The 57,671-nt window shown below is 70.7% G+C and carries 46 protein-coding genes, 1 tRNA gene and 1 pseudogene (2 of these 48 cut by a window edge); 25 read left to right on the top strand and 23 right to left on the bottom strand.

The features are described from left to right. The 8 genes from OG194_RS27615 to OG194_RS27580 all read right to left on the bottom strand — a co-directional run. Positions 1-1,071 carry the 5' portion of a cytochrome P450 family protein gene (locus tag OG194_RS27615; RefSeq protein WP_327403490.1) on the bottom strand. The gene continues 354 nt to the left of window position 1, outside the view, so only the first 1,071 of its 1,425 coding nucleotides appear in the window; the start codon lies at positions 1,069-1,071; the stop codon falls past the left edge of the window. Beyond that, complete coding sequence (locus tag OG194_RS27610; protein ID WP_327403489.1) at positions 1,068-3,389, bottom strand: tetratricopeptide repeat protein; 2,322 nt, start codon at positions 3,387-3,389, stop codon at positions 1,068-1,070. The genes OG194_RS27615 and OG194_RS27610 overlap by 4 nt, the downstream gene beginning before the upstream one ends. Positions 3,390-3,458: 69 nt before the next feature. Next, on the bottom strand, positions 3,459-4,454 hold the full coding sequence (locus OG194_RS27605) for a nucleoside triphosphate pyrophosphohydrolase (protein ID WP_327403488.1): 996 nt from the start codon (positions 4,452-4,454) through the stop codon (positions 3,459-3,461). 135 nt (positions 4,455-4,589) lie between these two features. After that, the gene (locus OG194_RS27600; RefSeq protein ID WP_327403487.1) at positions 4,590-5,237 is read right to left on the bottom strand and encodes a SurA N-terminal domain-containing protein; all 648 of its coding nucleotides are present in this window, start codon (positions 5,235-5,237) and stop codon (positions 4,590-4,592) included. 177 nt (positions 5,238-5,414) lie between these two features. After that, positions 5,415-6,242 (bottom strand): glycoside hydrolase domain-containing protein, encoded by an 828-nt coding sequence (locus OG194_RS27595; RefSeq protein WP_327403486.1) that lies wholly within the window; start codon positions 6,240-6,242, stop codon positions 5,415-5,417. 83 nt (positions 6,243-6,325) lie between these two features. Further along, entirely contained in the window at positions 6,326-7,813 is a 1,488-nt protein-coding gene (locus OG194_RS27590; protein ID WP_327407225.1) for a serine/threonine-protein kinase, read from the bottom strand. Between the two features lie 38 nt (positions 7,814-7,851). Further along, on the bottom strand, positions 7,852-8,505 hold the full coding sequence (locus tag OG194_RS27585) for a hypothetical protein (protein ID WP_327403485.1): 654 nt from the start codon (positions 8,503-8,505) through the stop codon (positions 7,852-7,854). A 267-nt stretch (positions 8,506-8,772) separates the two neighbouring features. Next, positions 8,773-11,091, bottom strand: coding sequence for an N-6 DNA methylase (locus OG194_RS27580; protein WP_327403484.1), 2,319 nt, complete (start codon positions 11,089-11,091; stop codon positions 8,773-8,775). 260 nt (positions 11,092-11,351) lie between these two features. Between OG194_RS27580 and OG194_RS27575 the strand changes: the two genes are divergently transcribed. Further along, positions 11,352-11,993: a hypothetical protein gene (locus OG194_RS27575; RefSeq protein ID WP_327403483.1), complete on the top strand. Its 642-nt coding sequence runs from the start codon at positions 11,352-11,354 to the stop codon at positions 11,991-11,993. A gap of 198 nt (positions 11,994-12,191) precedes the next feature. Further along, complete coding sequence (locus OG194_RS27570) at positions 12,192-12,941, top strand: hypothetical protein (RefSeq protein WP_327403482.1); 750 nt, start codon at positions 12,192-12,194, stop codon at positions 12,939-12,941. 93 nt (positions 12,942-13,034) lie between these two features. Here the strand turns inward: OG194_RS27570 and OG194_RS27565 are convergent, their stop codons facing one another. After that, positions 13,035-13,772: an HNH endonuclease family protein gene (locus OG194_RS27565; RefSeq protein ID WP_327407224.1), complete on the bottom strand. Its 738-nt coding sequence runs from the start codon at positions 13,770-13,772 to the stop codon at positions 13,035-13,037. A gap of 247 nt (positions 13,773-14,019) precedes the next feature. Continuing rightward, the gene (locus OG194_RS27560; RefSeq protein WP_327403481.1) at positions 14,020-14,928 is read right to left on the bottom strand and encodes an SCO6745 family protein; all 909 of its coding nucleotides are present in this window, start codon (positions 14,926-14,928) and stop codon (positions 14,020-14,022) included. Positions 14,929-15,034: 106 nt separating this feature from the next. On the opposite strand from OG194_RS27560, the gene OG194_RS27555 reads away from it, so the two are divergent. Continuing rightward, positions 15,035-15,664 (top strand): TetR/AcrR family transcriptional regulator, encoded by a 630-nt coding sequence (locus tag OG194_RS27555; RefSeq protein WP_327403480.1) that lies wholly within the window; start codon positions 15,035-15,037, stop codon positions 15,662-15,664. A gap of 142 nt (positions 15,665-15,806) precedes the next feature. On the opposite strand, the gene mfd is transcribed toward OG194_RS27555, so the two are convergent. The 3 genes from mfd to OG194_RS27540 form a co-directional block, all read right to left on the bottom strand. Next, complete coding sequence (gene mfd, locus OG194_RS27550; protein WP_327403479.1) at positions 15,807-19,337, bottom strand: transcription-repair coupling factor; 3,531 nt, start codon at positions 19,335-19,337, stop codon at positions 15,807-15,809. Positions 19,338-19,667: 330 nt separating this feature from the next. Beyond that, on the bottom strand, positions 19,668-22,241 hold the full coding sequence (locus tag OG194_RS27545; protein WP_327403478.1) for an ABC transporter permease: 2,574 nt from the start codon (positions 22,239-22,241) through the stop codon (positions 19,668-19,670). Next, complete coding sequence (locus OG194_RS27540) at positions 22,238-23,026, bottom strand: ABC transporter ATP-binding protein (RefSeq protein WP_327403477.1); 789 nt, start codon at positions 23,024-23,026, stop codon at positions 22,238-22,240. Before OG194_RS27540 ends, OG194_RS27545 begins: the two co-directional genes overlap by 4 nt. Positions 23,027-23,406: 380 nt before the next feature. On the opposite strand from OG194_RS27540, the gene OG194_RS27535 reads away from it, so the two are divergent. The 5 genes from OG194_RS27535 to OG194_RS27515 all read left to right on the top strand — a co-directional run bounded on the left by OG194_RS27535 (position 23,407) and on the right by OG194_RS27515 (position 29,847). Continuing rightward, a complete protein-coding gene (locus OG194_RS27535) occupies positions 23,407-24,963 on the top strand; it encodes an MFS transporter (RefSeq protein ID WP_442811636.1) in 1,557 nt (518 codons plus the stop codon). A gap of 234 nt (positions 24,964-25,197) precedes the next feature. Continuing rightward, complete coding sequence (locus OG194_RS27530; RefSeq protein ID WP_442811805.1) at positions 25,198-25,734, top strand: DUF485 domain-containing protein; 537 nt, start codon at positions 25,198-25,200, stop codon at positions 25,732-25,734. Positions 25,735-25,766: 32 nt separating this feature from the next. Further along, positions 25,767-27,425, top strand: a complete 1,659-nt coding sequence (locus tag OG194_RS27525; protein WP_327407221.1) for a sodium/solute symporter — start codon at positions 25,767-25,769, stop codon at positions 27,423-27,425. 125 nt (positions 27,426-27,550) lie between these two features. Further along, the gene (locus tag OG194_RS27520) at positions 27,551-29,254 is read left to right on the top strand and encodes a PHP domain-containing protein (RefSeq protein ID WP_327403475.1); all 1,704 of its coding nucleotides are present in this window, start codon (positions 27,551-27,553) and stop codon (positions 29,252-29,254) included. Then, positions 29,251-29,847 (top strand): hypothetical protein, encoded by a 597-nt coding sequence (locus OG194_RS27515; protein ID WP_327403473.1) that lies wholly within the window; start codon positions 29,251-29,253, stop codon positions 29,845-29,847. Before OG194_RS27520 ends, OG194_RS27515 begins: the two co-directional genes overlap by 4 nt. A gap of 108 nt (positions 29,848-29,955) precedes the next feature. Here OG194_RS27515 and OG194_RS27510 read toward each other — a convergent pair whose 3' ends face one another. The 3 genes from OG194_RS27510 to OG194_RS27500 form a co-directional block, all read right to left on the bottom strand. Next, the gene (locus OG194_RS27510) at positions 29,956-30,843 is read right to left on the bottom strand and encodes a cellulose-binding protein (RefSeq protein ID WP_327403472.1); all 888 of its coding nucleotides are present in this window, start codon (positions 30,841-30,843) and stop codon (positions 29,956-29,958) included. Positions 30,844-31,051: 208 nt separating this feature from the next. After that, positions 31,052-33,676, bottom strand: a complete 2,625-nt coding sequence (locus OG194_RS27505) for an SUKH-4 family immunity protein (protein ID WP_327403471.1) — start codon at positions 33,674-33,676, stop codon at positions 31,052-31,054. A gap of 8 nt (positions 33,677-33,684) precedes the next feature. Continuing rightward, entirely contained in the window at positions 33,685-34,692 is a 1,008-nt protein-coding gene (locus tag OG194_RS27500) for an SMI1/KNR4 family protein (RefSeq protein ID WP_327403470.1), read from the bottom strand. A gap of 384 nt (positions 34,693-35,076) precedes the next feature. On the opposite strand from OG194_RS27500, the gene OG194_RS27495 reads away from it, so the two are divergent. Next, positions 35,077-35,616, top strand: coding sequence for a YwqJ-related putative deaminase (locus OG194_RS27495; RefSeq protein ID WP_327403469.1), 540 nt, complete (start codon positions 35,077-35,079; stop codon positions 35,614-35,616). A gap of 119 nt (positions 35,617-35,735) precedes the next feature. Continuing rightward, a complete protein-coding gene (locus OG194_RS27490) occupies positions 35,736-36,236 on the top strand; it encodes an SUKH-3 domain-containing protein (protein WP_327403468.1) in 501 nt (166 codons plus the stop codon). Positions 36,237-36,500: 264 nt separating this feature from the next. On the opposite strand, the gene OG194_RS27485 is transcribed toward OG194_RS27490, so the two are convergent. Continuing rightward, positions 36,501-37,823 carry a sensor histidine kinase gene (locus OG194_RS27485; protein ID WP_327403467.1) on the bottom strand — a complete coding sequence of 441 codons (1,323 nt, stop codon included), beginning with the start codon at positions 37,821-37,823 and terminating at the stop codon, positions 36,501-36,503. Between the two features lie 195 nt (positions 37,824-38,018). Here OG194_RS27485 and OG194_RS27480 point away from each other — a divergent pair. The 10 genes from OG194_RS27480 (at position 38,019) to OG194_RS27435 (ending at position 48,385) form a co-directional block, all read left to right on the top strand. Further along, positions 38,019-38,090 (top strand) — tRNA-Gln (locus tag OG194_RS27480). Between the two features lie 132 nt (positions 38,091-38,222). Then, a complete protein-coding gene (gene glmU / locus OG194_RS27475) occupies positions 38,223-39,668 on the top strand; it encodes a bifunctional UDP-N-acetylglucosamine diphosphorylase/glucosamine-1-phosphate N-acetyltransferase GlmU (RefSeq protein ID WP_327403466.1) in 1,446 nt (481 codons plus the stop codon). Positions 39,669-39,745: 77 nt separating this feature from the next. Beyond that, entirely contained in the window at positions 39,746-40,726 is a 981-nt protein-coding gene (locus OG194_RS27470) for a ribose-phosphate diphosphokinase (protein ID WP_327403465.1), read from the top strand. Positions 40,727-40,907: 181 nt separating this feature from the next. Next, positions 40,908-41,486, top strand: coding sequence for a 50S ribosomal protein L25/general stress protein Ctc (locus OG194_RS27465; protein ID WP_327403464.1), 579 nt, complete (start codon positions 40,908-40,910; stop codon positions 41,484-41,486). 100 nt (positions 41,487-41,586) lie between these two features. After that, the gene (gene pth, locus OG194_RS27460) at positions 41,587-42,189 is read left to right on the top strand and encodes an aminoacyl-tRNA hydrolase (protein ID WP_327403463.1); all 603 of its coding nucleotides are present in this window, start codon (positions 41,587-41,589) and stop codon (positions 42,187-42,189) included. Between the two features lie 202 nt (positions 42,190-42,391). Further along, the gene (locus OG194_RS27455; RefSeq protein ID WP_327403462.1) at positions 42,392-43,408 is read left to right on the top strand and encodes a class I SAM-dependent methyltransferase; all 1,017 of its coding nucleotides are present in this window, start codon (positions 42,392-42,394) and stop codon (positions 43,406-43,408) included. 132 nt (positions 43,409-43,540) lie between these two features. After that, complete coding sequence (locus OG194_RS27450) at positions 43,541-45,031, top strand: asparagine synthetase B family protein (protein ID WP_327403461.1); 1,491 nt, start codon at positions 43,541-43,543, stop codon at positions 45,029-45,031. Between the two features lie 5 nt (positions 45,032-45,036). Further along, complete coding sequence (locus tag OG194_RS27445; RefSeq protein WP_327403460.1) at positions 45,037-46,440, top strand: ATP-grasp domain-containing protein; 1,404 nt, start codon at positions 45,037-45,039, stop codon at positions 46,438-46,440. An 82-nt stretch (positions 46,441-46,522) separates the two neighbouring features. After that, positions 46,523-47,761 (top strand): MFS transporter, encoded by a 1,239-nt coding sequence (locus OG194_RS27440; RefSeq protein ID WP_327403459.1) that lies wholly within the window; start codon positions 46,523-46,525, stop codon positions 47,759-47,761. Between the two features lie 123 nt (positions 47,762-47,884). Then, entirely contained in the window at positions 47,885-48,385 is a 501-nt protein-coding gene (locus tag OG194_RS27435) for a hypothetical protein (RefSeq protein ID WP_327403458.1), read from the top strand. Positions 48,386-48,453: 68 nt separating this feature from the next. Here OG194_RS27435 and ppc read toward each other — a convergent pair whose 3' ends face one another. Then, a complete protein-coding gene (gene ppc / locus OG194_RS27430) occupies positions 48,454-51,204 on the bottom strand; it encodes a phosphoenolpyruvate carboxylase (protein WP_327403457.1) in 2,751 nt (916 codons plus the stop codon). Positions 51,205-51,511: 307 nt separating this feature from the next. Between ppc and OG194_RS27425 the strand changes: the two genes are divergently transcribed. Together OG194_RS27425 and OG194_RS27420 are read left to right on the top strand one after the other, a co-directional pair. After that, a complete protein-coding gene (locus OG194_RS27425; RefSeq protein ID WP_327403456.1) occupies positions 51,512-52,528 on the top strand; it encodes an acyl-CoA desaturase in 1,017 nt (338 codons plus the stop codon). After that, entirely contained in the window at positions 52,525-53,202 is a 678-nt protein-coding gene (locus tag OG194_RS27420) for a TetR/AcrR family transcriptional regulator (protein ID WP_019064642.1), read from the top strand. The genes OG194_RS27425 and OG194_RS27420 overlap by 4 nt, the downstream gene beginning before the upstream one ends. A gap of 95 nt (positions 53,203-53,297) precedes the next feature. Here the strand turns inward: OG194_RS27420 and OG194_RS27415 are convergent, their stop codons facing one another. The 3 genes from OG194_RS27415 to OG194_RS27405 form a co-directional block, all read right to left on the bottom strand. Then, a complete protein-coding gene (locus OG194_RS27415) occupies positions 53,298-53,471 on the bottom strand; it encodes a CsbD family protein (RefSeq protein WP_327403455.1) in 174 nt (57 codons plus the stop codon). A 91-nt stretch (positions 53,472-53,562) separates the two neighbouring features. After that, positions 53,563-53,925, bottom strand: a complete 363-nt coding sequence (locus tag OG194_RS27410; RefSeq protein ID WP_327403454.1) for a VOC family protein — start codon at positions 53,923-53,925, stop codon at positions 53,563-53,565. Between the two features lie 3 nt (positions 53,926-53,928). Further along, on the bottom strand, positions 53,929-54,732 hold the full coding sequence (locus OG194_RS27405; protein ID WP_327403453.1) for a trans-aconitate 2-methyltransferase: 804 nt from the start codon (positions 54,730-54,732) through the stop codon (positions 53,929-53,931). An 89-nt stretch (positions 54,733-54,821) separates the two neighbouring features. On the opposite strand from OG194_RS27405, the gene OG194_RS27400 reads away from it, so the two are divergent. Then, entirely contained in the window at positions 54,822-55,319 is a 498-nt protein-coding gene (locus OG194_RS27400; protein WP_327403452.1) for a MarR family winged helix-turn-helix transcriptional regulator, read from the top strand. Here the strand turns inward: OG194_RS27400 and OG194_RS27395 are convergent. Both OG194_RS27395 and OG194_RS27380 read right to left on the bottom strand, forming a co-directional pair. Further along, positions 55,278-55,370 (bottom strand): annotated as a pseudogene (locus tag OG194_RS27395) (DNA-binding response regulator); the annotation flags it as partial. The gene OG194_RS27400 and the pseudogene OG194_RS27395 sit on opposite strands and share 42 nt — an antisense overlap. Positions 55,371-55,757: 387 nt before the next feature. Further along, positions 55,758-56,525 carry a response regulator transcription factor gene (locus OG194_RS27380; RefSeq protein ID WP_327403451.1) on the bottom strand — a complete coding sequence of 256 codons (768 nt, stop codon included), beginning with the start codon at positions 56,523-56,525 and terminating at the stop codon, positions 55,758-55,760. A gap of 260 nt (positions 56,526-56,785) precedes the next feature. On the opposite strand from OG194_RS27380, the gene OG194_RS27375 reads away from it, so the two are divergent. After that, a complete protein-coding gene (locus tag OG194_RS27375; protein ID WP_327403450.1) occupies positions 56,786-57,256 on the top strand; it encodes a GNAT family N-acetyltransferase in 471 nt (156 codons plus the stop codon). Between the two features lie 62 nt (positions 57,257-57,318). Next, positions 57,319-57,671: the beginning of a sulfotransferase family protein gene (locus tag OG194_RS27370; protein WP_327403449.1), read on the top strand. The gene runs 559 nt beyond the window's last position; 353 of the gene's 912 nt are visible here — the first part of the coding sequence; its start codon is at positions 57,319-57,321; its stop codon lies beyond the right edge, outside the window.

The raw sequence follows: 57,671 nt of genomic DNA, 5'->3' as shown, positions 1-57,671 counted from the left end.
GGCGAGCTCCACGGGGCCGTCGTAGCGCAGGAGTTCCTCCACGCCGGTTTCGAGGAGGCCGCTCTCCCCCGCGGCCAGGGACTTCTCCAGGCGGGCGCGCTGCTCGGGGTGGGTGAGGAGGGCGTACATGCCGTTGCCGATGAGGTTGACAGTCGTCTCGAAGCCGGCGAACAGCAGGATGAAGGCCATCGCCGCGGCCTCGTTCTCGGTGAGGTGCTCGCCGTGGTCGGAGGCGCGGATCAGGCCGGAGAGGAGGTCTTCGGTGGGAGTGGGGGTCGGGGTGGGGGTGCCGGTGGGGTTCTCGCCGGGGTACGGGGCGGGGGTGCCGGACAGGTTCACGCCGGGGTGTGGGGCTGGGGCGCCGGACAGGTTCACGCCGGGGTGCGGGGTGGGGGCGTCGGAGAGGGCTTCGCGTTTGCGGTGGATGAGGTCGGCGAGATAGGCGCGCATCTTCTTGACGGACCGGGCGACTCCGCCGCGCGGCCCGCCTCCGTGCCGGATCATCATGCCCGCCCAGTCACGGAAGTCGTCCTGGTCCTCGCGGGGGACGCCGAGGAGGTCGCAGATGGCGTAGATGGGGAGCGGGAAGGCGAAGTCGTGGATGAGGTCGGCGGAGCCGTCGGCTGCGAACCGGTCGATCAGATCGTTCGTCAACTCCTGCACCCGGGGCGCGAATTCGGCCACCCGCCGGGGTGTGAACGCCTTGCTGACCAGTCGTCGGAGGCGGGTGTGGTCCGGGGGGTCGATGTTGAGCAGATGCGTCATCAACTCGGCCTTGCGTTCACCCGGGATACCCGTCTTGCCCTTCGCGTGCGCCGGTTCGTCATGGTGCGCGGGGTTCTTGGAGAGCCGGGGGTCGGCGAGGGCGTGCTTGGCATCGACGTAACGGGTGACCAACCAGGCCTCCACTCCGCTGGGGAGCCGGGTCTTGTGCACGGGGGCGTGCTCGCGGAGCCAGGCGTAGGTGGGGTAGGGGTTGGTGGCGAATTCCCAGGTGAAGAGGTCGGGGGCCTGGTCCGGAGTGGGGGTCGCGGGGTTCGGCGGGGTGGGGTGGCTGGGCTGGTTGGTCACTCGTTGACGGTATCTGGGGTGGGGGTGGTGCCGTCCGGAGGGCGGGGCGGTGCCGGGAGGACTTCGGGGAGGCCGATGGGGTTCGCGGTGCCAGCCCATCGATACGTGTCCGCGACTTCAACCCTCTGATACCAGTCCGCGGCTTCGGCCATCCTGCCCTGCAGGTCCAGCAGCACCCCGATGGCCGTCTCCGCCTCGGAGACGCCCCCTTGGAGGGCTTGGCGATATAACTCCATCGCCTCGTCGAACCGATCCTGCCTGGCCATCCACTGGCCGAGGTTGAATGCCGCGCTCGCATCTCCAGCATGTGCGGCTGACTGGTAGTAGGGGACCAGCTTGACTTCGTCGGCCTCTGGCTCCCACGAGAGATGGACGCCCAGTTCACCTGCGCCGCGCGCATCACCCCGTGCGGCGGCATAACACAACCAGACGTCCGCCTCCGGGGCCCGCCAACTGCTCAGAAGAGCACCGAGACTTACGGCGACCTCGAGGCGGCCGGCGGCCGCAGCCCTGCGGTACCAAAGAAGTGCCTCGTCCTCGCGACCGGTGCCGACCAGCGTGTCGCCGAGTTCATGGGCGGCCACGGGGTCACCGGCTTCGGCGGCTCTGCGCAGCCATGCTTCGGCTTGGTCGCGGAGGAGCTTGCCCAGTGTGGTTGCGGCCCAGGAACCACCGGCCGCAGCCGCCTGCTCCAGATACGGCATGGCCTGCGTGGTGTCGCCGCGTGTCATGAGGAACGCTGCGAGTGCCTCGGCACCCCTCCAGTCGCCCACGTCCGCCGCCCGGCTGAGCAGGGCACAGCGCTCATCGGGTCCGACGCGGCCGGCGAAGGCGATCATCAAGGCCGTGTCCTCCCCGTTTAGCCGGGAGAGGAACGCGGTACGGGCCCCGTCAAGGATGGCATCGCGGTCGACGACAGAGTCTGGCCCGGACTCGTCCAGCAGCGTCCACCACACCTCGTCCGGCACCGGTTCCAGGTTGCCGTCCGCTCTCGTGGCTTCCGCGACGAGAGCCCCGTACACCCGCCAGGTCTGCGCCTCATCCCCCCGTACCAGGAGCCCCGACGCTCCGAACAGGGGTTTCGTCGCCCAGGCGAGAGCGTCCTCGAAGGACTCGCGTTCCTCTGCCCCATAGTGTTCGTGGACCCTTCTCAGCAATTCCACCGGCACCGCTCCCCTGACCCCGCACCGAGCGAGGTCGACCGCAGCACGTACCAGCAACTGCCCGCGCGGGTGACTCACTTGGGTCCCCACGCGCCGCCACTCGTCGAACAGCAGATGCCCGATCGCGAAGTACGAGGCGGCGCCCTCCCGACCGCTCCACATGTACGCCGGGTACGCGCGCGGGTCGTCGAGCCCCGCAAGCCGCTCCAGTTCGGCGTCGCTCCACTCTCGCGCCAGTTCCACCGTGCGGGCCGCGGCGATGACCCGCTCGCCCGGCGCCGTCCCGGAACGGCGCCGGTAGTACTCCTCGGGGTTGATCGTGCCGAGCATGACGGCTCCGAGGGAGGTGAACCGTCCCAGGAGCTTCAGATCGAGACCGCCGCTTCCCAGGTGGTCGGTCAACTCGTCCAGCCAGATGACGTAGTCGCCGGGATTCCCGTCCAACACGCTCAGCACGGCGCGCAGGTCGTCGCCCGGATACGGAGCGTAGAGGATGTGCCTCTTCAACGACTGCACTCCGTGCCACGCCGTGTATGACTTGCCCGCGTACAGCTCGCCGAGGATCAGCACCAGGCCGTTGTGGGCGAGATGAATACGAAGGTCGTCGTCACAGTCCCGCCGCACGTACGGCGGGACGTCAGGCAGACCGAGCACCCGCCGCGTCGGACCCACTCCGAACTCCACGGGCCCGACTTGCCCGACCGGGCGCCAGGCCGCCGGGGAGGGAATGGCGCCGTAGTGGTTGTGCTGGACGGCGGCCACCGTCCCTTTGAAGGTGCTGCCGCGAAAGTCGAGGTGGTCTCGGAACTCGAGTCGTTCCTCGCGCGGGCGGGCCGCGAGGGCCGACGCGAACTCATCGATGAGCGCGGCGAGTTCGGTAGCGGCCGCTGCTGAACTGGACGCCCTCATGAGCACGTCGAGGAGCCTGAAGCGCCATCGTCGCCTCTCCTGGATCGGATTCAGAGAGTTCAGTACCCGGAATCGTCGGCCGAGCCTTTCGAGTCGGCTGAGGTGGAGTTCCGTCTCGGTCAACGCATGGCGCCGGAACCACGCCGCGAAGCTGTCATGGATCGGCTCCCACAAGGCGGTTGAGGCCGCCCCCTCAATGAGCACACGGGCCCCCGCTGTCGCCAACCGCTCCTTTTCCTCTGTCACACCCGCCACCTCCCCCGCGCGATCCTCAGCTCCTCGCCGTCAAAGGTACTGATTCACAGGGCCGTTGACTCAGCCTTCGACGCCTCTGATCGCATCCCGATAAGCCCGCCCCGCCGCCCGCAAGGCAGCCTCCGGATCCACCCCCGCCGCCTCCGCCCGCACAGCCAGCGCCAGCAACTCGTACCCGATACCGGCATCCCCCGTAGGCAACGGCACCTCAAGTCCCGCCGTGCGCACACGCGATGCCAGCTTCGACGCGAGGGCGAGGCCGGGCTGGCCCATGGGGATGCCCTCGGTGATGGAGGTGCGGCGCTTCTCCTCGGCCTTGGTGCGGAGCCAATGGGCCTTCACCTCCTCGGGAGTTGACGCCGTCTCGTCGCCGAAGACATGGGGGTGACGGTGGATCAGCTTGGTGATGATGCCGGCGGCCACGTCGTCGATGGAGAAGGGGGTGTCGGGGTCCTCCTCGGCGATGCGGGCGTGGAAGACGACCTGGAGGAGGACATCGCCGAGTTCCTCGCGGAGTTCGTCGCGGTCGCCCTCCTCGATCGCCTCGACGAGTTCGTACGCCTCCTCGATGCCGTACTTCGCCAGGCCCTTGTGGGTCTGCTGGGAGGACCACGGGCACTCGGCACGGATGCGGTCCATGACCTGGACGAGGTCGAGGAGGCGGGCGCCGGGCAGGTCGTAGGAGGCGGGGAGCAGTTCCAGGTCCGGCATCTGGACGCGGCCCGAGCCTGCCAGGCGGGCCAGGCCGTCGGTCAGGGCCGGTTCGCCCTCACCCGTGGCCACGACCACCACCGTGGAGCCGTCCGCGCAGGCGGCGACCAGTTCCTCGGCGGTCGGGGAGGCCTCGTCCACCTGTATTCCGGCCTCGCGGAGATACGGCAGCTGCGGATGCGCGCCGTCCGCGCACAGCACCCGGTCGGCGTCGCGCAGCGCCTGCCAGGCGGGCCAGGACAGCAGGCCGGGGGCGACGCGGTGGCTGGTGGTGAGCAGGACGATGCGGCCGGGCGTGGGGGCGGGGGCGCCCTCGGGAGCGGGGCCGGGACTGGTTGCGTTCACCCACCGAACGTAACCCACGCCGCCGACAGCCCCGGAGTTATCCACAGGCCGACGGACACCGGGCTCCGCTGCTGTCCACAGGCCGGCCTCCGACCTGCCTGCCCTCGTCTGCCCGCCGACCGAGCCGCCGTACCGTTACGCCGACTGCTGAGTCTGCGACGCGGTGACTTCCCGCACCCACGGCGTCTTCGCGTCCACCCGGCTGCTCTTGGCCACGTCCCACGTGCCGTAGCGCGGGTTGAGGTCGACGTGGAGTTCCTTGGAGGCGGTGGAGAGGGCCTTCCAGAAGGCGGGCTGGGTGGTGTCGGTGCCGAGTTCCGCGGCGAGTTTGCGGCCCTCCACCTGGAGGCGGAGGTTCTCGTCGAGGCGTTGCGGGGGGACGCCGTACTGGGCGAGCCAGGTCGCCTCCAGGGCCTTGGAGCCGCCCGCCTGCTGGGCGAGGCCGGCCCGCATGTCCTGGATGTCCTTGCGGGTGACGGTGATTCCGGCGTCCTGGGCGGCGCGGTGGACGACCTGGTCGAAGACCATGCCGTAGAGCGTCTCGCGGGTGAGGCCACCGGTGGTGGCGATGGCGCGCTCGTACTGTGCCTCGTTCTGTACGGCCGACCGCTGGGCCGTGCGCACCTCGTTCACCCGGCTCTGCAACTGCGCGACGGTGATGCGCTGGCCGCCCACGACGGCCGCGGCGCCCGGATGCGCCTCGTTTCCGCAGGCGGTCAGGGCGGGGGCCGCGGCGGCGATCACGGCGGTGAGGACGAGCGCGGTGCGACGGCGGCGGTGCAAGGGAGCCTCCCGTTGGAGATTGTGCGACGGTGCACAAAGTCTTGCGGTGATCGATGGTAGGCAGTGGGTCGCCTTGGGCCAACCCATTCGACCAACGATTCACCAGGACTTCGGGCACCGGCACGCACGCGTGGGCTCCGCAGGCTCCATCACGCCCGCCCGCCAAGGGCCTCGCGCTCAGCCGGTGATGGCGACCGGCGCGTCCCAGGCGTCGCGGTCCACGGTGATCGTGTAACCGCCGCGGGTCTCCTTGCTGTTGACCATGTACTGGTGGGCGCGGCTGTGGTTGGTGAACTGGGTGGAGCCCCAGGGCCAGTCCGAGGTCGTCGTGTACGTCTTGTCCCACAGCGCGTACCAGAGGTTGCCCGGCAGGTCCGTCTTGTTGGTCGCGGTCGCGATCGCCTTGGCGCTGGAGCTGCTGAAGCCGTAGTAACCGGTGCGGTAGATCTTGGCGTGCAGTTCCTTGTCGAAGGCGCGGACGTACGTCAACACGGCGTTGTTGCAGGCCGTGTTCGTGATGTCGTACGACTCCATGTCCAGGTAGACCGGGCTGCCGGCCTTGAAGCCGAGCGCCTTCGCCTTGGTCACCGCGTCGTCCGCCTCGGACTTGCCGACGGACGCGGCCGTGGAGGCGCTGATCTTCACCGAGCCGCCGGAACCGCAGGACGGCTGCGAGCCTACGTAGAGCGGGATGAACCTCCAGCCGACCGTGCTGAGGGACTTGACCCAGGACGCGGTGAGGTTGGGCTGGCTGCAACCGCGGTTCTTGCCGCCGATGTAGACGGCCGCGGCACCGTAGGCGCCGTCGGTGTGCCAGGCCTTCATCGCGGCGAGGGAGGGGGCTGCGCAGGTGTCGAAGGCGTGGCCGGTGTAGGTCTTCTGGGCGGGCCAGGTGGTGGCGGCCATCGAGGTCTGCGCGGCGATACCGCCTCCCGCGACCACTGCGGCTCCGGCGACGCCCCAGGCTATGTATCTGCGCTTCTTCGACTGCCGGTGCTCGGACATGAAAAGACCCCACCCCTGGTATACGTGTGCTTGATGTCGCGCGCTACGCGCGCGTGCTGGGCAAAATCTAGCCGCCGCTCGCGCTAGCCCCGCACCTGCCCCAGCCATTGCAGCGTCCGCCGGATGTCCGCCGCGAGCGGGTGGCCGGGGCCGTGGCGGCGTTCGACGTCGACCAGGAGGCGGGCGAGGGTCTCGTGGGCCGCGCCCCGGTCGCCGAGGGCGAGCAGCAGGTGGCCCATGCGGCGGCGGACCTCGTGGGCGAGTTCGGGGTCGCCGGCCATGTACTGGTTCTCGTAGTACGGCAGGAGCGCGCGGTACTCCGTGAGGGCCGCCGCCGGGTCGCCGAGCGACTCCAGGCACTGGGCGGCCTCGTAGCGGTAGCGCAGGGACTGCGGGTCGGACGGGCCCGCCTCGGCGGCGCGTTCGTCGGCGAGGCGGCGCAGTTCGGGCAGCGCGCGCCGGTACTGGCCGTCGTCCATGAGCGTGGCCGCGTACTGCTTGCGCAGGGTGCGGACGACCGGGGAGTGCGCGCCGTGCTGCTCGGCGGCGGTGGGCAGGATCGCGCCGAGGATGTCGACGGCCTGCGTGATGCGGCCCTCGCCGAGCAGCCGCTTGACCTCGTCGACGGCGGCGGCGACATCGCGTTTCTCGGCGGCGGGCGGCGCCAGTGGGGCGGGCTGCGACGCGGGCGTGCGGGCGCGGTCCGGCCAGGGGGCGTGCGGGCGCAGGAACGGGCGCGTGGGGTCGAGCGGCGCCCCGGTGGGCATCCCGCGCGCGGGCAGCAGCAGCGCGAGACGTTCGTAGACCTCCTGCGCGGAGCCGGGGCGGTGCTGCGGGTCCTTGGCGAGCAGGTGCAGGACGAGCGCTTCGAGCGACTCGGGGACCTCGGGGCGGATACGGCGGACGGGCACCGGCGGCTCGTACAGGTGCCGGTGGAGTACGCCGAGGGCCGTGGAGCCCGCGAACGGCACGTCGCCGCTGAGGAGTTCATGCAGGACCACGCCGAGCGCGTACAGGTCGGTGTACGGGCCGACCGCGCCGCCCATCGCCTGCTCGGGCGCCATGTAGGCGGGCGATCCGATGGGTGTGCCGGTGTGCGTGAGGCGGGTGGTGTCGGCGTCCATGACGGAGGCGACGCCGAGGTCGAGAACGGTGACCGTGCCGTCCTGCTTCACCATCACGTTGCGCGGCTTCAGGTCGCGGTGGACGATCGGCACGGCGTGCACGGCGCTCAGGACGGCGCACAGTTGGGCCGCGACGGCGACCGCCCACTGCCACGGGTACGGGTCCTGCTCGGCGAGGTGGTCGGAGAGGTCGGCGCCGTCGATGTACTGCATGACGAGGAACAGCTCCTCGCCCTCGCTGCCCGCGTCGTGCACCGTGACCAGGCCGGGGTGGTCGACCTGGGCGGTCACCCGGCACTCGCGCACGAAGCGGCGGCGCAGTTCGTCGGCCTCCTGGCCCGCCACCTTGTCGGGGCGCAGCAGCTTCACCGCCACGCGCCGGTCCAGGCGCCGGTCGTACGCCGTCCAGACCTGGCCCATGCCGCCCTGCCCGATCAGCGTGGACAGTTCATAGCGGTCCGCGACGACCCGTCCTGCCGCCACGGTCACCTTCCGCCCTCGTCGTGCTTGCGCAGATAGTCACTCAACTCGTCCAGCTCGGCCCGCACTTGGTCGATTCGGGCGGGCGCGGGGCGCTGCGGCGGCGGGGTGTTCATCGGCGGCTGCGGCACGGGCGTGTGCGGCACGGGCGGCGGGGTGTGCTGCTGCGGCACGGGCGTGTGGGGCATCGGCGGCGGGGTGTGCTGGGGCGCGGTCGTCGCGGTGTACGGCGACGGGGTCGGCGTCGAGTGCGAGGACTGCGGATAGCCGTACGCCGGGGCCGGGGGCTGCTGTCCGCCGTAGCCGCCGCCGTAGCGGAGCTGCTGGAAGTGGCGTATGTCCGCCGCCAGGTAGTACGCGATCGACGCCACCAGGGTGCCCAGGAGCAGGGTGATGCCCAGATAGCCGCCCGCGGTGTGGACGTCCTCGCCGGGCTCGGAGCCGAGCAGCACGATGCTGAGGATGTCCGCCGCCAGCGCGGCCACGAACAGGCCCCAGTCCAGGGACTTGCGGGTCACGATGGCCAGCCGCAGCAGCATCGTCCAGGCCAGGAACCCGATGCAGAACACCGAGATCCCCACGAACAGCACGCGCACGAGGACCAGCGCCCCGGTGGGCGGCGGTGGCTTCGCCGGCTGCGGGTAGCCGTGGCCTTGCATGGCTGCTCCTGGTGCCTTCGGAGGACGTACGGTGCCGCGACCGCCGTCGGTCCGGCGCGTGTTCGGCGCGCGGACGACAGCGGTCGTGCGATTGTCGCTTCGAGCGTATAGGCCGACACCGACAACCGGTCCCGGGTTGTACCGAACCGTTGTCGTGCTGATCACTTCGTACGACGTCGCAGGTGCGGTCGGGTACGCGCGGAGCGGGGCCTTCCGGGACGAGGCGGGCAACGGGGGCGGATCGAGGGGGCGGCCGGGCGGCTCGCCTCAGTCGGACGTGACCGTGCCGTCCGTCAGGCCGTCGTACATGCCGCGCACGAGCTGGTCGCCGAGCCGGCCCGCCTGCCGCAGCGCGCGCTCGAAGTCCTCCAGGGCGCGGAACCGGGCTCCGTAGCGCCGCTGTTCGTCCAGGGGGAGGCGCGGCAACTGGAGCCTGCGGACGTCGAGTCGGGTCGCCGTGGACGCGTAGCTGCTGGCCTGGCGGTTGTTGGCGGTGCCGCGCAGGAAGCCGGCGAGGAACCACGGGTCCAGGGCGCCGGGATCGGGCCGCAGCAGGACGAGGCTGCGCCCCAGGGCGGCGCCCGCGGTCGTGTCGTCGATCACGCGCGCCATCGAACCGCCCCCCAGCACCGGGACGACGACATCGCCGGGCTCCGTGAGGACAGCGCCCTCGTCACTCTCGGGGAGGATCCCGGAAGGGGCCGTTCCGGCGAGGACGTCGTGGTCGGTGAGAACGGGCACACGCGCGTGGCCGCCGTTTCCGCCGGTCCGCATCACCAGGGCGCCCCCGCGCGCGAGTTCACCGATCGTGGTGAGCGGCCAGCGCGTGGGACGGTCGGGGTCGGTGGAGTGCTCTACGGGTGGCGGGGTGAGGTCGGCGGTCAGCCGGAGCGTCTCGCCGAGCCGTTCGCGGACGGCCGTGAGCTCGTCGGCACCGTCGGCCGCGGTCGCGGGCGGGAGGTGCCGGGCGGGGGCCAGGTCCACATCGTCGTCGAGGAGTTCGATGACCGGCACGGAACGCGCCAGCCCCGGCTCGTCGGCCGGCCGCCCCGCCCGGTCGAACGCCTTCCAGGCGTCGAGCACCGCACCCCGCACGGCCTGCCAGTCCGGCCCGCCGCGCCCCTCGGTGGCGAACCGCCCGGTGTCCACCAGGAGCACCTCCGGCTGCGCGGCCGCCCGCTCCGGCCGCCGCAACACCCACAGGTGCAACGGGATGTTGTACGGCGGCGCCGCCCCGATCGGCAGCGCTACGACCGCCTTCAGCGCCCCGCGCCGCAACAGGTCGGCGCGGATCCGGCGACCGGAACGCCGGGAGGCCGCGGCCGGCGGCATCAGCAGCACGGCCGTACCGCCGTCCTTGAGCCGGGCCAGCGCGTGCTGTACCCAGGCCAGCTCGGACTCGTTGCGCGCCGGGAAGCCGTACTCCCAGCGGGGGTCGTAGGCGAGTTCGTCGTGGCCCCAGTTCCGCTCGTTGAACGGCGGATGGCACAGGACGACGTCGGCCCGCAGCGCCGGGTACGCGTCGGCGCGCAGCGTGTCGCCGGCCGTGCCGCGGACGGTGACCTGCGCGTGCAGGGCGAGCCGGAGCGCGGTGAGCGCGGCGAGATCGGGGGCGTCGTCCTGGGCGTACAGCTCCTGGCCGGGGCGGGGGGTGACGGCACGCAACAGGGCGCCGGTGCCGCAGGCCGGGTCGAGCGCGATACCGGCCGGGCCCGCCACCTCGGCCAACTCGGCCATCAGGCGGGCGAGTTCGGTCGGGGTGAGCGTGTACTGGCGCGGGTTGGCGTCGAGATGCCGCCCGAGCAGGAACTCGAACGCCTGGCGTGCGCCCAGCTCCGCCGCGAGTTCTGCGGTGCCTCGGAGGAGGGGGGCGGAGGGGAGGAGTTGGGGGCCGGTGGGGGTTTGGACTGCGGGGGTGGGGAGTGTGGTGGGGCTCGGGGTGAGGGCGAGGTGTGCGGCGGGCGGCGTGTGAACGGGCGGTGGTGTGTGAACGGCGGGAGCGGTGTTCGCGGCCGGGGCCGTGTTCACAGGATGCGCCGTGTTCACGGCGGCCGGGGGCGCTGCCAGATCGGCCGGGGTGTTCACAGCGTTCTGGGTGTTCGGGGTGTTTCGGGCGGCGTAGATGTTCGGCGTGTTCACAGCCGCCTCGGCGCTCCCCTCCCTCCCCCTGTGAACTCCGCGACCGCGCACCGCACCGAAGCGCGGCACGATCACCTGCTCCAGCGCGCCGGGCAGCATCGCGGCCATCCGCTCGTCCGAACCGGCGCTCACGTCCAGCCAGACGGTGGGGCGTTCATGGATGAGCAGCAGGGCGCAGCCGGCGTACACGAGGGCGGTGACCGGGCCCTCGGGGTGGCCGACGAGTTGCTGCCAGACCCGTTCGCGCAATGGGACTTCGGCGAGTTTCCCCTGCTTGCGCAGCCAGGACTCGATGTCGGCGAGGGCGAAGGCGGGGCTGGTCTCGGTGCCGCCGACCGGTTTGGGGAAGTCCGCGTGACGGCGGCGCCAGTTGCTGACGGCGGCACGGCCGACGCCGGCGAGCCGGGCGATCCCGGCGGCGGTCACCTCTGTCGCGTTGTCCTGCATTCGCCCCACTCCCCTCGTCGCACCGGCCTCGCCGCGTCCGCGCTGCCTCTGCGCTCTGTCCACATCGTGTCCGCGTTGCGCCTGCCGTCCGTCTGTGACGCCGAGCATACCGACGCACGCAAGATCTACCCCTTCACGGCCGTGTACACACAGCATCTCGTGAACCGTGTTGACTCGGTTCACAGCCTCTGCTCTTATTGACCCAGCGAACGAGCGGCCGCCAGAGGGAGGCGGTCGCCGCATCGGGGGAGGGGACAGCCATGGGCATGAAGGGCAGGCTCACGCTCAGCGCCGTCGTGGGGGTCGTCGTCATCGGGGTCGTGTCGGCGAACGCCGGCGCGGAACATAGCGCGACCGGCAAGAAGAACACGGGCACGACCAAGGCCGCCGAGAAGAAGAAGGCCGCGTTCGACGGGAACGGCGACTTCCGGGTCGGCACGGACATCAAGCCCGGTACGTATCGCACCAGCGGCAACACCGACGGCATGTGCTACTGGGAGCGGGCCAAGGACGCCTCGGGCGACACGGACTCGCTGCTGGCCAACGACAAGGTGAGCGGCGCCGGTTACGTCACCGTCAAGGCCACCGACAAGATCTTCAAGTCCAGCGGCTGCAAGGACTGGGAGGCGGCCGTCGACGCGAAGGTACAGGGCTCCCCCGCCACGAAGATGGCCGGCGACGGCGGCATGTTCAAGGTCGGCGTCGACATCGCCCCCGGCACCTACAGGTCCACCGGCAACAAGGACGACCTGTGCTACTGGGAGCGCGCGAAGGACGCCGAGCACGGGCTGGACTCGATCCTCGCGAACGACAACGTGACCGGCACGGCCGTCGTCACGATCAGCGCCAAGGACGCCTACTTCAAGACGACCGACTGCAAGAACTGGACGAAGACGGCCTGACGTTCTGACGGCCTGACGTTCTGACCAGATCAGGTCAGGTCAGGTCAGGTCAGGCCAACGCTCGTCCCTCTGCCGCACGCGTGCCCATCCCGCCGTAGGCCCCTCTCTGCGCATCGGTCTGCCCGGTGCCTCTCCGGACCCCGCTTCGGGGCACCCCCTCATCTCGTCACCGCTCACCTCATCACCCAAGGAACTGCCATGCGTCGTACCGCACTTGCCGCTCTCTGCCTCACCACCGTGGCCGCCGTGGGACTCACCGGGTGTCTGCCCGGTGAGGACAAGGCGGACAGCAAGCCGAAGGGACCGTTCGCCGGGCTGACCGGCGGCGAGATCGCCGACCGGTCCCTGACCGCCACCACCGGCGCCTCGTCGCTACGGCTGAAGGGCGACATACCCGACGACGAGAGCGGCGGCACGATCGTGATCGACATGGCGCTGGACAAGAAGGGCGAGTGCGCCGGCACGTTGAGCTTCGAGGGCAAGGGCAAGGCCGACATGGTCAAGTCCGGCGACACCATCTACATGAAGTACGACGAGGCGTTCCTACGGGCGCAGAGCGACGGCGAGTCCAAGGCGGACACCGATGCGGTCGTGGACATGATGGCCGGGAAGTGGACCAAGATGTCCGCGAAGGGCGCGGACGCCAAGGACATCGCGAGCTTCTGCGACCTGAACTCGATGCTCGGCGACGCCGCCGACGGCAACTCGGACGCGACGCGCGGGAAGACGACCACCCTCGACGGCACCCCGGCGATCGCCCTGCACGAGAAGGACGGCAAGGACAGCTACACGCTGTACGTGGCGACCGAGGGCAAGCCGTATGTGCTGCGCATCGACAGCGTCTCCGCGAAGGACCCGGGGACGCTCACGTTCGGCGAGTACGAGAAGCCGGTACCGGCGAAGAAGCCCACCGGCAAGATCCTGGACCTGGACAAGCTGGGCAGTTGAGCCACTGAGTTACCAAGTCTCCTGTGGCTACGGCACGTTCACGGGGCGTGCCGTAGTCGCAGGTCGGGGTCGTCAAGTCGAGGCCCTGTCGCCTCAGTTCGCGTGGAACCTCGCCGGTGCGTTCGTCGGGTTGCCGCCGGTCGGCAGGGCCTGCTTGGAGCAGGTGGAGAGGACCTTCACCATCGCGGCCTTCTCCGCCGAGGTGACCCACAGCCCGTACTTCTTCTTCACGGCGACCTGCGCGGCGACATACGTGCACCGGTACGCCTTGGGCGGCACCCAGGTCGCCGTGTCGCCGTCGCCCTTGCTGCGGTTGGGGCTGGCGCCGACGGTGAGCAGGTTGAGCGGGTCGTTGGCGAGAGCTATGCGCTTGCTGGCGTCCCAGTACTTGGCGCCCTTCTGCCAGGCGTCGGAGAGGGCGACCAGGTGGTCGATGTCGACGAGGCTGGCGCCGCGCTTGTAGACGACTTCCTTGCCGGAGTACGGATCGGATTCGAGGACGCCGTACGACACCTTGCAGTCGCCGTCGGTGAACTTCACCTGCTTCAGGTCCCGTTTGAGGATGTCGTCCCTGGTGTCGCAGCTGTTGGAGTCCGTGTCGGCCCAGGCGGTGCCGAACCGTTCGCGGGAGTACCCGGTCTTCGGCGCACGCCCCTTCACGGTCAGGGACTCGGCGGCGGTCAGGGCCGCGCCCCCGCCGGAACCCGCGCCGGAGCCACCACCGGCCGTCGCCTCGGGCCCGGAGTCGCCCGTTCCCGTGGTGTCCGTCTTGCATCCGGCGACCGACAACATGACCAGGGCGGCAATTGCCGCCCCACCCCTCAGACGCATCACGTGCGCCCCTCCCCTTGCTCACCCGGCCCCGCCCCTGAGAGGGCGGATATTGCCTGGTCCCACGGTAGCGGCGGACGCGTCACGGGCATACGGGACCTAAGTCCATATGGCACGCAACTCGCCTGTATCGCAGCGGTGGAACAGGACGAAGTACCGGCTTCCCTCACCCCCTCTCCTTACTCCCCTTACCCCGCCCCGGATTTCACGCTCTCTCAGACCAGCAGACCGTCGGACCCGCACCCCCTCAGACCTTGCCGATGCCCAACGTCGACTCCGAGGGCAGCAGCCCGGACCCGAGTACGGCGACCCAGAACTCCCCCAGCAGGTCGGCGAGTCGATCGGTGTCGGTCCGGCCGAGGAACTGCCAGGGTGCGGCGGCCAGTTGGTCGGTGCGGCGCTCGACCTCCTGGCGCAGGTCGCGGCCCGCCCGCGTCGCCGTACCCATGTCGTCTATGACGCCCCGGACGACCAGCCGTTCACGGGCCACCGTCCACTCCTCCCGGCTCCAGCCCCGGCTCTCGAAACGCTGGACGGAGGCGGCGCCGATCGCGGCGAAGGAGACCAGGGACTCGACCGGGTCGAGGTCGGCGACGAGGAGGGCGGCGAGGTGGCCATCACCCCGGTGTTCGCGCAGGATCGTGGCCGCCTGCCACAGCTGGAGGTGGGGTTCCGCGGGCCAGGCCAACTCGGCGTTGGCCGCGGCGAGGGGGCGGCCGGCGGTGTTCGCCGCTTCGGCGGCGCTGCGGGCGAGGGCGGCGGCCTCCACCAGCTCGGGGCTGTCGACACGGTCGCCGAATATCGCGCGGTAGGCCCGGTCCATGCCGCGCAGCCTCGCCTTCAGTACGGCGTCCGGGCTCGCGGTGCTCCACGCCGAGTCCATGTGCTCGGCGACCATGCGGGGGTTGAAGCTGTAGAAGGCGGAGGTCACCCGCTCACTGCCGACCGGGCCCAACGGCGCGGCGCGCAGCGGGAAGTAGCTCGGCCAGCGCTCCTCGGTCCCGTATCCGAGCGCGGCGGCCTCCTCGAAGACCTCCGGCGCGTAATACAGCACCGCGTGCAGGGGTTCGAGCAGATGCCAGAGCTGGCGCACGCGGCTCAGCTCCACGGTGGGGAGGCTTTTCGTGGTCTCCACTCCACGCACGCTTTCCGACATGACGTAACTCCTCGTCGCGTCCCGGTCGTTCCACAACTTGACACTGACAAGATTGCCCCAGCCGCCCGAACTTGTCAATGCCTAGATTCGGCGTACGCTGCTGACCATGAGCACAGCCAAGCCCGCGAAGACGGCCGAGACCGCCGAGAGCGCCAAGACTTCCGAGGGCAGCCGCCGCCCGTACCACCACGGCGATCTGCGCCGCGCCATCCTCACCGCCGCGCTCGACGTCATCGCCGCCGACGGCCCGTCCGCGCTGAGCCTGCGGGACCTCGCCCGTCGTGCCGGTGTCTCGCACGCGGCGCCGGCACATCACTTCAAGGACCGCACGGGGCTGTTGACGGCGATCGCGGCGGAGGGGTTCGGGCTCCTGGCGGGCGCGATCGGGGAAGCGGCGGACCTGAAGGACGCGGGCGTCCGCTACGTGCGCTTCGCGCGCGAGCATGCAGCGCACTTCCAAGTGATGTTCGCGCCCGAGCTGTTGCGCGACGGCGACCTCGAACTGACCACGGCCCGCGCCCTCGCCACCGACGCCCTGCGCCACGCCGTCTCCGGCGTACCCCCCCAGGGCCGTGGCCCCGACGACCGTCTCGCCGGTGTCGCCGCGTGGTCCCTGGCGCACGGCTTCGCCACGTTGCTGCTGGGTCACAACCTGGACGGGGCGGTGGGTGAGCGGGACCCGGAGGAGGTGTTCCGGGTACTGGCGGGCATGCTGTTCCGCCCGGCCCCGGCCTGACCCCGCCCCCCGCCTGACGCGACCGACCGGCTGGCACGTCTGCCCCCGACCGCCCGGCAGGCGCCTCTCCGCCCCCGGCCGACCGGTCCCCCTACGGTCCCCTCGGCTCCCTGTAGCTCTCGCTACGACTCGCTACAACTCCCTACGACCCCAGGATCGTCGCCAGGAACTCCCCGACCCACCCCAGCAACTCCCGCCCGACCAGCGGCTTCCCGCCCACCTTGGCCGTCTTCGGGCGGGGTACCAGCACCTGGTGGGCGGTCGGCTTGATGACGGTGCCCGGGTAGAGGCGCTTGAGGCGCAGCTCCTGGGACTCCCTCAACTCCACCGGTGCGAAGCGGATGTTGGTGCCCTGGAGGACGATGTCGCCGACGCCGCACGCGCGCGCGAGCATGCGCAGGCCCGCCACCAGCAGCAGGTTCTCCACCGGCTCGGGCAACTTGCCGTAGCGGTCGACGAGTTCCTCGCGTACGGCCTTGATGTCCTCCTCCGTGTTGGCGGAGGCGATGGACCGGTAGGCGGAGAGGCGCAGGCGCTCGCCGGGGGCGTAGTCGTGCGGGACGTGGGCGTCGACCGGGAGCTCGATCCTGACCTCCAGGGGCGGCTCCTCCTCGACACCGCCCTCCAGGGAGGCGCGGTAGTCCGCGACGGCCTCGCCGACCATGCGGACGTACAGGTCGAAGCCGACGCCCGCGATGTGCCCGGACTGTTCGCCGCCCAACAGGTTTCCGGCGCCCCGGATTTCGAGGTCCTTCATCGCCACGTACATGCCCGCGCCCATCTCCGTGTGCTGGGCGATCGTCGCGAGGCGCTCGTGGGCCGTCTCCGTGAGGGGCTTCTCCGGGGGGTACAGGAAGTAGGCGTAACCCCGCTCGCGGCCACGCCCCACCCGCCCGCGCAGCTGGTGAAGCTGCGACAGGCCGAAGTTGTCGCCTCGTTCGACGATCAGCGTGTTCGCGTTGGAGATGTCGATGCCCGACTCGACGATCGTCGTCGACACCAGGACGTCGAACTTCTTCTCCCAGAAGTCGACGACGACCTGCTCCAGGGACTGCTCCGACATCTGGCCGTGGGCGGTCGCGATGCGTGCCTCCGGGACGATCTCGCGCAACCTGGCCGCCGCGCGGTCGATCGACTCGACGCGGTTGTGGATGTAGAAGACCTGGCCCTCGCGCAGGAGTTCGCGGCGGATCGCGGCGCCGATCTGCTTCTCCTCGTAGGGGCCGACGAACGTCAGCACAGGGTGACGCTCCTCCGGGGGCGTCGTGATCGTCGACATCTCGCGGATGCCGGTCACCGCCATCTCCAGGGTTCTGGGAATCGGGGTGGCGGACATCGTCAGGACGTCGACGTTCGCGCGCAGCTTCTTCAGCTGCTCCTTGTGCTCGACACCGAAGCGCTGCTCCTCGTCGACGATGACCAGGCCGAGATCCTTGAACTTGGTCTCGGAGGAGAACAGGCGGTGGGTGCCGATGACGAGGTCCACGGAGCCCTCACGCAGGCCCTCCAGGGTCGCCTTCGCCTCCGTGTCGGACTGGAAGCGGCTCAACGCCCGTACGTTGACCGGGAATTGCGAGTACCGCTCGGTGAACGTCCCGAAGTGCTGCTGCACGAGCAGAGTCGTCGGGACGAGGACGGCGACCTGCTTGCCGTCCTGTACGGCCTTGAAGGCGGCCCGTACGGCGATCTCGGTCTTGCCGTAGCCGACGTCGCCGCAGACCAGCCGGTCCATCGGGATCGACTTCTCCATGTCGTCCTTGACCTCGGCGATGGTCGTCAACTGGTCGGGCGTCTCCACGTACGGGAAGGCGTCCTCCAGCTCGCGCTGCCAGGGCGTGTCCGCGCCGAACGCGTACCCCGGGGCCGCCATCCGGGCCGAGTACAGCTTGATGAGGTCGGCCGCGATCTCCTTGACGGCCTTCTTGGCGCGCGCCTTGGTCTTCGTCCAGTCGGCGCCGCCCAGGCGGTGCATGGTCGGGGACTCGCCACCGACGTACTTGGTGATCTGCTCCAGCTGGTCGGTGGGGATGTACAGCCGGTCGCCGGGCTGGCCGCGCTTGGCGGGGGCGTACTCGACGACCAGGTACTCGCGCGTGGCGGTCTGCACCGTGCGCTGCACCATCTCGATGTAGCGGCCCACACCGTGCTGCTCGTGGACGATGTAGTCGCCCGCCTCCAGGGTGAGCGGGTCGATGGTCTTGCGGCGGCGGGCCGGCATCCGGACGCCGTCCTTGCCGGCGGCCTTCTGCCCGGAGAGGTCGGTCTCGGTGAGGACGGCGAGCTTCAGCGCCGTATCGACGAAGCCGTAGTCGATCGAACCCGTCGCCACGTGCACTACGGAGGGGACGATCTCCCCCAGCTCCGTCTCCAGGCGGGCGGCGACGCCCTCGGTACCGAGGACCTCGACCGTGCGGGCGGCGGGGCCGTGGGCCTCGGTCACGAAGACCGTGCGCCAGCCGTCCGCGAGCCAGCCCTTGGTGTCGGCGAGGGCCTTCGCGGTGTCGCCGCGGTAGGTCTCGGGGGCGTGCATGCCCAGCTTCAGGGTGTCGGCGTCGAGCTCCTCATCAGCGGCGAAGGGCGAGACGGACCACCACATCATGTCCAGCTCGCGCGCCCGGTCCCGTACGTCCGCGATGGCCCACAAGGAGGCCGCGCCGACGTCGATGGGCGCCTCGCCGCCACCGGCGGTCGCGGCCCAGGACGCCTGGAGGAACTCGTGCGAGGTGGCGACGAGATCGGACGCACGCGTGCGTACCCGCTCCGGATCGCATACGACGGTCATCGCGCCCTTGGGGAGCACGTCGAGCAGCAGCTCCATGTCGTCGACGAGCACCGGGGCCAGCGACTCCATGCCCTCTACGGCGATGCCCTCGGCGATCTTGTTGAGCAGCTCGCCCAGTTCGGGGTGCTGTTCGGCGAGGGCACGCGCACGCGAGCGGACGTCTTCCGTCAACAGGAGTTCACGGCAGGGGGGTGCCCACAGGCCGTGTTCGGCGACCTCCAGGGAGCGCTGGTCGGCGACCTTGAAGTAGCGGATCTCCTCGACGTCGTCGCCCCAGAACTCGATGCGCAGGGGGTGTTCCTCGGTCGGCGGGAACACGTCCAGGATGCCGCCGCGCACCGCGAACTCACCGCGCTTCTCGACGAGCTCCACGCGCGCGTACGCGGCGGCGCCGAGCGCGTCCACGATCACGTTCAGGTCGGCGGTCTGGCCCGTCCTCAGGGCGACCGGCTCCAGGTCTCCGAGCCCCTTGACCTGCGGTTGCAGCACGGACCGCACGGGCGCCACGACGACGGAGACCGGGCCCGTCTCCGCGTCGTCGTCCCTGGGGTGGGCCAGGCGGCGCAGGACGGCGAGGCGGCGGCCCACGGTGTCGCTGCGCGGGCTGAGGCGCTCGTGCGGGAGGGTCTCCCAGGACGGGTAGTCCACGACGCCGTCCGGCGGGAGCAGTGAGCGCAGGGCTGCCGCCAGGTCCTCGGCCTCCCTGCCCGTCGCGGTCACCGCGAGGACGGTTCGGCCGGTCTCCCTGGCCAGCGCTGCCACGGCGAAGGGGCGGGTCGCCGGGGGGCCCACCAGGTCGACGTGCATGCGGTTGCCGTCGGTCGCGGCGCGGGTGGCTTCCGCGAGGGCGGGGTCCTTGACTACGGCGTCGAGCAGACCGTGCAGGCTCATGGAGGGCTTTCCGTCTGGGGGTGGGCAACACGAAGGGCCCGACGCGGAGGGTGGGCCGGGGGGTATCCAGCGTACGTCGGTGCGGTGGCCGGCGCCGGGGCTGTGGATAACCCCGCTCTCTCCGCACCCTGCGCTGGTGTTGACGGACCAGGGAACTCCGCCCCCTGGACCCCCGGCCCTATGCCCACCCACCACCCGACTCGGTCCGCCCCAAAGTGACCCCTCAAAAGCAAAAACAGCCCCCAAGGGCAACAAACAGGCCCGGCGCCGAGAAGTCCCCCGTGACTTCTCGGCGCCGGGCCTGCCCCCGTTGGACAGTGGCTAGGTTGGCTACTCCGTGGCGATCGCGTTCAGCACATTCATCCGCCCCGCCCGGAACGCCGGGATCAAGGCCGCGAACAGGCCCACGAACGCCGACCCGATGAAGACCGCGATGATCGTCCCCCAGGGGATCTCCAGGACCTTCAGGCCCTCCAGGGCGAGCAGCTGCTGAGCCGTGGCCCCCCAGCCCATCCCCAGGCCGAGGCCGAGCAGCGCTCCGAAGAGGGCGATCACGACCGACTCCATGCGGATCATCCGGCGGAGCTGGCGGCGGGACATGCCGATCGCTCGCATGAGGCCGATCTCCCGGGTCCGCTCGACGACCGACAGGGCGAGGGTGTTCACGACACCCAGGACCGCCACGATGATCGCGAGGGCGAGGAGGCCGTAGACCATGTTCAGGAGCTGGCCGATCTGGTCCTTCAGTTCCTGCTTGTAGTCGGTCTGGTCGCGCACCTGGTACTGCGGGTACGGGTCCATGGCCTTCTTCAGGGCCGCGTACGCCTGCTTCTCCTGGCCGTCCTTGGCCTTGGCGAACATGATCTCGTTCGGCGGGACCTTGTTGGCCGGGAGGTACTTCTGCATCGTCGCGATGCTGGTGTACCGCGCGCCCTGGTCGATGGCCACGTCGTCGTCCGTGATCGCCGCGACCTTCAGCTTCGCCGTCTCGCCGCCCTTGAAGGCGACGTTGATCGTGTCGCCGACGTGGACGCCGTGCTTCTTGGCGTACTTGGAGCCGACCGACATCGCGTTGGTGCCGTAGGCGGCGGACAGGTCGCCGGCCGTGGTGGCGCGGCGCAGGTCCTGGGCGTAGGACGGGTCGGCGGCGGTGATGCCGTCGGTGTCCTTCAGGCCGTCGGGCGAGGTGAGGGTGGCGTCGATGTCCTTGTAGCGGGTGACGTGGACGAGGTCGGGCGACTGTTCCATCGCCTTCTCCGCCTGCGGCACGATCCGCTGGTTGCCCTGGACGATGAAGTCGGCACCGACGGACTTGTCCAACTCGCTCGTCGCCGAGGCGACCATCGAGGACCCGACCACCGAGAGGCAGGCGACCAGCGCGAGGCCGATCATCAGGGCCGCACCCGTAGCACCCGTACGCCTGGGGTTGCGGAGCGCGTTGCGTTCCGCCAGGCGCCCCACCGGCCCGAAGGCCCGCAGGAGTACGACGCTGATGACCCGTACGACCCCGTTGGCGAGCAGCGGGCCGATGATCACGAAGCCGATCAGGGACAGTACGACACCCGCCCCTAGTACCAGCGAACCATCCGTCGCCTTCTTGGCGGTCGCCGCCGCGAACAGGGCGGCCACACCGGCCCCCGTCAGCACCAGGCCGATCAGCCCCCGCACCCAACCCGCCTTGCCGTCGGCCGGCGTACCGGCGTCGCGCAGCGCTGCCATCGGGGAGACCTTGCCGGCCCGGCGGGCCGGGAGGTAGGCGGCGAGGATGGTGACGATCACGCCGAGGAGCAGGCCGAGCACCGGGGTGGTCCACTTGACCGTCAGGTCCCGGGTCGACAGGTCCATGCCCGCCGCGCTCATCAGCTTCATCAGGCCTACGGCGATCCCGACACCGGCGCCGACACCGAGGATCGAGCCGACGATCCCGAGCAGGGTCGCCTCGACCAGCACCGAACGGTTGACCTGCCCGCGGGACGAGCCGACCGCCCTCATCAGGCCTATTTCGCGGGTCCGTTGGGCGACCAGCATCGAGAAGGTGTTGATGATCAGGAAGATGCCCACCAGGAACGCGATACCGGCGAAGCCGAGCATGGCGTACTTGATGACGTTCATGAACTGGCCGACACCCTTGCGGTTCTCGTCGGCGTTCTCCTTGGCCGTCTGGATCTTGTACGTCCCCGACGACGCGAGGGTCTGCCCCACGTTCTGCTTGAGCTGAGTGTCCGTCACACCGCTCGCGGCGGTCACGCCGAGCTGGGTGAACCGGCCGGTGGCGCCCAGGAGTTCGTGCTGCGCGGTGGCGGTGTCGAAGTAGACGACGGCCGCACCGGGGTTGGTCACCTTGAAGGTGGCGATGCCGACGATCCTCGCGGTGAAGTCACCGGTCTGCGAGATGGTGCGCAGCGAGTCGCCCATCTTCAGGTGGTGCTTGTCGGCGGTGTCGGCGTCGACCATGACCTCGGTCGGACCGCGCGGGGCATGGCCGGAGGTGATCTCCATCGAACGCAGGTCGTTCTTCGTCCAGTTGCCCGCGATGGTGGGCGCGCCGGTCGACGATCCCATGTTCTTGTTGGCACCGTTGACGACGGTCACGCTCATCGAACTGACGCCGCCCTCAACGGACTTGACGCCCTGGGCCTTCGCCACCTGCGCGACCGTGGAGGCCGGCAGCGACTCGGGCAGTCCGTTCTGCGGGGTGCTGCCGTCGGCCTTGGCCGCCTTCGGCAGGACCGTCACATCGGACGCGGTGGCCGCGAAGAGCTTGTCGAACGTCGTGTTCATCGTGTCGGTGAACACCAGCGTGCCGCACACGAACGCCACCGACAGCAGCACGGCTATCGCCGAGAGCGCCATCCGCCCTTTGTGCGCGAAGAAGTTGCGCATCGAGGTCTTCATGACAGTCATGACGTACGCCCCCGCGCGTCGAAGTCCTTCATGCGGTCGAGGACGGCGTCCGCGGTCGGCTTGAACATCTCGTCGACGATCCGGCCGTCCGCGAGGTACAGGACGCGGTCCGAGTACGACGCGGCCACCGGGTCGTGCGTGACGATCACGATGGTCTGGCCGAGGTCGTCCACGGAGCGGCGCAGGAAGCCCAACACCTCTGCTCCCGCACGGGAGTCGAGGTTTCCGGTCGGCTCGTCACCGAAGATGATCTCGGGGCGGGCCGCCAACGCCCGTGCCACGGCGACGCGTTGCTGCTGTCCGCCGGAGAGCTGGTTGGGCCGGTGCTTGAGCCGGCTGGAGAGTCCGACCGTCTCCACGACCTGCGCCAGCCACCCCTTGTCGGGCTTGCGGCCGGCTATGTCCATGGGGAGGGTGATGTTCTCCAGCGCGTTCAGCGTCGGCAGCAGGTTGTAGGCCTGGAAGATGAACCCGATCCGGTCCCGGCGCAGTTGGGTGAGCTTCTTGTCCTTGAGGCCGGTGATCTCGGTCTCGTCCAGGTAGATCTGCCCGGACGTCACGGTGTCGAGCCCGGCGAGGCAGTGCATGAGCGTGGACTTGCCGGACCCCGAGGGGCCCATGATCGCGGTGAACTGACCGCGGGCGATGTCCACGTCGACATGGTCGAGGGCGACGACGCGGGTCTCCCCGGCTCCGTACGCCTTGACGACCTGCCGCGCTCGCGCGGCAACGGCCGTACGCCCTCCAGTACCCCCGTGCCTGGGAATGGTCACAGCCGATGTCACGGTATGTCTCCTAAGTCGGTCGGCAGAGAAGCGTGCCGGTGTCCGGTCGAGGTGTTCCAACTGGTTACGTCGATGAGTCTGGCGGTGGGAGGGGGTCCGGCGCGCTGGTGCTCAGCGCAGTCTTTCCCGGGGGAAAACCCCACCCTCCTGGGTTCGGCCTGCCGCCCCCCAGCGGCATAAAGCCAGGTTAAGGACGACCGCCCGCCCTTCTCCTCCTCCGCCGGTACGAACCCTCCCCGGGTCGTAGTGGGGAGGGACCCCTAGGGGGTCTCCACCGACGGGTGGAGTCGATCTCGGGGTCCGGTCCACCCACCGGCCCGGCCAGCTTCCGCCCTGCCGCTACGTGAGGGTCAAGTGAGAAGCTGGTGCGCGGCAGATAGATGCAAGGGGAAAGGATTCCTGTGGACCAGGGGGACAGGGACACGGACAGGGACAGCGACACCGAGATACGGACCGAGGCGGCCGAGCAGTCCACGCCGGCGCCTCCCGACCGGCGCAAGCGCGCTGTCGTCGCCGCCCTCATGCTGGCGATGGCCCTGGCCGCCCTCGACTCCACCATCGTCTCCACGGCCGTACCGCAGATCGTCGGCGACCTCGGCGGCTTCTCCGTCTTCTCCTGGCTGTTCTCCGGCTATCTGCTGGCCGTGACGGTCACGCTGCCCGTCTACGGCAAGCTCTCCGACACCTTCGGCCGCAAGCCGGTGCTGATCGTCGGGGCGGCGGTGTTCCTCGCCGGTTCGCTGCTGTGCGCGGTGGCCTGGAACATGGGCGCGCTGATCGCGTTCCGGGTCGTACAGGGCCTGGGCGGCGGGGCGTTGCAGGGCACCGTCCAGACACTCGCCGCCGACCTGTACCCACTGAAGGAGCGGCCGAAGATCCAGTCGAAGCTGTCCACGGTGTGGGCGGTGTCGGCGGTCGCGGGCCCCGGCGTGGGAGGCCTGCTCGCCGCGTACGCCGGCTGGCGGTGGATCTTCCTCGTCAACCTCCCTGTCGGAGCAGTGGCGTTGTGGCTGATCGTCCGCCACCTCCACGAACCGGAACGCGCCCGCACCTCCCGCCCCCGCATCGACTGGGCGGGCGCGCTGGCCGTGTTCGCGTGCGGAGGCGTGCTGATCACCGCGCTGGTGCAGGGCGGGGTCGCGTGGCCCTGGCTCTCGGCACCCTCAATGGCCTTGTTCGGTACGGGACTTGCGCTGGCCGGACTGGTGGTCGCGATCGAACGCCGGGCGGCCGAGCCCATCATCCCCGGGTGGGTGTGGCGGCGCCGTACGATCGCGGCCGTCAACTTGGCCCTGGGCGCACTGGGGTTGCTGATGGTGGCGCCGAGCGTGTTCCTGCCGACCTACGCGCAGTCGGTGCTCGGCCTGGCACCCGTGGCGGCCGGATTCGTGCTGTCCGTATGGACGTTGAGCTGGCCGGTGTCGGCCGCGCTGAGCCAGCACGTGTACCGGCGGATCGGTTTCCGCAACACGGCGATGATCGGGATCGGGACGGCGACGCTGATCCTGTTCGCGTTCCCGTTCCTGCCGTATCCGGGCGCGGCCTGGCAGCCGATGGTGCTGATGCTGCTGCTCGGCGCGGCCCTCGGACTCTTCCAACTCCCGCTGATCGTCGGGGTGCAGTCGACGGTCGGATGGGAGGAGCGGGGCGTGACGACCGCGTCCGTCCTGTTCTGCCGCCAGACCGGCCAGACGATCGGCGCGTCCGCCTTCGGGGCGGTCGCCAACGGGGTGCTCGCGTCCCGGCTGGGCGGCGCGAGCGACCTGGACTCGGTGACGCGGGGCCTCGACGGGGGCGCGGTTCCCGAGGCGACCCGGCGGGCGATCGCGGACGCGGTGCACGCGGTGTACATCGGCGCGGGGTGCGCGGCGGCGGTGGCCTTCCTGGTGCTGCTGTTCCTGGCACCGCGACGCTTCCCGGTCCTCAAGGAGCAGTGAGCGGGCCCGAGTTGGGCAGTCCCGGCAACACCCGAGGTCAGCGGGTGTTGACGCGGCGGCGCCCACCGGCCGCCCAGTTCGGCGAAAACCACCCACATACCCCAACCGGCGAGTAACGTGCGTGACCCCCGCCGCCCACTCCCTGCGGTCCGCCGCCACGGACCCGAGCCACGCAAGGAGCACGGGATGTCCTACGACCCGTACCCTCCGCATGATTCGCACCGCCCGGATGATGTGCATTCATCACCCGACCCGTACACCCCGTACGACCCTGACGCCGCCCCTGACGCCGACCCGTACACCCCGGACGCCCCCGACTCCGTCCCCTACACCCCGTACGACCACGCACCGCCCCCCACTCCACCCTCACCCCCGCCCCCACGCACCTCCCCGCCCACCGTCACCTACCCCTGGCAGCCACCCCCGCCTCCACCCGAGCGCCGCCGTCTCCCCCGTCGCCCCGCGCTCGGCAACCACAGCGATCTGCGCATCCTGCGCGGCGCGTACCGGCGTCAGCGCCGGGTGGCGACCAGCGCCGCGCTCGGCTACTTCTGCCTCTTCCTCGGGCTCTCCGCGTTCGCGCCCGCGCTGATGTCGAGCACCGGCACCGGCGGTGTGCCCACCGGACTGCTGCTCGCCCTGGCCCAACTGCCCGTCACCTGGCTCGCGACAGCGCTCTACGAACGCACGGCCCGGCGTCGCGTCGACCCCCTCGCGGACCGCTTCCGCAGACAGGCAGAACTGGACGCCAGACGGGAGGCGGCACGGTGACCGCAACGACCGCGATGACGACCGTGACCGCGATGACCGGCCTCAGGGACTCCTCGCAGACGATGTCGCTGGTGGCCTTCACCTCCGTCGCCACGATCACGCTCCTGCTCTGCGTGATGACGGGCCCGGACCGCGACGACCTCGACGAGTTCTACACGGGCTACGGCTCCCTCTCCCCACTCCGCAACGGCCTTGCCATAGCCGGTGATTACATCTCCGCGGCGAGCGTGCTGGGCGCGGGCGGGGTGATCGCCCTGTACGGCTACGACGGGGTGGTGCTCGCGCTGAGCACGGCCCTGTCGCTGACGCTGCTGATGTTCTTGCTGGCCGAACCGCTGCGCAACGCGGGCCGGTTCACGATGGGCGACGCGCTCGCCCGCCGGATGCCCGGGCGTTCCGTTCGGATCGTCGCGTGCGCGGTGACGATCATCGCGCTGCTGCCGCTGATGCTGGTCCAACTCGCGGGCGCGGGACAGCTGTTGGCGTTCATCCTCGGCTTCTCCAGCGACTTCCTTCAGACCGGCTGCATCATCGGCCTGGGCGCGCTGATGATCAGCTACGCGGCGATCGGCGGCATGAAGGGCACCGCGCTCATCCAGATCCTGAAGATCGTGATGCTGCTCGGCTCGGGAGCCGTGATCGCCGTACTCGTACTGAACCGTTTCCACTGGGACTTGGGCGCCTTCTTCGACACGGCGGGGGAGCGCAGCGGTGTCGGACCGGCCTTCCTTCGCTCGGGACTTGAGTTCGCCGGAGGCCCAAGTCCCCGGCTGGACATGATCAGTTCAGAGCTGACGGTGGTGATCGGCGGCGCCTGTCTGCCGCACATCACGATGCGCATGTACACCGCGTCGAGCGCCCGGCAGGTGCGGCGGTCGATGTCGTGGGCGGTGTCGAGCGTGGCGCTGTTCGTGGTGATCGTGACGGTCGTCGGGTTCGGCGCGACGGCGCTGCTCGGCCGGGCGGCGATCGCGCGGGCCGACCCGCAGGGCAACACGGCGTATCTCCTGGGCTCGCGTGCGGTGTTCGGGACGGACATGTCGACGACGGAGACCCTCCTCTTCACCACCGTCACCACGGCCGTCTTCCTCACCCTGCTCGCCTCCGTCGCCGGGATGATCCTCGCCTGCGCCAACTCCCTTGCCCACGACGTCTTCGCGACCCGGATCCAGGACATGCCGGTCCGCCGCGAGATGACGCTGGCCCGCTACTCGGCGCTGGCGGTGGGCGTTCCGGCGATCGTGCTCGCGACGCTGATCCAGCACCGGGGCCTGCAACCCCTGGTGACCCTGTCCTTCTGCCTGGGCGCCTCGGCCATAGCGCCCGCCCTCGTCTTCAGCCTCTTCTGGCGCCGCTACACCCGAACAGGCCTGCTCAGCACGCTCATTGGCGGCACCCTCTCCGTCCTCCTGCTGATGCCGGGCACCAACCTGGTCTCCGGCTCCCCCACCGCCGCCTTCCCGCACGCCGACTTCAACTGGTTCCCGTTCACCACGACGGGCCTCGTCACGATCCCCCTCGGCTTCGCCTGCGGCTGGCTGGGCACGGTCGCCTCGGGCCGCCGCGAGGAGGAGGAACAGCGCGGGCGGTACGACGCGATGGAGGGGTGGATCCTGGCGGGCGCGGTACGGAAAGACAGCGGCGAGCCACACGGACAGCCACCGCATGACCGACGTAAAAGCCCCGCATGACCGGCGTTGTAGCCGTGCATGACTCGTTCTTTGCCACACCACCACCCCGACTCCCGCTGTTCACCGCTCCTTTCCAGACTCTGCACGTCCGAGCGTGAAGGTCCCTGCATCAGCGGGAGTTGAACATGAGCCACGGCCACAGTCACGGCGACCACGGTCACCACCACCATCACCACCACGGGGACGGCGACACCTCGTCGCTGCCGCCCGCTCTCGACACGTCCATCCCCGACGCCGAGTTGACACCCAGTCAGCTGTCGCGGAGAGGCATGCTGCGCCGAACGGGCCTGCTGGGCGCGGGACTTGCCGCGGGCGGCGTGCTCGCCGGCGCGGGGGAGGCAGTCGCGTCGGTGCAGCAGACGTCGCAGAAGTCGCGCGGTGGTGGCTACTTGTGGCTGGCCGGTGACCACCACATCCACACGCAGTACAGCAGTGACGCGAAGTACCGGGTCATCGACCACGTACGCCAGGCGAACGCGCACGGCCTGGACTGGATGGTCATCACCGACCACGGCAGCGTCGCGCACGCCAAGATCGGTGTGGAGAAGGTCAATCCGGACATCGTCGAGGCCCGTGACCAGACCGACGACACCCTCGTCTTCCAGGGCCTGGAGTGGAACATCCCGGGCGCCGAGCACGGCACGGTCTTCGTGCACCCCGGCGCCAACGAGGTGGCGGTACTCAAGGAGTTCGAGAACTCCTTCGACGGCAGCGTGAAGAACGCGAGCGGCAACTCGCCCGCCAACGAGGCCCTCGCCATCGCGGGCGTCAACTTCCTCGCCGACCAGGTTCGCCGCCGCAAGGTCAAGGACGCGCTGTTCCTCGCCAACCACCCGGCGCGCAAGGGCATCGACTCCCCGCACGAGATCCGCGGCTGGCGCGACGCGCAGCCCTCGATCGCCGTCGGCATGGAGGGCGCCCCCGGCCACCAGGCGGGCGGCATCCCCAAGCCGAACGGCCCGGGCGGCGGCCGCGGCATCTACGACGGCAGCCCGAGCGCGGACTCGTTCCCCGGTTACCCGCTGGAGAGTTACCGCACCTGGGGCGGCTTCGACTGGATGACCTCGACGGTCGGCGGCCTGTGGGACAGCCTCCTCGCCGAGGGCAAGCCGTGGTGGATCACCGCCAACTCCGACTCCCACAACGTCTACGCGGACACGGCGGTTCGCGGCCCGGGCGGCGACTTCAACGCCAACGGCCGTTACGAGGACCCGGTCTACGGCACCGGCATCAGCCTCACCGACACCGACTTCTGGCCCGGCCAGTACTCCCGCACCCACGTCGGCGCGACCTCCTTCGCCTACAAGGCGGTCATGGACGGCATCCGCGCGGGCCGCGTCTGGGTCGACCACGGCGGCCTGATCAGCGGCCTCGACGCCCGCCTGTCCTACGCCGGCCGAGAGGTCACCCTCGGCGGCGCCCTGCACGTACGCCGAGGCGCGCAGGTGGACCTGACCATCCGGATCAGCCTCGCGAACGGCCCCAACTGGGCCCAGTTCCAGCCCGAGTTGGCCCGAGTCGACGTCATCCAGGGCGACGTCACCGGCCCGGTCGCGGACAAGGACGTCTTCGCTACCCCGAAGACAAAGGTCGTCAAGTCCTTCGAGGTCGACAGGTCCACCGGCACCGTCCGCCTCACGTACTCCCTCGGCCGCCTCGACAAGCCGGTCTACGTCCGCCTCCGCGGCACCGACGGCAACCGCTCCGCCGTAGGCATCAACGGCCCGTCCGTAGACCCCGTAGGCCCCGCGATGGACGTCCTCGGCGACGCCGACCCGTGGAAGGACCTCTGGTTCTACTCCAACCCGATGTGGGTCCTCCCCGCATGACCACCCCCTACGACCCGTCCGGCGTCCACCCCGTCATCGGGGTGGACGCCGGCACGACGACGCTCCGCGAGGCGGACCACCTGATCCGCGACCTGAGGACCAGGCTCGCGCTTCCCCCGGGGACGGTCGCCTGCACCCACCTGATCCGGACGGAGGGGCGGAGGGGCACGGCCGTTTCCCTTGCCCTGCCGGAGAACGGTTCGGCGGAGGAGGTCTGGCGACGGCTCACGGCAACAGAGATGGGCGCGGCCCTGGGCGACCGTAGACACGGCCCTTCCGAAGCCGCGGTCCTGGCCGCGGCGGAGCACGCGGCACGACGATCAGGCCGAGCGGTCCTCTACGCCGGCGTCGAACGCCTCACCGGAACAGTCACCGTGGCCGACCTACTGGAGTCAACGGCGATCGACCAACTGACGGTGGTAGGCGCCCCGTTGGCGACCCTGGACCCCGCCACACCAGTCCTCACCCAGGACCACGTACGCCCCGAGTGGCGCGAGGGCGACCTGGTTCTGGCGCTGGTCCCGGCGGCGGGCAACACGTTGGCCCCCTTCGAGGTCCCCAACCCCACACCGTGCTGCGCAGATCACCTGTGACTGTCCCAACCCAAGGGGCGCGAGGCTGTGTTCAATTTGCGGCTACCGCCGCGCGGGCGCGACCAGCCCCCACGCGCCCGCACTACGACGACAACCGCACCGCCCCATTCACTCAGCCGCAGCCCGCCCCGTAAGCGCGGTCAAACTACTCCGCACATGATCCATATGCGCCTGCACGTCGTCCCAGGTCTCCCCATGCTCGCGCAGCACCCGCTCCGTATCCCGAGCAACCCGCTCCGCCCGCACCCGAGCCTCCGCCACCACCTCACCCGCCCGCTCAGCCGCCTCGTCCTGCCGCCGCCGATCCGACAACTCCGCCTCGGCAAAAGCCTGTTCAGCCTCCCCCAACGCAGCCTCCGCAAGAGCCATCCGCTCGGCGTACTCCGCATCCAGAGCAGCCGCCCGCGACGACACCTCCCGCTCAGCCAAGGCCCACCGCTCCTCGTGCTCCTTGGCCTGCTCCCCCAACATCGCGGCGGTACGCTGCCGCACCTCACGCAACGCGGAAAGCGCCTCCGTACGCCCCTCCTTCACCTCCCGCCGAGCGCCGATCCGGATGTCGTCGGCCTCGGCACGGGCGGCGAGCAGCCGCTGCCGAGCCCGTTCCTCGACCTCCGCACGGAGCGCGTCGGCGTGCTCCCGCGCGGCCTGGAGCACGCTCGCGGCGCGCGCCTCGGCCTCCGCGACCCGCTCCTCCGCCGCACGCCGCGCGGACTCCCGTAGAGACGCGGCTTCCTCCATCCCCAACTGGAACAGCCGCCGCGCCCGTTCACCCAGCGTCTCGTACGTCTGCGGAGCGAGCCGGGACACGGCCACCCGCATCCGCTCGGCCTCCGCCTCCATGTCCTTGGCCAGTACGGTCAGCCGCGCAGCCCGCTCCCAGGCCACGTCCCGGTACCGCGAGATCGCCGCCGCGTACGCGTCGACCTGGTCGGGGCGGTAGCCGCGCCCCCGTACGGCCACGAAGCCACGTGGTGACACCGATGCGCTGCTCATCCTGGAACCCCTCTCCATCCGACGGACACGACATGATGATTTGCCGCATATCTTGATGGATCGGGCGTAAGTGTTCATAACGCGACACTCCGCAGACAGGTCACGGGCATCACGCGAACGTGAAACGACCACGGGCGCACACAAAAGGGCCGGACCCGTCACACGACCGGGTCCGGCCCTTTCCTACGACCTGTTCAGCGGGCCGGCGTCACAACAACCCGTCCCACATCTGCTCCAGCAACACCGACCACCAGCTCTCCGGCGACCCGAGCGCCGCCGGATCCAGCGAAGCGAGCTGCGCCTGGAAGTCGACGGTCCAACGGCCCGCCTGCTCCTGGTTGAGCCCGTACCGCAGTCGCCACATCCGGCCGAGCAGCGCCAGACAGCGCGCGAACTCGGGCAGCCCCGTGTTCACGAACTGCGGCGGTACGGGCGCACCGCCCGGCCCCGCCTCCACGGGCACGGCGACGATGTTGGCCGTGCCGTACTGGACGCAGATCGCGCGGCCGAAGTCGCTGCCCATGACGAGGTACGAGCCCGCGTCGGCGGACGGCCGCACCCCGCGCTCCTGCGCGAGTTCGGCCAACGTCGGTACCGGGCGCCCGGGTTGGGCCTGCGCCCAGAAGAACGGGCCCATGTCCATCGGCAGCCCCGCCGCGACCAGCGTGTGCGCGACGACCGGCGGCACACCCTGCCGGGACACCGCCGCCTGCTCGAAGCGGAACACGCCCGGCCCGAACGCGCCCGCCAGTTCCTGCGCGATCGCCTCCGGCGGGATCGGCGGCGTCGGCTGCACCGGCGGCAACGGCGCCCGCACCGGGGCGAGTCGGGCCGGACCGTCGGCGACCTGGTGCAACTCGCCCTGGTGGGCGATCAGTTCGCGCATCCCCTGCTGCCGGCTCGCGTGATCCGTGCCGTACGGCGCGATGCTCGCGATGCGGGCCTGCGGCCACTGTTCACGGATCATCCGCGCGCAGTACGCGCCCGGCAGTTCGCAGGACTCCAACTCCGTGTGCAGTTCCAGCACTTGGTCCGGCGGGATGTTCATGCCGCGCAGCTCGTGGAAGATCTGCCACTCCGGGTGCGGCGTCCCCGGCGCGGACCGCCGGATCAGCTGCTGCTCGGACCCGTCCGGCGCGCGGTACCGCAACACGGCCTGATAACCCGGTCCTACGGTCGGCACCCCCTGCTGCGGATAGCCGTACGCGGGCTGCTGCTGCCCGGGGAACGGCTGCCCGGGCGCGGGCGGCATGCCCTGACCGGGCATGGGCTGCCCCGGCGGCGGCATGGCACCCGGAGGCATCACACCGGGAGGCACCGCGCCCGGCGGCATACCTGGTGCGCCCAACACACCGGGCGCGCCCGGGAATTGAGGCGGCGGAGGCACCCCGGGCCCACCCATCGGGGGCCCGGCGAGCATGGTCTCCGCGTGATGCACGGCACCGTGGGCACCACCCTGCGAACCGGGGGTGCCGGGGGCGTTCGGCGGCTGGGGCGCGCCAGGAGAGCCGGGGCCACCATGACCACCAGGCGCACCCGGAACCCCGGGCGCATGCGGCACGCCAGGGGCACCCGGCGGCTGCGGAGGCCTCGGCCCCGCCGCACCGGGCCCGCCCTGCCCCGGATCGGCAAGCATCGTCGCGGCATGGTGCACCCCACCCGGAGGCGTACCCCCGGGAGTGTTCGGAGCACCGGGCGCCCCGGGCGGCTGCGGCGCACCGGGCCCCGCCTGCCCGCCAGGCCCGTCCGGCCCGAGCCCCGAAACCATCTGCGTCGCCACATACCCACCCGCCGGCGGCGGAGGAGGCGGAGGCGATGCGGCCGCACCACCCGGCCGCCCACCCGGCGTCCCCGGAGCACCCGGCGGAGGAGGCGTCGTAGAACCACCGCCCCGGCGCGGCGGAGGCGCCGCCTTGCTGGTGGCGGCATCGGCGATGTCCCCGGCGTTGGGCGCGAGCGCCCGCCCCGGCACCCCGGGCCCGCCAGGAGGCTGAGGCGCGTTACCGGCCCGTTGGGGATACCCGTACGACGGCGGCGTGTTGCCCTGAGCCGAACCACCAACGCCACCAACCCCACCACCGGAGTTGGAGCTGGAGTGGGACTCATCGAGCGCCGGAGACGTCGCCGTACGCGGGAGTTGGCTGCCCCCGGAGATCAGCGCGGTCTTGGCGTCGGGCGGGGTGTTGTCCTCGGGCTCCCGCAGCGGCGGCGCGAACACGGTCGCGGGCAGCGGTACCGAACGGTCCTCGCCGGGATCCGCGTTGGTGTCGGTCCCCGCCCAGGGAGTCGCCCCGGCAGGCACGGCGGGCGCGTCGTCCGGCACCCCGGACCCACCGGCGTCGGGCCACGCCGAAGCGGCGGGCACCCCGGCCTGCGTCTCCGGAAGCGGACCCCGCGTCCCAACACCCGCACCAGCAGCGGGAGTCGAGGCCGAGGCCGACTCCCCGCGCCGGTCCGGAATCCCCAGCTTGTCCGCCGCCTCCTGCAACCACTCCGGCGGACTCAGCAGGAACGAGGTCTGATTGAGGTCCACCCGCGCGGGAGCGGCCGGTACCGCGTCGGCGATCTCGTCGGCGCGGCCGTACTCCTCCTCGTAGCGGCGGACGACCTCGCCCACCGGCAGCGCGGGCCACAGCGTGGCCTCGCCGCTGTCGCGGGCGAGGACCATCCGCTGTGCGCCGCCGTCCGAACGCGGTCCGTCGGCGCGGTCCTCGGCCCAGATCACGAAGCCGAGTTCGAACTCCCGCACCCGCACCTCGCGATGCTGGTACGACGGCACATCGCCGTTGATCCACTCCTCGGCGCGCTCCTGCGCCTGCGCGAAGGTCACCATCGGTCAGCTCACTCCCCCACCGCGGACGCCGAGGCCGCGGACGACACCGGAACGGACTGGGCGAACCCGCCGTCCACCATCAGATTCGCCACCGTCTCCAACTCCGGGGGATTTCCCGCGAGTCGGGCGAGGAACTGGTCGAAGTCGTCCCCGGCGGGCAGCAGCAGCCGCTCCACGCGCAGGGCCGGCGCCCAGGACGGATCGACGTCGCGGGCGTCGTCGTAGGCACAGAACCACACGGAACCGATCCGCTGCCCCTTCACCTTCACCGCGAGCAGGCCGCCCTGGACGAAGCCGACGGCCAGGTAGTCCTTGGTGAGGTGATCGCGCAGGCACTTATTGACATACACAAGGTCGTTGACGGCGGCCTCGTCGCGGACCGTGAAGAACGGCTGGTCGATCAGCAGCCCCAACTCGGCGTCCAGCGCGGTGCCGATGGGCGCGGAGCCGCCGGCCGCCTTGAGGAACGAGCGGTAGGCGCCCGGGAGTCGGTAGCCGAGGTCCTCCTCGACGCCCTGGACCTGCGCCTCGGTCACCGCGACCGTCGACTTCGGCAGGCCGAAGTGCGCGGGGCGGGTCTCCTGGAGCGGGCGGGTGCCGCGCTTGTCGTGGTCGACGGCGGCCGTGGCGATCCCGCCGTGGTGGCGCAGCAGCGCCTTCACGTCGACGGGGACGAGTGCGAGGCGCCGGGTGCCGACCACGTGGTGCCAGGTCCAGCCGTGCGGGGTGGCCACCGCGGGCACGGTGTCCCACAGCTCGTGCCCGGTAGCGGCGAGGGCCGCGTTCGCCGACACATAGTCCGTCAGCCTCAACTCGTCGACGCCGAAGCCCTCCGGGGGCTCGGCGATCTCCGCGACCGCGCGCGCGTACGGCGAGAAGTCGGGGTAGCCGTGCTCGTCCATCCGCACCCCTCTGGGGTGGCGGGCCGCCCGGACCGGGTCCGGGAAGTGCACGACCTGCCCGGCGTAGGCCGCGTTCGGTGGCGCGGCTCGCTGCCCGAGCCGACCTGTCGTCATGGCGGTTGCCCCCTGCGGCATTCAGTACGATTCACAGCGGCCGCATGTCCAACTCGCCCCACTGTGCCCCGTATCGACTGTCTCGTCTTCTTGACGTCTTAGTTCGACCGTCTCGCCGCGTGTCTCCACGCGTCGACCGCGTGGATCGCGGTGCGGACAGCCTATGCGGTACGGCGACACCGGTCACCGGCGGCGGTCGGCCGCACCCGCTCACCGCACCCCTCACCGAACGCACCGAATCCGTCACCGAACCCTCACTTCCGTGACCTGCCGTCACCCTGTCGTGACAGCCCGCCGAAGCCCTGGCGTGTCGCACCGCCCCAGCTACCGCACCAGCCACGGCATTTGGCACTCTGTGACCCGCCGGGGGATGCTCGGGAGGGGATGACGATCATGAACGCGACGCAGACGGGACCGCACACCGGGGCGCACACCGGACCTTCAGGCGACCCCCGGGTCGGCTGGAGCGCCACCGAGGCCCGGCACGCACCGGCCCTCAGTCACCGCCGTGACGGCATACTTCCGACCGTCGCCGCCGCCCTCTCCGTGCGCGGCGCCACCACCCTCACCGGCACCGCCGCCCGCGGCGACCAGCCGCCCGCGCTGCACCCGCTCGTGCAGGACTTCCTCGACACCCTCACCAGCGCCCAGCGCGACCGGTTCACCGGCCGCTGCGCCGAGGCGATCCTCATCTCCCGGCACATCACCGTCGCCGACGAGGACCGCAGCAAGCGCGCCGCGCGCAAGCCGATGACCAACGGCGAGGCCCGCAAGACCCTCAAGCAGGCCAAGCTCACCGCCCGCCGCATCCGCGAGGACGGCGACCCCCTGCACGGCAGCTTCGCGCCCCCCTGCCGGGCCTGCACAGCCCTGAGCGCCCACTTCGGCGTCCGAGTCGTAGACCCCGCGACAGAAACGGGCTGACCCCACCCCCGCAACACCAACGCAAGACAGCCCCACCACAGAACTCCAGCCCGACCGCACCACCGGCACCACACAGCTCCACCGGCACCACCGTCCCTGACGCCGACGATCGAAGGCAGATGCAAGCCGACCGCGACCGCCACTACTCCACGCGCTTCTCCGTACCCGTGGACGCCGCCCTGCGCGCCGCGGGCTGGCAGCCCGGCCGCTGGGACATAAAACAGGCCGAGATCTGGGCGGACACCCTGCGCGACCACACCTCGCCCGCGGGACACCAGCACGCCGTCTTCCCGGCGGCGGTGGAGGCCTGGGCCGAGTTCGGCGGCCTGCGCATCACGCCCTCCGGCCCCGGCCGCCAGATCTCCCCCGTCGCACTCCACCTGGACCCCCTGCACGGCCTCCACATGGCCCGCACCCTCGGCGACCTCGGCCGAGCCCTGGACACCGACGTCAGCCCCCTGGGCGAGGAACCGGACACCCAGTCCCTCCTGGCCATCGACTCCGAGGGCCGCGTCTACGCCCTGGACCACACCGGCGACTGGTACCTGGGCCCCGACATCGACCAGGCCCTGGCCACCCTGGTCTCCGGCATAGAGCCGGTACGACTCACAGCGGGCTGACCGCACCCAGGACGGCCGCAGCCCTCGTACGGCGAGAAGGCGACGTGTCGGGGGGTGTCCGCCCGCAGCGGTCGGCGCTCAACACCGCCACATTCTCGAGGAACCTTGCCGCGCCGATCCGAGGACGGAGACCCCCCGGCGCGGCGCCGACCCCCAAACCACCTAGGGGCGCGAGGAACTGCGCGACCAGCCCCCACCGGACCCGCACTCGCACCCGCACCCGCACCCGCACCCGCACCCGCACCCGCACCCGCACCCGACAACTCAAGCCGCCGGAATAACCGCCGAAACCCGAAACCCACCCGCATCCGTAGGCCCGGAAACAAACACCCCGCCCAACGCAAGCACCCGCTCCCGCATCCCCACCAGCCCGTTCCCCCCGGAGGGCAACCGCGCCGCAGCCGCAGACGCCGGCTCCGGCGGCGGCTCGTTCTCGACCTGCATCGCGATCTCCGACACCCGATGCGCAAGCCGTACATGCGTCTTGGCACCGGCCGCATGCTTGTGGACGTTCGTCAACGCCTCCTGCACCACCCGGTAAGCGGTCTGCTCGATCTCCGCGGCGTACGACCGGGTCTCCCCCTCCACGGACAGATCCACAGCCATCCCGGCAGCCGCAGACTGCCCGAGCAGTTCGTCCACGTCCGACAGACAGGGCCCCTCACCCGCACCCTCGTCGTCGACGGCACGAGAAGCCGCAGCCGCAGCCGCCGCGGCCACACCCACCGCGGCCAGCGGCACGGCCGCCCGCTCGCGCACGTCCCGACTGTCCCCGCTCCTCAACACCCCGAGCATCTCCCGCAGTTCGGTGAGTGCCTGGCGCCCCATGTCCCCGACGAGCGCGGCGTTCTTGACCGCCTTCTCAGGATCCTTACGAGCGACGGCCTGCAACGCCGCCGCATGCACGACCATCAGACTCACCCGATGCGCGACAACGTCGTGCATCTCCCGAGCGATCCGGGTCCGCTCCTCACCCCGCGCCCACTCGGCCCGCTCCTCGGCCCGCTCCGCGAGAAGCTGGAGCTCCCGCTCCAGGCTGTCCGCACGCTCCCGGAGACTCTCCATCAACCGCCGCCTGGCACCCACGTACAGCCCGAGCAGCACGGGCGGCGCGGTCATCCCGACCGCCGTGGTGATGGAGGCGAACGGAACGAACCAGTCACCCAGTTCCCACGTCCCCCGCTGCATGTCCTGCCGTACCCGCACGAACATGACGATCAGCATCCCGAGGAACGACATCCCGGCCAGCGATCCGATGATCCGGCGCGGCAACTCGGAGGCGGCCAGGGTGTACAGCCCCACGATGCCCATCAGGTAGCCCATCTGGGCCGGGGTGATGGCGATGGACACCAGCACGACCGCGATCGGCCACTTCCGCCGGACGATCAGCGCCGACCCGGCCAGCACCCCGAAGACGACTCCCACCGCGGCCGGGATCCCCGCGTCGTGCGCGAACCGGACCCCCTCCGCCCCGCACTCCGCGGCGGACCCCGCCGCGAGCCCCGTGTCGAGCACCGCACTGCGCCACCTGGTCCACCACCACGGCCCTCCCCGGGCCGTGGCATGGTCTTCCCCCGTCGTGGTCATGCCTCCAGCCTACGGGCGCATGGGCCCGGTTTTCCGGCGAGTTTCCGCGCACCGGCCTCCACCACAGCGCGTAATCGAACAGCCACGAAACCGATCACCCACAACAAGTCCCGTCGCACGGAGGGCATCACGTACGGCATAGTGTTCTGTGCCCACTCGGCGACCAGGCTGAATGTCTGTTTCAACCGAGTTTGATCCCCCGTGGTGTAATCGGCAGCACCGTGGCTTTTGGTGCCATTTGTCCGGGTTCGAGTCCTGGCGGGGGAGCAACAACCTCTCCCAACACCCCTGTTAGGGCCCTGACAGCACTGTCAGGGCCCACTCTCATGTCCCCCATGAAACGCCCCGGTATCCTGCGAATGTCCACCCCCCAGCATTCCGAAGCCGAAGGGCAAACCCGTGAGCGCCATTCGCCCGGCAGCCGTCGTCGTCCTCGCAGCGGGTGAGGGCACCCGTATGAAGTCGGCCACACCGAAGGTCCTGCACGAGCTCTGCGGCCGGACCCTCGTCGGTCATGTGCTGGCCGCCGCCCGCGAGTTGGAGCCGGAGAACCTGGTCGTCGTCGTGGGCCACGCCCGCGAGCAGGTGACCGCCCACCTCGGCGACACCGACCCCGGCGTACGGACCGCGGTCCAGGCCGAGCAGAACGGCACCGGTCACGCCGTGCGCATGGCGCTCGAAGAACTCGGCACCGTCGACGGCACCGTGGTCGTCGTCTGCGGCGACACCCCCCTCCTGCGCGGCGAGACCCTGCGCACCCTCGCCGCCAACCACTCCGCCGACGGCAACGCGGTGACCGTCCTGACCGCCGAGGTCCCGGACGCCACCGGCTACGGCCGCATCGTCCGCGACGGCGCCTCCGGTGCGGTGACCGCGATCGTCGAGCACAAGGACGCGTCCGACTCGCAGCGCGCGATCCGCGAGATCAACTCCGGAGTCTTCGCGTTCGACGGGCAGTTGCTCGCCGACGCGCTCGGCAAGGTGCGCACCGACAACAGCCAGGGCGAGGAGTACCTCACCGACGTCCTCGGCATCCTGCGCGAGGCCGGACACCGGGTCGGCGCCTCCGTCGCGGGCGACCACCGCGAGATCGCCGGCATCAACAACCGCGTGCAGCTGTCCGAGGCGCGCCGCATCCTCAACGACCGGCTGCTCACCGACGCCATGCTCGGCGGGGTCACCGTCATCGACCCGGCGACGACCTGGATCGACGTCACCGTCACCTTCGGCCAGGACGCGATCGTCCACCCCGGCACCCAGCTGCACGGCACCACGCACGTCGGCGAGGGCGCCGAGGTCGGCCCCAACACCCGCCTGACGGACACCGTCGTCGAGGCCGGCGCCCGCGTCGACAACACCGTCGCCGTCAGCTCGCACATCGGCCCGCAGGCGTCCGTCGGCCCGTTCGCCTATCTCCGTCCCGGCACCCGCCTGGGCACGAAGGGCAAGATCGGCACGTACGTCGAGACGAAGAACGCGACGATCGGCGAGGGCACGAAGATCCCGCACCTCTCCTACGTCGGGGACGCGACGATCGGCGAGTACACCAACATCGGTGCCGCCAGCGTCTTCGTGAACTACGACGGCAAGGACAAACACCACACCACCGTGGGATCGCATTGCCGGACGGGTTCGGACAATATGTTTGTGGCACCCGTCACGGTCGGGGACGGCAGTTACACCGCCGCCGGCTCCGTGATCACGAAGGACGTACCGCCCGGTTCGCTGGCCGTGGCCCGTGGCCAGCAGCGGAATATCGAGGGCTGGGTGGCCCGCAAGCGTCCGGGCAGCGCGGCCGCGAAGGCCGCGGAAACGGCTTCCCGCCAGGGCGAGAGCGAGAACTGACCGGAAACGGGCGCGTCGAACACGGCGTACCGTGATAAACGCACACCCAGTTGAATGACCTCTGAGGAGACAGTGCTGTGACCGGGATCAAGACGACCGGCGAGAAGAAGATGATGTTCTTCTCCGGCCGCGCCCACCCCGAGCTTGCCAAGGAGGTCGCCCAGCAGCTGGGTGTCGGGGTAGTCCCGACGAAGGCCTTCGACTTCGCGAACGGCGAGATCTACGTCCGCTTCGAGGAGTCGGTGCGCGGTGCGGACTGTTTCGTGATCCAGAGCCACACGGCTCCCATCAACCAGTGGGTCATGGAGCAGCTCATCATGATCGACGCGCTCAAGCGCGCGTCGGCCCGCTCCATCACCGTCATCGTGCCGTTCTACGGCTACGCCCGGCAGGACAAGAAGCACCGCGGCCGTGAGCCGATCTCGGCCCGCCTGATCGCGGACCTGATGAAGACGGCGGGCGCTCACCGCATCCTCACCGTCGACCTGCACACCGACCAGATCCAGGGCTTCTTCGACGGGCCCGTGGATCATCTCTTCGCCCTCCCGCTCCTCGCGGACTACGTGGGCAGCAAGGTCGACCGCAGCAAGCTGACCGTCGTCTCCCCGGACGCCGGCCGCGTGCGCGTCGCCGACCGCTGGTGCGACCGCCTCGGCGCGCCCCTCGCGATCGTGCACAAGCGGCGCGACAAGGACGTGGCGAACCAGGTGACCGTCCACGAGGTCGTCGGCGAGGTCAAGGGCCGCGTCTGCGTCCTGGTCGACGACATGATCGACACCGGCGGCACGATCTGCGCCGCCGCGGACGCCCTGTTCGCGCACGGCGCGGAGGACGTCATCGTGACGGCCACCCACGGCGTGCTCTCCGGCCCCGCCGCGGACCGTCTGAAGAACTCCCGCGTCAGCGAGTTCGTCCTCACGGACACCCTCCCCACCCCGGGCGAGGTCGGCGCCGACCTCGACAAGATCACGGTCCTGTCGATCGCCCCGACCATCGCGAACGCGGTCCGCGAGGTCTTCGAGGACGGCTCGGTGACAAGCCTCTTCGAGGGGCACTGACACCTGACGTCGTAGATCGATTTCTGTTACGGCCTCCCCGCCGAGTAAGCTGCCACAGTTGCTCGGCGAGGGAGGCCGTACCGGTTTTCGGGTACGGCGGTCCGTTATCGACGCGCTCTTCGTAGCAGGCCGATGTTCGGCCGGGTGACCGCCTTCCCCGACTGTTCTACGAGGAGTGACCATGGCCGACGTCAAGCTCGCCGCCGAGACCCGCACCGAGTTCGGCAAGGGTGCCGCCCGCCGTATCCGCCGCGAGAAGAAGGTCCCCGCCGTGGTCTACGGCCACGGTGTCGACCCGCTGCACATCACCCTGCCGGGCCACGAGCTCCAGCTCGCCCTGCGTACCCCGAACGTCCTGCTCACCCTGGACATCGAGGGCACGACCCAGCTCGCGATCCCGAAGGCCGTCCAGCGTGACGCCATCAAGGGCTACCTGGAGCACGTCGACCTGCTCACCGTGAAGAGCGGCGAGAAGGTCACCGTCGAGGTCTACGTCCACACCGAGGGCGAGCTGGCCCCGGGTTCGTTCCTGCTGGAGCACGTGCTGAGCACGATCACCGTCGAGGCCGAGGCCACGCACATCCCCGAGTCGGTCACCGTGTCCATCGCGGGCCTGGAGGCCGGTGCCGCCATCGCCGCCAAGGACATCCCGCTGCCCAAGGGCACCACGCTGGCGATCGACGAGGACGCGATCGTCCTCCAGGTCCTGGCCGCGCAGGCCGAAGAGGCCGCCGCCGAGACCGAGGCCACCGAGGCCTGATCGGCACCGCTCACCGTTTCGTCAGCCGCTGTTCCCACCGGGAGCAGCGGCTGGCTGCCAGGGGTCCGGGGGTGTCCCCCGAAAAGCACAGCAAGGAGACATGGACGTGACGACCGACGCCAATGCCCCCTGGCTGATCGTGGGACTCGGCAACCCCGGCCCCGAGTACGCGAACAACCGGCACAACGTGGGCTTCATGGTGGCCGACCTGCTGGCCGAGCGGATCGGCGGCAAGTTCAAGCGGGCCGGTAAGGCACAGGCGCAGGTCCTGGAGGGCCGGATCGGGGCGCCGGGTCCGGCGAGCCGCCGGGTCGTCCTGGTCAAGCCGACGTCGTTCATGAACCTGTCCGGCGGCCCGGTCAACGCGCTGCGCGACTTCTACAAGGTGCCGCTCGCGAACGTCGTCGCCGTGCACGACGAACTCGACATCGACTACGGCACCCTCCGCCTCAAGCTCGGCGGCGGCGACAACGGCCACAACGGCCTGAAGTCGATGACGAAGGCGATGGGCCCGGACTACCACCGGGTGCGGTTCGGCATCGGACGCCCGCCGGGCCGGATGCAGGTCGCCGACTTCGTCCTGAAGGACTTCTCCTCGACCGAGCGCAAGGAACTGGCCTTCCTGGTGGACCGGGCGACCGACTCCGTGGAGTGCCTGGTGAGCGAGGGCCTGGAGCGGGCGCAGAGCGCGTACAACTCCTGAGTTCGCGGGCTCCCCTGTTCCGTCGCACGACGGCTCCCCCGTTCCGTTGACCGGAACGGCGAATGACAGCGTGCGGCTCCGCTGGCGAGGCTTGCGCCGAAGTACCCGGCCGGAAGTGTCGCGTATTCGGGGAGCCGCCGTGAAGAAGCCATTACTGTCACCTGTTTCACCCATTTCGGGTGACGCCGAGTATCTGACCGGAATGAGACTGGGCGCATATCTCGGCCTGGTGCGGGAGCAGTTCCCGGAACTCCATCGGGATCTGCGTTTCGACCGGGACGGTGCCGCCCGGGCACTGGAGTCACTGACCCGCCTGTTCAACGAGTTCGAGGTCGACGACCCGGAATCGGGCCGCGGGGACTCCTACCGCCGGGCCCAGCAGCACACCGCCGTACGCCTGACGGGAATCCGGCGGTTGTTCGAACTGGCGGGCGGGGTACGGGAGTTGCGCCGGCTGCCGGCCTCCTGGCGGGTGCTGGACCTGCTGGCGGGCGACGGGCTGCTCGCCCGGGCCCTGCTGACACTGGCGCCGCAGGTCCGCGACGGCGTGATCAGCAGCGATGTCGCCCGGCACATGGTGTCGTCGGCGCTGGCCGCGGGGCTGCCGGCGGTCCGCCAGGACGCCCGGTACCTGTTCCTCCGGGACGCGTGCGTGGACGCCGTCGTGCTGGCCTACGGCAGTCATCATGTGCCGCCAGGCGACCGGCGGGCCGTGTTCCTGGAGGCCGCCCGCGTGCTGCGGCCGGGCGGCCGGCTCGTCGTGCACGACTTCGAGGAGGGCGCACCCTCGGCACGCTGGTTCTCCGAGGTCGTCCACCGCAACTCGGCGGCCGGACACGCGTACGCACATTTCACGGAGGCCGACCTGCGGCGGGACCTGATCGCCGCCGGGCTCGGGGACCATCAAGTCCACCGTATGTACGACCCGTTCGTCATGCGGGCGGACACCCGCGAGAAAGCCGTCGAGCAACTCGCCGACTACGTCCACGACATGTACGGGCTGACCGTACTCGGCCGGGACGGGGCGGACCGGGAGAAAGTCCGCGCGCAGGTGTGGGAACTCTGCGAGGACTGCTTCCGATTCGGTCCCGACGAAGGGCCGAGCGACGGCGGTTCCGTGGAATGGCGCCGCTCGCCCGCCGTGTACCGCTCACGGGACAAGAACGAATGGACAGCGGAGATTCCGCGTATCGCGCTCGTCGCCGTCGCCGTCGCGTAGCGGGCGACGGACGCTGAACAACCCGACGGGAAATAGGAAAGCGGAGCGAACTTCACAGCGGGAAACGCCACTTGGGGGGTTGCGGGAATGTGCGGAATCGCCGCGGAGATACAGCCGCGGGTACGGGGAGAAGTGGATGTCGTACGCGTAGAGAAGATGCTCGCGGAGATCAGGCACCGCGGAGATCCGGAGAACGCCGGCGCGGCCCGCGCGCTGCCCGGGGCGGCGCTGGGCTGCAACCGGCTCGCGATCGTCGACCGGGGAGCGGCCGAGCAGCCGATGTCCGACGGCGGCGATCTGTGGGTGACGTTCAACGGGGAGATCTACAACCACACCGCGCTGCGCGAGGAGTTGCGCAGCCTGGGCCATGTCTTCCGGACCGAGTCGGACACCGAGGTGCTGCTGCACGGGTACACCGAGTGGGGCCGGGAGCTGCCGGGCCGACTGGACGGCATGTTCGCCTTCGTGGTGTACGACGTGGGGCGGCGGGAGTTCCTGGCCGCGCGGGACCGGATCGGCGTCAAGCCGCTCTACCGGTGCGGGCAGGGGGACGCCCTGTACTTCGCGTCCGAGCTGAAGTGCTTCCTGCCGCTCGCGCTGGACGCGGAGGAGTTCCCGCCCGGCCACTGGACGGACGGGCAGGACACGGTCCGCTATCACCACGAGCCCCAGAGGCGGCCGTCCGGAACGAGCCGTGAACTGGCCGCCGAGTTCGGCCGCCGGCTGGACAGGGCCGTACGCAAGCGGGTGGACACCGATCTTCCGGTGGGCGTCATCTACAGCGGCGGCCTCGACAGCGCCTCGGTGCTGGCCCTCGCCGCCCGGCACCACCCGGACGTCACCGCCATCTCGGTGGGCTTCCCGGGCTCCGAGGACCTGGAGTTCGCCGTGCGGTCCTGCGCGGAACTGGGCATCCGACACGTGGTGCGGAACCTGACCCTGGACGACCTGGTGCGCGACCTGCCCCGGCGGGTCCGGGAGACGGAGACGTTCGAGACGGTCGACCTGATGGACGCCTCGGTGATGGCGCCCGCCTTCGAGGCCGCCCACGAACTGGGGCTCAAGGTCGTCCTGGTGGGCGACGGCAGCGACGAACTCCTCACAGGCTACGACCTGTTCCGCACCCACCCCGACCCGGTGGAGCTGATGCGCTACCGGGTGGGCAATCTGCGCCGCACCGATCTCCAGCGCGTCGACCGGGTGTCGATGCACCACACCGTCGAGGCCCGGGTGCCCTTCCTGGACCGTGACGTGGTCGACTTCGCCTGGCGGCTGCCGATGGACGTCAAGTACCGCGACGGCACCGAGAAGTGGATCCTGCGCGAGGCCATGGCCGACATCCTGCCGTCGTATCTGGCCGAGCGGCCCAAGATCCGGATGCCCGAAGGCACCGGCCTGTACTACCAACTGCTTGAGCATGTACGGCAGTTGGAGCCCGGCAGCACGCTCGACCGGCACCCGGGGCTGCTGGAGCGGCTCGGACTGGACCAGCCGGAGGCCGCGTACTTCCTGGACCTGTACCTGAGCCTGGGCCACCCGGTGCCCACGTCCCGCTACAAGCGGCCCGGTTGGGACTTCTCCCCCAACGGCTACTTCGTGTTCTCCGGCGCCGGGGCGAGGTGAGTCGCGTGCCGAAGTCGACGGTGCTCCTGGTGTACGCGCGCGGTGGGCCGCCGCCCAGCGAGGCCGTGCCGAAGGTGGCGGCCACCGCGGGCCGCCGCGTCCATCTCCTGCTGCTCGACCCACTGCCCGCCACCGCGACCGACGCGGTCATGCCGTGCTGCGACTCGGTCACCGATCTGACCGGGACCCGGCCCGAGCCGCGCCAACTCATCGACACAATCGTCGAGTTGGCGCGGTTCACCGCGGCGGAGGCGGTCCTGACCTTCTCCGAGTTCGCCCTCCTCGCGGTCGCCGAGGCCTGCGAAAGGCTCGGGCTGCGCGGCCCCGGCCCCGGCGCGCTCCAGGCCCGCAGCAAGCGGCTGATGCGGCGGACCTGGGAGGCGGCCGGGCTGCCCGTACCGCGCTTCCGCTGGGTGGACTCGCTCGCCGACCTGGAACGCGCCTGGGCCGCGCTCGCCCCGCCCGTGCTGCTCAAGTCGGCCTGGGGCGCCGGTTCGATCGGCCAGGTGATCCTGGAGGAGGCCGCCCAACTGCCCGGCGCCTGGGAGCACATGCGCGGCGCGCTGAGCGCGGCCCGGGCCCGGGGCATGAGCGAACTCAAGGCCCGCGAGGCCGACTTCGAGCTGATCGCGGAGGAACTCATCCCGGCCACCACCGAGTCCTGGTACGACCGGCCCGGCTACGGCGACTACCTCAGCGTCGAGGGCATGGTCGTCGACGGCGTGTACCACCCGGTGTGCGTCACGGGCCGGCTGCCGACCGTCGCCGACTTCACCGAGCTGGGCAACATGGCGCCCTGCGTCCTGCCGGAGGAACTCCAGCACGAGGTGGCCGAGGTGTCCCGGCGGGCGGTGGACGCGCTCGGGCTCGCCACCTGCGGCACACACACCGAGCTCAAACTGATGGCGGACCGCCGGCTGTGTCTGCTGGAGACGGCGGCCCGTTTCGGCGGGCTGCTGCTCACCCAGCAGATCGAGGCCATCCACGGGGTGGACCTGGTCGCCGCGCTCACCCGGGCACACCTCGGCCAGGACCCGGGCCTGCCCGACGGCCTGCTGACCGGCCGCGGGCGCTGCGCCGCCGGTTCGGTGAACGTCCTCGCGACCGACTCCCGGGGACGGCCGTGGACGACCCGGCCGGTGTTCACCCCCGAAACGGTGGACTGGGACCGGCTGTTGTCCCCCGGCAGCCGGATCCGGGTGGCCCCCGATTTCACGGTCCCGTCCGGCACCCGACTGCACGGCTACCGGCCCGGCCACGGTTCCCTCAACCTGGCGGGCGTCCTGCTGCTCACGGCACCGACCCCGGAGGTGCTGCTGCGGGACGCGGGGGCGGTCCTGGACGGCTTGGAGACGGGGCTGGCGGAGGCGGCGGGGCAGGAGCGGTCGGCTTCCGTCGCGCATGGCTGACGACGGCTCCGGGTCACCCACCACTCCAACGGGGGTGCGGGCACACCCCGTTGAGGGTTCCGGAGCGCCGCGCGTCGGTCCCGTGACGACCTGGCGCGTGGCACCGGCCGGGGCCCGGGTCCTGATCGGCGGCATGTTCGTCAACCGGCTCGGCGGCTTCGTCCAGGTGTTCATGGTGCTGTACCTGACGGGGCTGGGGTTCTCCGCGACGGAGACGAGCGCGGTGCTGGGCGCGTACGGCGCGGGTTCGGTGGCCGGGGTGCTCGTGGGCGGGCGGCTGTGCGACCGGATCGGCGGGCGGGCCACGATCGTCGGTTCCATGGTGCTGTCCTCGGCGCTGTTGCCGTCGGTCCCGTATCTCCGCGATTTCTCCGTCCTGTTGCCGGTGCTCGCGCTACAGGCGGCGGCGGGGCAGGCGTACCGGCCGGCCGCGGCCGACCTGCTGAGCCGGATGCTGCCGCCCGACCGGCAGGTGATGATCTTCGCGATGTACCGGCTGGCGATCAATCTGGGCGCCGCCGCGGCCCCGCTCCTGGGCGCGGCGCTCATCGCGGGCTCGTACACGCTGCTGTTCTTCACCGAGGCGGCGGTGAGCCTCGCCTACGCGGCCGTGGTCGCGCGCCACGTGCCCCGGGAACGCCACCGGCCGCCCACCGCCCACCCCGCGCAACGGCCGGGCGGCTACCGCCCGGTCCTCGCCGACCGGCGCTACCTGCTCCTCCTCTTCGCGATGCTGACCAGCACCCTGATCTATGTGCAGTACCTGTCCGCGCTGCCGCTCGCGGTACGGGACCGGGGCCTCTCGCCCACGGTGTACGCGGCGCTCATCACCGTCAACGGCCTGGTGGTCGTGGCCTTCGAGCTGCCGATGACGAGGTTCACGCAGCGGTGCCGGGTGCGCCCGGTGGTCGCCGCGGGCACGGCACTGACCTGCCTGGGCATGGCCCTGTACGGCCCGTCGTGGGGCGTCGCGGGCCTGGTCGCCGGGACGGTGGTGTGGTCCTTCGGCGAGGCCGTCTCGGCCCCCACCCTGTTCCTGGCGTATCCGGCCCGGGCGGGCCCACCAGAACTCCGGGGCCGCTACCTGGGTGCGGCCAACGCGATGTACGGCCTCGGCGCGGCCCTGGGCCCGGTCCTCGCGGTAGCCGCGTGGGGGCACTTCGGCGCCGCGCTGTGGTGGTGGTCGGCCGTGGCCGGGCTGGTGGCCGTACCCGCGGCATGGGCAGGCGTACGCCCGGGCACACATGGCGACGCGTCACGGGCGGACCGGGGAGGCGCAGGCCAGGACGGCCGCAAACCCCCCGGATCGACCGGCAGTTGACCCGCGCCGGACCGGTCACCGCACCCGTCGCACCGGCCGGCGCCCGCCCGGGCCGCGCACGGCGACGCCTCCCGCGCGGGCCGGGCGGCACGGTCCAGTTGACTCGGCGTGCGGGTATGGCCAATGATCCCCGCCATGTCACCCGCAGCCTCCGCCTCCCCCGGCGCCTTCGCCGCCCTGAACTTCGGGCGGCTCGCGGTGATGGGCACGGTCACCGTGCTGATCCTGATCGCCGGGGTGTGGGGCTCGTGGCCGACCGCGCACAACGTGATGCTGACCAAGGGCCGCGAGAGCGGCACGATCGAGGTCACCGCGTGCGGCGACGCCACCTGCACCGGCCCGTACACCCCGGTCTCGACGGGATCGAAGGCCCGCGCCGAGGTCGTCATCGACCACACGGTCGCGGTGAAGAAGGGCCAGACGTACACCGTCGTCGTGCGTCCCGGCACCGACGAGGTCATGCGCTCCGGTCCCGCCGGCGTCCTCTACGCCTGGGTGCCCCTCGGCGGCGCCCTGTTGCTGGCCTCGGTGGTGGTGGCGGGCGGGCTGCGGCTGACCCGGGCCGCGTGGGTGCTGGCCGGGACGGGGATCGCCTTGCTGACGGCCGCGTTCCTGGCGCTCTGAACGGTCGTAGGACATACGGCAGGACAGGAGGATGCCCCCGTGCGCTCACGGGGGCATCCTCATGTGGGTCAGCCGGTGTTGCGCAGACCCGCCGCGACACCGTTGACGGTGAGGAGGAGGGCGCGGCTCAGCAGCGGGTCGGGCTCGGCGCCGGCCGCCGCTTCGTCTCGCTGGCGCTTCAGCAGCGTCACCTGGAGATACGAGATCGGGTCGAGGTAGGCGTCGCGGATGGTGAAGGTCTGCTTCAACACCGGGGTGGCGTCGAGGAGTTCGGCCTCGCCGGTGACACGGAGCACCTCGGCGACGGTCAGGTCGTGCTCGGCCCGGATGGTGTCGAACACGTGCTTGAGCTCGTCCGGGACGAGGGTGTCGACGTAGTGCTGGGCGATCCGCAGGTCCGTCTTCGCGAGGGTCATCTCGACGTTGGAGATGAAGTTGCGGAAGAAGTGCCACTGCTCGTGCATCTCGTCGAGCACGCCCTCTCCTCCCAATGTCGCCGTCAGGCCCGCCTCGCGCAGCGCCTTCAGGCCGGAGCCGACACCGAACCACCCCGGCACGATCTGCCGGGACTGGGTCCAGCCGAACACCCACGGGATGGCGCGCAGTCCGTCGAGCGAGACGCCCGAGCCGGGGCGGCGGGAGGGCCGCGAGCCCAGGTGCAGGTCGGCGAGCTGGTCCACCGGCGTGGAGGCGAGGAAGTACGTCGGAAGGTCCGGGTCCTCGACGAGCCTGCGGTAGGCGGCGTGGGCGGCGTCGCTGACCACGTCCATGGCCGCGTCCCAGCGGGCCAGCGCCTCGTCGGACTGGCGGGGCGAGGTGTGCAGCGCGGAGGCCTGGAGGGTTGCCGCGACGGTCAGTTCGAGGTTCTCGCGGGCCAGTGACGGCACGAGGTACTTGTCGGAGATGACCTCGCCCTGCTCGGTCACCTTGATCTCGCCCTCCAGCGTTCCCCACGGCTGGGCGAGGATCGCGTCGTGGGACGGGCCGCCACCGCGGCCGACGGTTCCGCCGCGACCGTGGAACAGGCGGAGGCGGACGCCGTAGCGGTGGGCCACGTCACGCAGGCGGCGCTGCGCCCGGTGGATCTCCCACTGACTCGTCGTGATGCCACCGAACTTGGAGGAGTCGGAGTACCCGAGCATGACCTCCTGCACGTCCCCGCGCAGCGCGACCAGGCGCCGGTAGGACGGATCGGAGAGCATGTCCTCAAGGATGGTGTCGGCGGCCTTCAGCTCGTCCGTGGTCTCAAGGAGCGGCACGATGCCGACCTTCGCCCACCCGGAGTGCAGGTCGATCAGCCCGGCCTCGCGGGCCAGCACGGCGGCGGCGAACACGTCGTCGGCGCCCTGGCACATCGAGATGATGTACGACTCGATGACCTCGGGCCCGAACACGGCGAGGGCCTTCTTGACGGTCTCGAAGACGCCGAGGGTCTTCTCACCGGCCGCGTCGACGGGCGCCGGGGTGGGCGCGAGCGGACGGCGCGACCGCAGCTCCTTGGCGAGCAGCTTGGTGCGGTACTCGCGGGGCATGTCGGCGTACCGCCAGGACTCCTCGCCGAGCCGGTCGAAGAGCTGGCCGAGCGCGTGGTGGTGGGCGTCCGCGTGCTCGCGTACGTCCATGGTGGCGAGCTGGAGGCCGAACGCGCCGAGCGTGCGGATCGTACGGTCCATGCGGCCGTCGGCGAAGAGGCCGCCGCGGTGGGCGCGCAGCGAGGTCTGGATCAGGGTGAGGTCGTGCAGCAGCTCGGCGGTGCCGAGGTAGTCGCGGCCGTCATCGTGCGGGGTGCCCTTGGCCAGCCGGCTCTTGGTGTTCTCCAGCTTCTGCCGGATGCAGGTGGCCTTGAGGCGGTAGGGTTCCTCGGCGTTGAGGCGCTTGTAGCGGGGGCTGATCTCGGGCAGCCGCTCCAGGTCGGTCCGGAGGGAGGTGAGCAGCTCCTCCGTCGCGCCCGTGTAGCGGATGGAGTTGGAGAGGAAGCCGCGCAGCTCGTCGATCGTCTCCAGGGCGTCGTTGATGCCGTGCTCGTGCTGGAGGATCAGGACGTCCCAGGTGACCTGGGGGGTGACGTTCGGGTTGCCGTCGCGGTCGCCGCCGATCCAGGTGCCGAAGGTGAGCGGGCGGGTGTCGTCGGGCAGCTTGACGCCGACGCGCTCCAGCTCGGCCGTGAGGTCTTCGAGGACGTCGCCCACGGCGCCCGCGTGCAGCTCGTCCAGGTAGTAGATGGCGTTGCGGGCCTCGTCGGCGGGCTCCGGGCGTACGACGCGCAGCTCGTCGGTCTGCCACACCAGGTCGATGTTCTCGGCCAGCCGGGTGTCGTAGCGGCGGCGGTCGGACTCGATGACCGGGGTCTCCAGGAGCGTGGCGATGCGCCGGAGCTTGTTCAGGACCGACCGGCGCGCGGCCTCGGTGGGGTGCGCGGTGAAGACCGGGCGGACGTTCAGGTTCTTGACCGTCTCGCGCAGGTGGTCGGGGTCGGCGTCCTTGAGGCGGTCGGCCGTACGGGCGAGGAGACCGCCCTCGGCGGCACGGCGGGCGCGCAGCTCGCGGCCGCGGTGCACCTGCTCGGTGACGTTGGCCAGGTGGAAGTAGGTGGAGAAGGCGCGGACCAGCTTGGCGGCGGTCTCCAGCTCGGTGCCGCGCAGCAGCTCGGCGGCGGCCTCGCCGTCCTCCCGGGTGAGGCGGCGGACCTTCTCGACCAGTTCGAGCAGCTCGGGGCCCTCCTGGCGGACGAGGGTCTCGCCGAGCAGGTCGCCCAGTCGCCGGATGTCGGCGCGCAGCTCATTGTTGGTCGTGGTGGCCTGGTCGTCGGCACTGCTCACAGGTGCGGCTCCTTGCAGTGTTTGAAGCTCGTCTGGAGGGAACCCGGACGGCGGTCCCACGGCGGCTGCCGCATACGGGACGGACATCCGGGAAGAAAACAGAGCGGACCGCGCTGTCCGACCGACACCCAGGATAGGTGTCCACTCTGACGCGCGGTCTCACGGGCTTCGTCCACCGGTCGACGCGCTGCCATACTTACGTCGCCGTAGGTTACGGAACCGTAGGGAAGTCCATGCTGAACTGTTGCTGCCCGGCTCCCGCCGTCCGACGCTCCGCCTCCACCTCCGAACCCCACAGGGGACGCCCATGACCACGAGCTCCGATGTGATCGACGACGCCCCGCGGGCGAACGACGACGGCACTCCGCTTCTCGCCGCCACGCGGGGCGGCGAGAAGAAGGGGTCGTTGGAACAACTCACTCTTCTCCTCTTCATCACCGTCCCGTTCCTGGCCCTGCTCGCCGCGGTGCCGCTGGCGTGGAGCTGGGGCGGGGTGAGCTGGCTGGACCTCGGCCTGCTGGTGTTCTTCTACTACCTGGGCTGCCACGGCGTGACGATCGGCTACCACCGGTACTTCACGCACGGCTCCTTCAAGGCGAAGCGCCCGCTGCGGATCGCGATCGCGATCGCCGGGTCGATGGCGGTCGAGGGGCCGCTGGTGCGCTGGGTGGCCGACCACCGCAAGCACCACAAGTTCTCCGACGCGGACGGCGACCCGCATTCGCCGTGGCGCTACGGCGAGACGGTGCCGGCGCTGATCAAGGGCCTGTGGTGGGCGCACATCGCGTGGATGTTCGACGAGGAGCGCACGCCGCAGGAGAAGTACGCCCCGGACCTGATCAAGGACAGGACGATCCGGGCGATCTCCCGCCAGTTCATCTTCTGGACGATGCTGTCGCTCGCGCTGCCGCCGCTGATCGGCGGACTGGCCACGATGTCCTGGTGGGGCGCGTTCACCGGCTTCTTCTGGGGCTCGCTCGTGCGGGTCGCGCTGCTGCACCACGTCACCTGGTCGATCAACTCGATCTGCCACGCGGTCGGCAAGCGCCCCTTCAAGTCACGTGACCGCTCGGGCAACGTGTGGTGGCTGGCGATCCTGTCCTGCGGCGAGTCCTGGCACAACCTGCACCACGCCGACCCGACGTCCGCGCGGCACGGTGTGATGCGCGGCCAGCTGGACTCCTCGGCGCGGATCATCCGCTGGTGCGAGCAGCTCGGCTGGGCCTATGACGTGCGCTGGCCGTCACGCTCGCGTATCGATTCGCGCCGTATCTCCGGTACGGACGGCTCTCAGCCCCGGAAGGAGTCGGCGGAGGCGGCATGATTGACGCCGTGGCGACCGATCCCAGCAGCACCCCGAGCAACGAGAAGCCCCGACGCGCGCGCCGCACCCGGATGACGGGAGCCGAGCGCCGGGCCCAGCTGCTGGAAGTCGGCCGCACGCTCTTCGCGACGAAGGGCTTCGAGGCGACGTCGGTGGAGGAGATCGCGGCGAAGGCCGGGGTCTCCAAGCCGGTGGTCTACGAGCACTTCGGCGGCAAGGAGGGCCTGTACGCGGTGGTCGTGGACCGCGAGATGCGCCGCCTCCTCGACATGGTGACCAGCTCGCTGACGGCCGGCCACCCCCGCGAACTCTGCGAACAGGCGGCCTTCGCCCTCCTCGACTACATCGAGGAGTACACGGACGGCTTCCGCATCCTGGTCCGCGACTCCCCCATCCCCCAGTCCACCGGCTCCTTCGCGTCCCTGATCTCGGACATCGCGACGCAGGTCGAGGACATCCTGGGCCGCGAGTTCAAGAGCCGGGGCTTCGACGCCAAGCTCGCCCCCCTCTACGCCCAGGCCCTCGTCGGCATGGTCGCCCTGACCGGCCAGTGGTGGCTGGACGTCCGCCGCCCGAAGAAGGCGGAGGTCGCCGCCCATCTGGTGAACCTGGCCTGGCACGGGCTGGACGGGCTGGAGTCGAAGCCACATTTGATAGGGCGCCGAAAAAGCTGAACCCGTGGGTACGGAGACACCCGTAAGTACGGAGAAAGTGGTGGGGCCCCTGCTTCTCAGCAGGGGCCCCGCCACTGTCGTCCGCCTCCGGCACGTCAGCGCTTGAAGGCGTCCTTGGCCTTCTCCTTGGCCTGCCGAGCGTCACCCTTGGACTTCTCGGCCTGCCCCTTGGCCTTCATCGTCTCGTTCCCCACGGCCCGGCCCACGGTCTCCTTGACCTTGCCCTTGGCCTGTTCCTTCTTGGCCTTGGCCTTCTCGTCCTTCGCCACGGTTCATCAACTCCCGGTCGGATCGGAACTCGGTACTCGGAAACTCGGCGCCACCGACCGGGTAGCCGCGACAGCGAGGGACAAACACCGATCAGACGTCCGACTCCAGGAACTCCAGCCGGTTCCCCACCGGATCCTCCGAGTAGAAACGCCGGTACCCCGGCAGATCCTCGTCCCAAGTGACGGACGCCCCAAGGGACTTCAGCCGAGCCGCGTACGCCTCGATGCCGGTCACGCGGAGCCCGGGGTGGGCTTTCCGCGCCGGGCGGAAGTCAGCCTCGATCCCCAGGTGCAGCTGGACCGCCCCCGCCCCGAACCAGCACCCACCCCGCGCCGCCAGCACCGGCGGCTTGGGGATCTCGGTCATCCCGAGGACGTCGACGTAATACCTCCGCAGCGCGTCCTCCGAGCCCGGCGGGGCCGCCAGCTGCACATGATCCACGGCCGTGAGCACCCCTCACGCCTCCTTGCGGGCCACCGCGAACAGGCGGCGGAACGGGAGGACCGTGCCGTAGTCCGCCGTCGGGTACGCCTCGCGGAGGAGGTCGCGGTACTCCGTCACGAAGGCGTCCCGCGCCTCCGGGTCGTCGGCCAGGGCGGTCAGGACCGGGCGCAGGCCGGTGCCCTTGACCCAGTCGAGGACGGGGTCGTCGCCGGGGAGGATGTGCTGGTACGTCGTCTGCCAGACGTCCGGCACGCAGCCCAGGCGGGCCAGGTGGTCCAGGTAGACACCGGGCGCGTGGACCGAGTCCTCGCGGCGCAGGACCTCGCCCAGCCGCCCCTTCCAGCGGGCGCTGCCCGCCAGTTCGCGCATCAGGGCGTGCAGGGGTGCGTCGATGTTGTCCGGCACCTGGAAGGCGAGGGTGCCGCCGGGGGCGATCGCGGAGACCCAGTCGCCGAACCGGTCCAGGTGACCCGGCACCCACTGGAGCGCCGCGTTCGACACGATGAGGTCGTACGTCTGGGTCGGCACCCACTCCGTCGCGTCCGCGTGGGCGAAGTCGAGCCGGCCGCCGCCGGAGGTGGGACCGGCGTAGGGCTCGGTCCTGGCGAGCATCTCGGGTGAGTTGTCGTAGCCGGTGATGTGCGCGGTGGGCCAGCGGTCGGCGAGGACGGTGGTCACGTTGCCGGGGCCGCAGCCGAGGTCGGCGATCCGGGGCGCGGCACCGGGGAGGTCGGTGACGCGGGCGAGGAGGTCGGCGAACGGGCGGGCGCGGTGGCCGGCGTGGCGCAGGTACTGAGCGGGGTCCCAAGTCGTCATGGCTTCTACTTTCCTCGACCACATGTCTTGATGTCAAGAGACTTGATATCAAGAGACTTCATGTCGACACAACCACTACACTGATCGTCATGGAGGACGAGGTCGATCGGCTTGTCGCAGCGTGGCGCCGGGAGCGCCCCGACCTCGACGTGGAGCCACTTGAGGTGCTCAGCCGGGTGAGCAGACTGGCCCGGCACCTGGACCGGGCCCGCCGGCTGGCGTTCGCCGAGCACAGCCTGGAGCCCTGGGAGTTCGACGTGCTGACGGCGCTCAGGCGCGCGGGCAGCCCCTACCAGCTCTCCCCCGGCCAGCTGCTGACCCAGACCCTCGTCACGTCCGGCACGATGACGAACCGCATCGACCGGCTCACGAAGAAGGGCCTGGTCGAGCGGCTTCCCGACCCCAGCGACCGCCGGGGCGTGCTGGTCCGCCTCACCGAGGAGGGCCAGGACCGCGCGGACCAGGCCCTGGCCGGCCTGCTGGCCCAGGAGCGCGCGATCCTCGCGGAACTCTCCCGCACCCAACGGGGCGAACTGGCAGGCCTGCTACGCCAGTTGACCGCCCCGTTCGACAACATCCCCGGCTAGGTCGACGACTCCGACACCCGCGCGCCGGGCCAGTGTCACCGCAGCGAGGGTGAAGGGACGCCCGGTTCACCGAGCACGTGCGGCACCCTCCCACACCCAACAGGCCAAACCGGCAGGCCTGCTACGCCAGTTGACCGCCCCGTTCGACAACATCCCCGGCTGGGCCGACCGGGCCCACGACCGCGCGTGCGACCGCCGCGAGGGTGAACCGGACGCCCATCCTGCCCAGCACGTGCGGAACCCTCCCGCACCCGACAGAGCGAACCGGCAGACCTGCTACGCCAGTTGACCGCCCCGTTCGACAACATCCCCGGCTAGTTCGACGGCTCCGACACCCGCGCGCCGGGCCAGTGTCACCGCAGCGAGGGTGAAGGGACGCCCGGTTCACCGAGCACGTGCGGCGCCCTCCCACCCCAACAGGCCAAACCGGCAGGCGTTCTACGCCAGTTGGCCGCCCCGTTCGACGACATCCCCGGTCAGGTCGACCGGACCCACGCCCGCGCGCCGGGCGAGTGCGACCGCCGCGAGGGTGGAGTGGACTCCCAGCTTGCCGAGCACGTTCTGCATATGCGTGCGGACGGTGTGCGGGGAGAGGAAGAGCCGCTCGGCGACCGCCTTGCGTCCCAGCCCGGCCACCATGCAGCGCAGCACCTCCCGCTCCCGCGGAGTCAGGGACTCGACCAGGCGCTCGCTCTCGGTGCGGTGCTTGCGCGCGGCCGTCAGCTCGCGCAGGACGCCGGTCAGCAGGGCGGGTGGCAGGTGCGTCTCGTCGCGAAGCACCCCTCGGATGACGGTTAAAAGCCTGGACAGCGAGCAGTCCTTGGCGACCCAGCCGGACGCCCCGGCCTGTAGGGCCAGCGCGGCCCGGCGCGGATCGTCCTTCTCCGCCAGCACGACCATCCGTACGCTCGGCTGGGCCGAACGGACCCCGGCGACCAGGGAGATCCCGTCCACCAGCCCGTCCTCGTTCCCCGCCTGTACGGGTACGGCGGGCCGGACGCCCGGCACGTTGCCGCCCAGATCGGCGTCCACGAGCAGGACGTCGAATCTGCGGCCCTCGGCGTTCGCGCGCTCCATGCAGCGCAGCGCGGCGGGACCACTGCCGGCCGCGGACACGTCGACATCGGGCTCGGCGGCCAGTGCCGCGGCGAGCGATTCGGCGAAGATGCGATGGTCGTCGACGACCAGGACTCGGATGCGAACCACGAAACCCCCTTCCCCAGGCTCCTGGTGGAGCAGGGGATACCTCATCGTCGGGAGACGAAGCGATGATTGCGGGTACGACGCCCGGGAGGGCCTGCGCCGCACGGCCGCCGCCGTGCAGACACTGCTACCCCCACATCGGGCGTCGTACCCGACTTGTCTCGCCCCCTGAACAGCACCGGCCCCCACCGGTGCTGCTCACAGCGTACGGCCGGGGCGCAGCAGCGGAACCCAATTTGCAGAACTGACTGTCCGGCGCGTTTATGGTGAGCCGCATGTTTCGTATTGAGACGGAAGTCGACAAGGAGCGACGCGATCTGCTCCGCGCCCGGCTGCTCGAAACCAACACGGCCGCCTCCCCGGTGCTGCGCGCCCTGCGCGGAACCCCTCGCGAACGTGAAGTTCCGCTCCAGGTGTGGGCGTTGGACGGCGCGGGCGAACTGGCGGGCGGACTGGTCGGCCACACCTGGGCGGACTGGCTGCACGTGACGTACCTGTGGGTGGACGGCCGCCACCGCGGCACCGGCCTCGGCTCCCGCCTCCTCGCCGAGGCGGAACGCATCGCCCGCGACGAGCGCGGCTGCGGGGCGGCCCGCCTGGAGACGTGGAACTTCCAGGCGCCGGAGTTCTACAAGAAGCAGGGGTACGAGGTGGTGTGCGTGATCCCGGACTACCCGCCGGGGCTCACGGAGTACACCCTGACGAAGAGGCTGGGCCGGACGAACCCCGGGTGAACACATCCGGGGCGAACGAGACGCTCAGCCCAGTCTCATACTCCCCTCCTACCGTGCCCGCCATGAGCATGCTGCGGAAGCTGAACTCCAAGCTCGCCGAGACGACCGGCTACCAGATACGCCGGGTACCCCCGCCGCCCGGTGCGACGACCGCGGGCTCCCTCGGGGTGATCCCCACGCCGCGCGGTTCCCGTCCCGCGCGCCCCGACCCCGTGGTGCCGCAGGCGCCGACGGTGGATCCGGCGGTCGACCGGTTGCTGGAGCGACCGGTGTTCATCCTGACCTCGGTGCGTTCCGGATCGACGCTGCTGCGCATGATGCTGGGAGCGCACTCCCGGCTGCACGCCGCGCACGAACTCCATCTCACCGGTATCGAGGTCTACTTCAAGCCGGGCACCCCCACGGAACGTTCCCT

The organism is Streptomyces sp. NBC_01288, from assembly GCF_035982055.1.
Taxonomy (GTDB): domain Bacteria; phylum Actinomycetota; class Actinomycetes; order Streptomycetales; family Streptomycetaceae; genus Streptomyces.
Note: the sequence above shows the minus strand (reverse complement) of the source record. Positions and strands in the feature narration are given on the sequence as shown.

Bases quoted from the DNA above. Each gene is read 5' to 3' on its own strand.
- OG194_RS27595 (WP_327403486.1), bottom strand. From the start codon at position 6,242: ATGTCCGAGCACCGGCAGTCGAAGAAGCGCAGATACATAGCCTGGGGC.
- OG194_RS27585 (WP_327403485.1), bottom strand. From the start codon at position 8,505: ATGCAAGGCCACGGCTACCCGCAGCCGGCGAAGCCACCGCCGCCCACC.
- OG194_RS27580 (WP_327403484.1), bottom strand. From the start codon at position 11,091: ATGCAGGACAACGCGACAGAGGTGACCGCCGCCGGGATCGCCCGGCTC.
- OG194_RS27575 (WP_327403483.1), top strand. From the start codon at position 11,352: ATGGGCATGAAGGGCAGGCTCACGCTCAGCGCCGTCGTGGGGGTCGTC.
- OG194_RS27570 (WP_327403482.1), top strand. From the start codon at position 12,192: ATGCGTCGTACCGCACTTGCCGCTCTCTGCCTCACCACCGTGGCCGCC.
- OG194_RS27565 (WP_327407224.1), bottom strand. From the start codon at position 13,772: ATGCGTCTGAGGGGTGGGGCGGCAATTGCCGCCCTGGTCATGTTGTCG.
- OG194_RS27560 (WP_327403481.1), bottom strand. From the start codon at position 14,928: ATGTCGGAAAGCGTGCGTGGAGTGGAGACCACGAAAAGCCTCCCCACC.
- OG194_RS27555 (WP_327403480.1), top strand. From the start codon at position 15,035: ATGAGCACAGCCAAGCCCGCGAAGACGGCCGAGACCGCCGAGAGCGCC.
- mfd (WP_327403479.1), bottom strand. From the start codon at position 19,337: ATGAGCCTGCACGGTCTGCTCGACGCCGTAGTCAAGGACCCCGCCCTC.
- OG194_RS27545 (WP_327403478.1), bottom strand. From the start codon at position 22,241: ATGACTGTCATGAAGACCTCGATGCGCAACTTCTTCGCGCACAAAGGG.
- OG194_RS27535 (WP_442811636.1), top strand. From the start codon at position 23,407: ATGCAAGGGGAAAGGATTCCTGTGGACCAGGGGGACAGGGACACGGAC.
- OG194_RS27525 (WP_327407221.1), top strand. From the start codon at position 25,767: ATGACCGGCCTCAGGGACTCCTCGCAGACGATGTCGCTGGTGGCCTTC.
- OG194_RS27520 (WP_327403475.1), top strand. From the start codon at position 27,551: ATGAGCCACGGCCACAGTCACGGCGACCACGGTCACCACCACCATCAC.
- OG194_RS27515 (WP_327403473.1), top strand. From the start codon at position 29,251: ATGACCACCCCCTACGACCCGTCCGGCGTCCACCCCGTCATCGGGGTG.
- OG194_RS27510 (WP_327403472.1), bottom strand. From the start codon at position 30,843: ATGAGCAGCGCATCGGTGTCACCACGTGGCTTCGTGGCCGTACGGGGG.
- OG194_RS27505 (WP_327403471.1), bottom strand. From the start codon at position 33,676: ATGGTGACCTTCGCGCAGGCGCAGGAGCGCGCCGAGGAGTGGATCAAC.
- OG194_RS27500 (WP_327403470.1), bottom strand. From the start codon at position 34,692: ATGACGACAGGTCGGCTCGGGCAGCGAGCCGCGCCACCGAACGCGGCC.
- OG194_RS27495 (WP_327403469.1), top strand. From the start codon at position 35,077: ATGACGATCATGAACGCGACGCAGACGGGACCGCACACCGGGGCGCAC.
- OG194_RS27490 (WP_327403468.1), top strand. From the start codon at position 35,736: ATGCAAGCCGACCGCGACCGCCACTACTCCACGCGCTTCTCCGTACCC.
- OG194_RS27485 (WP_327403467.1), bottom strand. From the start codon at position 37,823: ATGACCACGACGGGGGAAGACCATGCCACGGCCCGGGGAGGGCCGTGG.
- OG194_RS27465 (WP_327403464.1), top strand. From the start codon at position 40,908: ATGGCCGACGTCAAGCTCGCCGCCGAGACCCGCACCGAGTTCGGCAAG.
- pth (WP_327403463.1), top strand. From the start codon at position 41,587: ATGGACGTGACGACCGACGCCAATGCCCCCTGGCTGATCGTGGGACTC.
- OG194_RS27455 (WP_327403462.1), top strand. From the start codon at position 42,392: ATGAGACTGGGCGCATATCTCGGCCTGGTGCGGGAGCAGTTCCCGGAA.
- OG194_RS27435 (WP_327403458.1), top strand. From the start codon at position 47,885: ATGATCCCCGCCATGTCACCCGCAGCCTCCGCCTCCCCCGGCGCCTTC.
- OG194_RS27425 (WP_327403456.1), top strand. From the start codon at position 51,512: ATGACCACGAGCTCCGATGTGATCGACGACGCCCCGCGGGCGAACGAC.
- OG194_RS27420 (WP_019064642.1), top strand. From the start codon at position 52,525: ATGATTGACGCCGTGGCGACCGATCCCAGCAGCACCCCGAGCAACGAG.
- OG194_RS27405 (WP_327403453.1), bottom strand. From the start codon at position 54,732: ATGACGACTTGGGACCCCGCTCAGTACCTGCGCCACGCCGGCCACCGC.
- OG194_RS27400 (WP_327403452.1), top strand. From the start codon at position 54,822: ATGGAGGACGAGGTCGATCGGCTTGTCGCAGCGTGGCGCCGGGAGCGC.
- OG194_RS27375 (WP_327403450.1), top strand. From the start codon at position 56,786: ATGGTGAGCCGCATGTTTCGTATTGAGACGGAAGTCGACAAGGAGCGA.